Consider the following 57,671-nt stretch of genomic DNA (forward strand, 5'->3'; position numbering starts at 1 on the left):
GGTAGGGAAACCGGAGCCGGCGGGATACGCCAGGGCCAGCAGGTCAAGATTTGGAGTACCGGCACGATCAATAGCTCCCTCCCGGCCCAGGGGACCGTGCGGCGGCTCGAACTGGTCGAACAGTAACCGAAGCAGGCGTCCGCACTATCTCAGGGCTTTGCGCGCTCCTGAAGGTGTCTTACCTCTATACTGCTTGTACAGCTTGGTGAAGTAATTGGGATTGTCGCAGCCGACCCGGCCGGCAATCTCCGTTACGGTCAGATCGGTCTCGCGCAGCAGCCGGTCTGCTTCATTCACCCGGCACAGGTTCACATAATCAATGAAGGTGCGCCCGGTCAATTTCTTGAAGGTCTTGCAGAAATGATAAGGATTGAGGTTGACGCGGCCGGCCGCCTCTTCAATCGTCAGCTTCTCGTCATAATGCCGCTCCAGATACTCCAGCAGCGGTTTGAAGCGTTCCTGTGTCCGCGAATGCCGCTGGATCCCTGCACCAACGGCTCCGGGCTGGGGCGGAAACAGGCGGGCAAGCAGAGTGAGGAAGAGATGCAGCTGATTCTTGACGACCAGCTGAAATGCCGGTGCTTTGGCATGCACCTCCCGGATCATCCCGTCAAGCAGGCCGTAATAAGCGGAGCAGTCGCTGTTCCGCTCTTTCGGCTTGACCGGAAACCGGCAGCGGTTGTTCAGATAAGGAGCCACCAATTGCTCATGCTGGAGATCCTGGCTGCGGTCCTTAAATAGCGAAGCGTGGAATACTATGGACACATAGGACACGCTGCCGGTAGTCCGGCTGTACCCGACATGCAGGCCGCCGGGCGGTACAATCAGCACATCGCCGGGACCGGCTTCATAGGGGCTGCTGTCCACGTGAAAGATGGCATGCCCTTCTTGCATGACAATAATTTCAATATGTTCATGCCAGTGGAGATAAAGGATATTCTGCTCCGGCTTCGCCTCTCGGCATTCGTTGAAGAAGAGCCGGAACGGATAGGTGCTTTCTTCAAGCTGAGGGTATTCCTTGAGTTCGTTCGGATAGGTCACCCTGGCTTCAGCTCCCCGCAAGATTGGACTATATTCGCACAAGATAGTAAGAGAAATCGCCGAAAGTAAGCGTTATACTTGGCTTGCTGGAAATAATAATAACCAATATTGGAGTGGTAAACAAGATGGATAACAATATTCGGATTGGAACCCTGGTCAATGGAGGAGACGCGGTCAGAGTCATCCCGCAGATTGTGAACCACGGCTTTGAATCGTTCAGTCTTACCTTCTGGCAGACTACCGGTGACACCGATCTTACTGACACGGCAGCGCGAGTACGCGAGCTGGCTGCCGAGCATCATTTCGTTATTTCTTCCGTCGGCATCTTCGGCAATCCGTTGACCGGTACCGGCGATAATGCCGATACACTGGCCAGCTGGGAGCGGCTGATTGATCATGCGCACCTGTTCGGGGCCGATATTGTGTCAGGCTTTACCGGACGTTTGACCGGTCAATCCATCGATGAATCCTTACCCAGGTTTGCAGAGGTGTTCGGCGAACTGTCCAAGCGGGCAGCGGACCGCGGGCTGCGCATCGCCTTTGAGAACTGTTCCATGGACGGCAACTGGCAGACCGGGGACTGGAACATCGCCCATAATCCTACCGCCTGGGAGAAGATGTTCAACGCGGTACCGGCGGATAATCTCGGCTTGGAATGGGAGCCCTGTCACCAGATGGTCGCGCTGATCGATCCGATTCCGCAGCTGCGCAAATGGACGGACCGGATCTTCCATGTTCACGGCAAGGACGCCACGATTGCCTGGGATGTGGTCCGGGAATACGGCATTCATGGACCGAAGCCGTATGTCTGGCACCGGACACCGGGCTTCGGAGATACGAACTGGACCGACGTCATTACGATTCTGCGGCAAGCCGGATATCAGGGCACCATTGACATCGAAGGCTGGCATGATCCCGTCTACCGGGATGAGCTGGAAATGACAGGGCAGGTGCATGCACTGAATTACCTGAAGACTTGCCGGGGCGGCAGCTTTGTGCCGAATCCGGTATAAACGCCTGAGGAGGAATACCATCATGACAGCACACTACCGAGTGGCGGTCGCCGGCTGCGGAGCCATGGCCGGCGAGTGGATCACTTACGCCCTGAAACGAAAGGATACGGACATTGTCGCATTGGTGGACCTGCGCGCGGAAGCGGCTTCAGCAGCGGCGGCCAAGTACGGTTTGACTGCCGGGATTTACACCGATCTGCAGCAGGCGATAACAGAGACCGGAGCCAATCTGGTCTTTGATGTTACCGTGCCGGAGAGCCACTTTGCCGTGGCCGGAACGGCGCTGGATGCCGGCTGCCATGTATTCAGCGAGAAGCCGCTGGCCGCTTCCATGGAGCAGTGCAACCAGATTGTGGCATTAGCCGGGCGCAGCGGCCGCAGTCATGCCGTGATGCAGAACCGCCGGTTTGATCCGCGCATCCGTGCCCTGCGGAAGCTGGTGGCGGCAGGTACGATCGGCCGCCCGGGATATATCGGGGCGAGCTTTTTCCTGGCCCCGCATTTCGGCGGATTCCGCGATGCCATGCAAAGTCCCCTTCTTCTGGACATGGCCATCCATACCTTCGACCAAGCCCGATTGATCAGCGGAGCCGACCCGGTGACGGTCTACTGCCAGGAATTCAATCCCCACGGCTCCTGGTACGCAGGCAACGCAGCGGCGGTCTGCATCTTTGAAATGTCCGACGGCTCGGTGTTCTCTTACCAGGGTTCCTGGTGCGCAGAAGGAGCGCCTACCTCCTGGGAAGCTTCCTGGCGGATTCAGGGCGAGAAGGGCGCTGCGCTATGGGACGGCCAAGGGATGCCGTATGCGGAGATCATTGCCCCGGACTCCTCCGGCAAGTTCATTCATGATTATGTGCGGGTGGAGGCGGAGCCGGCCGAGCTGAGCGAAACCTTTCATCACGGTTGTCTGGCGGAGATGTTCCTCTCGCTTAAAGAGATGCGGCCGGCGGAGACGGACTGCCGTGATAACCGCTACAGCATGGCTATGGTCTTCGGTGCGCTGGAAAGCGCCCGGTGCGGCCGTAAGGTGGAGATTGCAGAGCTCCTGGATCGAGCCGGAGTACCAGTGGTATAACTTCTTTCAATAACGGAAGAGTAAACGCGCCCATTGTATGCGAAAAATCGAATACAATGGGCCGCCGCGAAGGTAAACGCGCCCATTGTATGCGAAAAATCGAACACAATGGGCCGCCGCGAAGGGAAATGGGCCCATTGTATGCGAAAAATCGAATACAATGGGCCGCCGCGAAGGTGAACGGGCCCATTGTATGCGAAAAATCGAATACAATGGGCCGCCGCGAAGCTAAACGCGCCCATTGTATGCGAAAAATCGAATACAATGGGCCGCCGCGAAGGTGAACGGGCCCATTGTATGCGAAACGAAGCTGTCCCCAAACGGCCATTCATGGCTTAGGAGACAGCTTCTTTCTTTGCACAAGAGGCGCCGTGTATCCTCACCGGACTTCGGCAGTTGACGGTATACGGGAGGTGTTCGGCAAAAAACAATACACCAGATCCTTATATTTCTGCGAGTTTAATTCGCTATAAATGTAGTGGTGATAGCGTTCAACATGCTCCGGCCGAGCATGCGCCCGGTACTTCTCGAATAACCCGATGCAGATGGCGATGTTGGAGTCGCTCATAATGCGGATGGAGTATTCCAGACTTCCCAGCAGATAATGAAGGCCATCGTCCCAGCGTTCTTTCCTCAAATGATAGATCGCCAACTCCGTCAGGAACCGGGTATAGCGGTCCTTCGTTAAGGGCTCTGTGAATGAGCCTAACCTGCTTTGCTGTTCCTGATAGGCCAAATGGCGGTGGAACCGCTCCAGGATATGATCGACATCCATCTGGAACCGGTTGGCGGCTTGCATGATTTTGAATAGGGCCGGAAAGATTTCCTGCTCGCGCGGCTGCAGATAGCCGATATATTCAGCAAGTACCGCAGTCTGACCCGACATCAGGCGGTATAAATACTGATTCGTTGTCGCCCATTCCTGAAACTGTTCAACAATCAGAGCCTCTTCATCGCTGACAGGGAGCTTTATCCAGCTGGTGTCGCTGTACATTAAGGTGTAGCGTAACGCCTCACCGTAATCTTCCCGCTCATCATTCACTCCCGCTAAAGACAGATAGCCGTACATAACATAATAGATCAGCGGACGGGAGGACTGCTTCTCGGACGGGTCATTATGGGCAAAATATTGATATTGAACGGAAGCTTTACGCGAGAGAAGCGTTGCCCAGTATTCGACTTTGTCCCATTGGCGCAGGGAGGCATACACATCAGCCAGCGTCTTGATGGCATCCAGCTGGTCGCATTCGTCCAGACGTTCCACATAGGGCTCGAACTGATTGGCGGCATGCAGATTGGCGGCTTGGTTGTCCCCGAGGGAGATATGGAACAGCCGGAAGCGGCACAAAGCCAAACGTTCGGAGTGCTGCAGACGCTCGCCTTCGGCTACACTTTCATAAATGATTGCCGCAGCCGCATACAGATGACGGTGGTATAATTCCTCGGCGCTCTCGAACAATAGCGGCAAATAAACCAGATGATCCAGAATATTGCCGACTACGCGGCGTATCGCTTCCAGCTTGTCCAGTTCCGCGCACCGAAGCAGCAGGGGACCGATCCGCCGCCAGTTGGCCGAGCCGCCCAATATATAGCTATCGATATAAAGGTCGTAATAATACCCCGCACTTTGTCCCATGGCCTCTGTGATCCGGTCCAGCTGCTGCATGGCAATCGGACGGTTACTGTTGATGATGTTGCTCAGCGTTCCCGAATGCAGGCCGCATTTCTCGGCAAACCGGGATATGGATAAGGATTCCCTCGACATGTAATCTTCAATTTCGGTCAGCATCGTGATTTGATCGTTCAAAGCGGGACGGAGCCTCCTAACATGATGTCGAAAGATACATATATATTCCATTATTATACATGTATACGGGCCATTCAAGCTTGGAGAATGAAGAATATGTGAAAAATTACGTTTTTAAGCGATAAACAACTTGAAAAAGACGAAAAAAAGAGCTGCAACCATCGCAGCTCCTTACTCCAGGGATTCTAGTCCCTCCAGGATTAAAATTAGAAACCTCTGTATTGCGGCTCTTCCTGTTCAAGCTGTGTGACGCGGCCTTCGACCTGCTGCACGATTTGCTGAGTCTGCTCGGCGGCGCTGGTGAACAGCGTTTTGGCTTCCTGATTCTGCGTTTCCAGCGCGAACTGCTCCAGGCTGGCCTGAGCACTTTTGAGAGAGGCAAGACAAGTTTTTACCTGAGCGGCGACTGTCATATGCGGTTTCATCCTCCGTTTGAATAAATTAGCTTGCGGTCAACGCATAGTATTCCTGCTGGAGCGGATGATATACAGGGAGAAAACACCAGCCTTTTGCAGTCCGTTTACCGGATAAACAGGCGGCATCTGGCAGAAAATGAACTTATCCGCATTGCGGAAATTACATAATGTCTATAGGAGGGAATGGTTATGCCCGAATGGCTCGAAGTGATGTGGCGCACGTTCTTCGCCGTGGTTGTACTCTTTTTTCTGACCAAGCTGCTGGGTAAAAGACAGGTGTCGCAGCTTTCTTTCTTCGAGTACATCACCGGAATCACAGTCGGAAGTTTAGCGGCTTATATTTCACTGGATACGGATAAGACCTGGCATCTGGGGCTGATTGCCTTAGGGGTATGGGTTGGTCTCTCGTTTGTGATTGAATATCTGCAAATCAAAAGCAAGAAGGCCCGGGATTTCATCGATTTCAAATCGACGGTGCTGATCAAGGACGGCAAAATTCTGGAAGATAACATGAAGAAGGAACGTCTGACTACGGATGAACTGCTGGCCGAACTGCGGAAAAAGGATGTATTCAAGCTCGCAGATGTCGAATTTGCCATCATGGAGTCGGACGGGGCGATCAATGTGCTGCTGAACCGGGAGAACCAGCCGCTGACCCCGCAGCAGCTCGGCATTAAGGTTGCACCGGAGCAGGCTGCGCAGGCCGTCATTATGGACGGCAAAATCATGGACGAGGCGCTTGATACACTGGGCTTGACCCGGCAATGGCTGGACGGCGCGCTTGCGAAGCAGGGCCTTACCGTCCAGAACGTGTTCCTTGGCCAGGTTGACGCTTACGGCGAGCTTTATGCGGATCTGTATGCGGACAAGGTGCAGGTGCCCAAGCCGCAGGACAAGCCGCAATTATATGCCTTGCTAAAGAAATGTGAGGCTGACTTGGAGCTGTTCGGCTTATCTACACAGAATGAAGCGGCCAGGCATATGTACGGTAACAGCTCCCGGGAGTTACAGAAGCTGCTGAAGAAGCTGAAGCCGTTTATTCAGAATTAAATGCTCTACGGCATCTGAAAGCCGGGCAATCCGCAGGGATGCCGGCTTTTTGTGTGTAGAAGGATGATAATTCACATAAATGTAATAATGAGGTAAAAAAACATCTGTACAAAACCAGATATTTCCTTATAGTTGGAATTAGGATGTCTGCTGCCAAAAACTACGTGCTTCACTTAAACGCAGACCATGTTCATGAATACGGAGGGATGCCATGCCATTAAAAGTCGCCACAGCGCGTTAGACTGTAAAGCAAGCGGGTTCGTATGAGGACCATAAATCATTTTAAATTATAATTCATAATGGAGGTAAATGTTAACGTGAAAATAAAAAAGCGTTTTGCCCTCTCCGCAGTGTTTCTTTCGGCTGCGCTTACGCTCGGCAGCTTCAATTTCGGTACATTCCCGGTTCAGGCGGCCAGCGTCTTCAGCGACGGCTTTGAATCCGGCAGTGCGGGCAATTGGACCCCGACCGCTGGCACATGGTCCGTGGTGCAGGACGGCGGCTCTTATGTGTATTATCAATCAAGCACCAATGAAGGCCGTACTTCCGCCGGCAGTGCTTCGTGGACCGATTACAGCGTACAGGCCGACGTCAAGGTCGAGGACTTCAACGGCAGCAACCGCGCTTATGTCTGCGCCCGTTACAAGGACGGCAACAACTATTACGCGGCGTCCTTGTCCGGAAGTAACGGGGGAACCCTGGAAATCCGCAAGAAGGTCGGCGGCTCCAGCAGCACCCTGGCCACCAAAGCAAACTTCCCGCTTACTACCGGAACCGCTTACAACGTAAAGCTGGAAGTGAGCGGTGACTCAATTAATATGTATGTAAACAATGTGCTGCAGTTAAATGCACACGATAACAATTTGACATCCGGAGGCATCGGCCTGATCGCCTTCAAGACCAAAACCAAGTTTGATAATGTAACCGTATCCACGGGCGGCACCACAACGCCGACACCGACTCCGACGGCAACAGCTACGCCGGTTCCAACGGTAAGCCCGTCGGCAACTCCAACGGCTACGCCTGTTCCTACAGCAACGCCGACCGTAGCTCCTACAGCAACACCGACCGTAGCTCCGACAGCGACACCTACGCCGGCGGCAGGTGCGATCTATGTAGCTCCTGACGGCTCAGCGGGTAATCCCGGTTCCATCGGCAGCCCGACCACACTGTCAGCTGCTATTACTAAGGTAGCGCCTGGCGGCACTATCTATATGCGCGGTGGTACCTACACCTTCTCCGCTCCGGTGACCATTGAACGGGAGAACAGCGGGGCTTCCGGGCAGCGCAAGACCATCGTCGCTTACGGCAGCGAGAAGCCGGTGCTGGATTTCTTCGCACAAAGCTTCGCTTCAACCGAACGCGGACTGCAGATTTTTGGACACTACTGGCATGTAAAGGGCCTTGAAGTGAAGGGAGCCGGAGACAACGGCATCTTCATCGGCGGTAACTACAACATTATCGAGAATGTGGAAACGCACCATAACCGCGATTCCGGGCTGCAAATCAGCCGTTATGCTTCGTCCCTGACGAATATCGCTGACTGGCCGAGCAACAACCAGATTATCGGCGTTTACTCCCACGACAATTATGATCCGGACAATGGGGAAGATGCCGACGGGTTTGCCGCCAAGCTGACCATCGGTCCAGGCAATGTATTTGATAACTGCGTCGCCGCCTGGAACACCGATGACGGCTGGGATTTGTATACGAAGTCGGACACCGGTCCAATCGGTGCGGTTACCATCAAGAACAGCATCGCCTACAAGAACGGGCAGACCTCCGACGGCAACAGCACTGCAGACAGTGATGGAAACGGATTCAAGCTCGGCGGGGAAAGCATCGCCGTCAATCATATCGTGCAGAACAGCATCGCCTTCCAGAACAAGAAGCACGGCTTTACGTACAACAGCAACCCGGGCTCGATTAAGATGACGAACAACACCTCCTGGAGCAACGGTCAGAGCAATTTCGCCTTTGATTCAGGAACGCATGTGTTCACCAACAATCTGAGCTTTGCCGGCAGCTCCAGCGACAAGACGAGCGGCACCGATGTCTCCAGCACCAACGTCTGGTGGAAGAACAATGCCAGCACCAATGCCAAGGGGCTTGTGGCCAGCAGCGCCGACTTCGTCAGCCTGACGCCATCTGTGGTCCGCGGCAGCGGCGGCTTCATTAGCCTCGGCAACTTCCTGAAGCTCGCTTCGGGCAGCGATCTGATCGGCTCGGGCACACCGGCCGGAACCAATATCGGTGCAACCTTTCAGTAAACCAGATAGTTCAACAGTTTAATACTGCAATAGATACAGCCGGCCGCCAAGGGAACTCCTTGTGCGGCCGGCTTGCTGTTATAACCCGCAGCGGAGCCGGCAGATGCATAAGATTGTTTTCCCTTGGAAAACTAAGACAGATTCTGCAAAGCAAGGATGGGGGGGGGCGCTGCAATTATGGCAGAGAGCATTCTGGATCGCATCAAAAAAGAGCTGGCCGGCTGCAGCGATGCCGTATACCAGTCCATCAATTTGTACGGTCACGCCTGTGTGCTGATCTATATTCCATCCATCGTCGATATGAATAGCCTGCAGCAGTTTATAACGCTGCCTCTGAAGAATGAAGCGAACGGCAATCCGGACTGGGAACGGTTTCTGGAAAGGCTCGACCACGGCTCGGCTTTTGCCGTTCCTTATCACAAAGCGCCGGATACGGACCGTGCAGTTGAGCTGGTGGTCAGCGGAAATGCGCTGCTCTGCTTCGAGGAATTGCCCTGCATCTATCATTTCCAGATTACCCAATACTCAAAGCGCTCCGTCTCCGAATCGCAGAATGAGCTCGTTGTCGTCGGGCCGCAGGAGGCCTTCATCGAGGATATCAATACCAATTTGTCCTTGCTGCGCCATAAAATCAAGCACGCGGACTTGAAAACACTGCATTTCTCCATTGGAGAATTTACGAAAACCGATGTGTATCTGGTTTACATTGAAGGGTTGTATGAACCCGCCATTCTGGAGGAGATCAAGACCAAGCTTCAGAACATCGCCATGGACGGTGCACTCGGTATCAGTGTGCTGGGCGAGTATGTCACCAAGGAACGCTTCTCGCTGTTTCCGGTGTTTCAGTATACGGAGCGCCCGGATTCGGTGGCCGCTTCGCTGATGGAAGGCCGGATCGGCCTGCTGATGGACGGCACGCCTTCGGCACTGCTGACCCCAGTCACCTTCATGACGCTCCTGCAATCCTCGGAGGATTACTACCAGAATTTCTACGGGGGAAGCTGGATCCGGCTGGTGCGCTTACTCTTCGCCATCATCTCTTTGCTGCTGCCTTCACTGTATGTGGCGATAACCACCTTTCATTCGCAGATCATTCCCTCGGATTTGCTGCTGACCATCGCCGCTGCACGCGAGAATATTCCGTTCTCTGCCCTTACCGAAGCCCTGATAATGGAATTGACCTTTGAAGCGCTGAGAGAGGCGGGCACGCGTATTCCAAAGCCGGTAGGCCAGACCGTATCCATCATTGGAGGCATCGTCATCGGACAGGCCGCTGTACAGGCAGGGATTGTCTCTGCGCCTATGGTAATTGTCGTGTCCATTACCGGCATTGCTTCCTATATTATTCCACACTTGGAACTTGGCCTGACCTTCCGACTGCTGCGCTTTGTGCTGCTGATACTGGGCGGGATGTTCGGTCTGCTCGGGGTTATCGTCGCAGTGTTCATCATTTACGGCCATTTGACACATCTCCAGTCCTTCGGTAAGCCGTTTATGCAGCCGATCGCCCCGCTGGTGCTGGAAGACTGGAAGGACACCTTTGCACGGGTGCCGGCTCCTTACATGAACAAGCGCAGCACCTCGTTCACATCACGGAGTAACGACAGGAGACAGAAGAAGAAATGAAGCTGCTGAAGATTGCTGTAAGCGTGCTTTTGCTGCTGAATTTGACAGGCTGCTGGTCCAGGGTAGAACTCGATGAGCTGACGTTTATTTTCGGCATGTATGTGGATGCGGGGGAGGACCCCGGTACGGTTGAAGTGTCCATCAGCGCACCTCTGCCCAACCGGCTGCAGACCGGCACAACGGGCGGTGAGAAAGGAAAGGGCTACTCTATGGTTTCCAAAACCGCTAAGAACATCACCGATGCCGTTATCCTGATTCAAAAGGATCTGTCGAGGCGACTGGAAATTTCCCATATCAAGGCCGTAGTCATCGGCAAAGAATATGCTGCCCAGGGAATTAGCGAGTTGCTCGATTGGTTCAAGCGCCAGCCGGAATTTCCGTTAGGCACGTATATTATGGGGGCACCAGGTAAAGCGAAAGAAATTGCCGAACTATCCCCAATCTTTGAGCAGCTTCCCGATCAGGTGCTGATGAACTTTTCCAAGGGAAATATGATCTTTGCGACCACGGTGAAAGACTGTGTACTGGCGGAGTCATACAGCATGGGCTATGCGATGAATTATTTATCCTTCGGCACGAACCCGGAACAGGAGGAGCAAGGAAAGCCGGTAAAATGGGCCGGTATACAAGGAGTCATGCTGTTTCAGGAGTCGGCGATGAAGAGAATACTGGGCGTGGAGGACAGCAGAGCCTTGTCATGGGCTGCGGGCCATTTTGCGGGACAATTGACATTGCCGCTGTATACCGTGAAGTGGGAAGGGGATAGCGAGGGAACAGCCAGCGCTTTGTTCTACGGGAATTCCGCATCCAGAAGTATGAAGATGACCAGGGAAGGCCCCATTTTTTATGTCAAATTGAAGGGCAGGGCAAGTATAACTTACTTCCGGGACAACGCAGGGAAGAGCGCAAGGGAAATGAGTGGACTCATTACAAAAAAGGTTCAGGAAAAGCTCAAGACGGATATTGAGCAATCGCTGCGTAAGACACAGGAAGCCGGAGTCGATGTATTGCAGCTTGGAGTACTGATGGAGTGGAACGCACCGGAGGAATGGCGCAAGCTGAAGGAGCGCTGGATTGATTACTACAAGCAGCAGGCCAGAATCGTGGTGACTGCCCAGATCAATATCGACGAATTCGGGGCAATAAAATAACTGTTCGGAGAAGGGAGAAACGGTATGCGCACAACGAATTGGCAAATGTTCCGCTTCAGTTATGTGTATTTTAATGCGCATACCTCTATCTTTTTGATCCCGGCGCTGATTACAACTTCGCATTACCAGGGGTGGGTCGCTATATTAGGCGGCAGTGTCCTTTCGATAATGTTGCTCGTGGTAACCTTTCTGGTGGGCAGGCTGAAGGCAAATCAGGCCTGGATTGACTTCGGTATGCAGATCATGGGGAAGTGGCTGCACCGCCTGATGGTTATGCTGCTGCTTAGCTGGTGTCTTTACTATGCTTCCTATGATATCGAGAACTTTGTGCTGTTTTTCGGTTCTAATTATTTGCGCGGAACACCGCATGTTGTCATTCAAGTGATAATCGGCCTGGTTATCGTGTATACCGCTTCACTGGGATTCGCCACCATTGTTTACATGTCCGATGGAATATTTCTGATATTGATAGGCACTACCCTGTTTGCGACCAATCTGTTTTTGCCTAATGCCGATTTTGCCATGATGCCGGCCTTTTTGCACGTTCATGATTGGCCGCTTGCCTTTAAGGATTCCATTACGGTGGCGACCTGGTTTGCGCAATGGGTTCTGTTCCTGTTCGTGGCGCCGGATCTGAAAATGAACAATAAAATGCTGAAAAAGCTGATCGAAGTCGAGATCGTCATCACTGTAATAGTTCTTGTCGGTTGGATTATGACCATGCTGAATTTTGGTCCGTATCTGGGCCAGGAGCTGGTATATCCTTTCCTGGAAATGGTTCGCAGCTCTTCGCATGACGACATTCTGGGGAAGATGGACCCGATTCTCATCGGCATCTGGTCTTCATCCATGTTCATTCACAGTGCCTTCCTGATCCATGTTGCCTACCGGTGCGCCCTGCATCTTACGAACCAGAGGGGAAAAAAATTCATGCTTCCGCTGCTGACACTCATTCCTGTAGCTATTGCGTATATCTATTCCCACTATGTAACTGTTTATCTCGAGCACACCACTTCTGACGATAACATTATTTATTGGCTGATTATAGAATGCATTCCGGTTTACTATGCGGTAACAGCCTACATACGTTCCAAGCTCCGTCCGGCGGCGAAATAGCTGCTGCGACAATTTTCTTATCCCTTGAAGGCGCTTTCTGGTATGATAAATAGTTAGTACATACCAAAAAGGCGATGGGATGGTGTTCATAACGTGAATGTACAGGAAGCAACCGAAGTCATCGGCAGAATCCGTTCGAACCTGAGCAAGGTGATTGTCGGCAAAAAAGAAGGCGTAGACCTTCTTCTGACAGCGCTGCTGGCGAACGGGCATGTGCTGCTGGAGGATGTTCCGGGTACCGGAAAAACCCTGCTGGCCAAAACATTGGCCCGTTCGCTGGACTGCTCGTTTAAGCGCATACAGTTCACTCCGGATTTATTGCCTTCCGACCTCAGCGGCATTAATTATTACAATCAGAAGACCGGCGATTTCCAGTTCCGGCCGGGTCCGGTATTCGCCAGCATCCTGCTGGCCGACGAGATTAACCGGGCGACTCCCCGGACCCAGTCCAGTCTGCTCGAATGCATGGAAGAGCGGCAGATTACCATCGACGGCGTGACACATGAGCTGGAAGCGCCGTTTCTGGTCATTGCGACCCAGAATCCGATCGACAATCAGGGCACGTTTCCGCTGCCGGAAGCCCAGCTTGACCGCTTCCTGCTGCGGATCTCAACCGGTTACCCGGCCTTTGAGGAAGGGGTCGATATATTGCGGCGGTTCCGCGGAGACCACCCGCTCGGGGAATTGCTGCCCGTGGCCTCAGCAGAACAGATTACTGCGGCCCAGCGGCTGGCGGCAAGCGTTGTGGTGAGCGATGATCTTCTGGGATATATTACGCGGATTGTCGAAGCGACACGGTCGGCACCAGCTGTGAAGCTGGGGGCGAGTCCGCGAGCCGGGTTCGCCCTGCTGCGGGCATCGCAGGGGTATGCACTGCTCCAGGGCAGGGATTACTGCCTGCCCGACGATATCAAGGCGGTGGCTGTGCCGGTGCTCGCCCACCGGTTGCTGCTGCAGCGCGGACCCGGCGTCCGCGAAGGCCAGGCCGCCGAAGTTATCCGCCAGGCGCTGCGCGAAGTGGAGGTGCCGGCCGAGCCAGTGCAGAACTTGCGCGCCGGAAAGGTGGACTAGCGATGACGCTGCCATGGTTCATCGTCAGTACGCTGCTGCTGCTGCTGCTGGTTTCTGCAGTATACCGGCGCTTTGCGCTGAGCAAAGTCAGTTATTCCCGCTATTTCTCGGCTGAGCGGGTGTATGAGGGCGAACAGGTGGAGATGATCGAAGAGATCGTCAACGGCAAGCCGCTGCCGCTCCCCTGGCTGCGCCTGGAGTCGAGCATTGCGAGCGGCCTCGTCTTCGGCAGTCAGGAGAACCTCGGCATCAGCAGCGGGGAGATTTACCAGAATCATATCAGCCTGTTCTATCTCCGGCCTTACCGCCGTATCAAACGGCGGCACCGTATCACCTGTGAGCGCCGGGGGCTGTTCCGGCTGGAGAGCGTCACGGTGACAGCCGGAGATATGTTCGGCATCGGCGGGAATGTCACCAAGTTCCCGCTTGAGCTTGAGCTAACGGTATATCCTGAACCGCTGGACAAGGAGGAGCTGCCGCTTCCGGTACACAGCTGGCTCGGCGAGCTGGCCGTGAAACGCTGGATCATTGAGGACCCGTTCCTGACTTCCGGCACCAGAGAATATATTCCGGGCGATGCCTTGTCGCTGGTCAACTGGAAAGCCACTGCGCGTACAGGAGCCATGCAGGTGCACCGTAAGGATTATACCGCCGATTCCAGGCTTATCATCTGCCTGAATGTGGAGGACAGCGAAAGCATGTGGCGGAGTGCAACCGATGCCGGGCGTATCGAACTGGGTATTCGTTACGCAGCCACGGTGGCCGAAGCAGCCATGGACAGCGGTATTGAAACAGGGCTGCTGTGCAACGGATGTCTGGAAGGCGACCGTGAACAAGAACCGGTATCGGCAGAGCGGGCGGGTGCGTTGGAGGAGATGCTTGCGCTGCTGGCCCGCCTGCAGCTGGACCGTTCCCTGCCTATGCACCGGCTGCTGGTGCTTGAGGCCGAGAAGGCTTCCGATCCTGCCGATTATTTGATCATCAGCTGTCACCGGGGTCCCGAGCTGCTGGCGGCGGCGGAGCAGCTCCGCTTGCTCGGCAACGGCGTGGAATGGCTGGATATTCCGCAGGATGGAGGGGCCGCAGTATGAAGAACAACACTGGAGCCGGACTGGGGACCGAATTCAAAGTTTATATGGCCGCTTTGATGGACTGGCTGCTGTTCCTGCCGGTCTGGCTGCTGCTGCAGCGCTTTTGCCTACCGGGGGAGCGGGGCGAGCTGTGGCTTTACACGCTTCCGCTGGTGGCACTGGCCGGGGCTGCGCTCCGGCGGTTCTGCAGCCGCAAATGGAAGCAGCTGCTGGCCGCCGTGCTGCTTGGCCTGCTGGACGGATGGCTGCTTGGGCTTTTTGACGCATGGCTGATCGGGGACTTCCCGCTCATGGCGCTTCCGGCTGCCGCCGTCGCCGTTGCTTATCTGGGTTTGACGGCCGCCATGCGCAGTAGGGGCATTGAGATCTTCCTTCCCGGTATCGGCACCTACTTTGTGGCGGCCATCGCCTTTCCGAAGATAGCAGGCATGGAAGGCAGCAGCTCCCTGCTGATCTGGAGCGGCAGCCTCAGTCTGGTGCTCGTTCTGCTGAACTCCAGCTTGTCCCACTTGCGCAGAAGCTCTTATGCAGAGGAAGGCGCCCGGCTTCCGGCCGGAATACGCAGGCTGAATTTCAGTTATGTGCTGCTCTTTACGGCTGGAGCGGTACTGCTGGCGGCAGGGGGCAGCCGGCTTATCCTAATGTCTGCTCTTGCCGGCATAAGGCAGGTCTTGGTCTGGATCACTTCCTTGTTCTCCGGTTCTGAAGAACCGGCACTTCCGGAAGCGGCTCCCCCTGCCGCCATGCCTCAGCTTCCCGGAAAGGCCGAGGAGCCCGGCCTGCTGGCATACCTGCTGAACCTTATGTTTTATGCCCTGGGCACGGCTATCCTGCTGGTCATTCTTTATTTCCTGCTGCGCTGGCTGTACCGCAACAGCGGAGGTATCCTGCGCCGGGCGTTCGATGCCGTCTTGTCGCTGCTGCGCAGAGAGACGGTGCAGGGGAATAGCGGTTACCAGGATGAAGAGTCCAGCGTGTTCAGCTGGGAGCAGACGGTCAAGCAGTTCGGAGAGTTCTTCCGGGATAAGCTGGGGCTGGGCGCAAAGCGGGACCGCTGGGAGGATATGGGCGGCGAGCGGGAACGCGTCCGCTGGCTGTACCGCCGCTGGCTGCAGAGCAGGAAGGCCGCGGGCTATGAGCCTAAAGCCTATCTGACCCCGCTGGAGACGGAAGCGGATGTGGCGGCATGGGAGGCGCAAAGGGCCAAACGCCGCAGGCAGGAAGGACGGAGCGCTGACGCGGGCCGGCAGCTGCTTGAGCTGTATAACCAATCCCGGTACGGAGAGGGCTTGCCTGATGCGGCGGAAGTGGCTGCGCTGAAAGAGCGGATGAAATAACAGCCGTACGGCGGGAGAGTGATCAGATGGTTCAATATTTAAGCGGGGAATTGGCCAAGACAGCGGGCATCAACATCGAGACTCTCCGCTACTATGAGAAGCATGGTTTGCTTCCGGAACCGGAGCGGACGGCTTCAGGCTACCGCTTGTATACGGAGGAGACCTTGCTGCAGCTGACAATGATTCATAATGCCAAGCGCTGTGGGTTCACGCTGAGGGAGATTAGAAAGGCACTGGAGAAATCCGCCGGAGAAGGCATTGGCATCAGTGATTTCGCAGAGGCAATCGACCGGAAGCTGGCCGCAGTTGACCGGGAAATCGCGAGAAGAGAGCAGACGAAGCAGCAGCTGATTGAGTTGAAAAGAAACATCGGTCTTCCTGACCCTCATCCGGGGGTAGTGGATACATTGCAGGTCCTTAATGTGAAGCATCACTGCCAGGGGGCTGCTGAATGAGCGGTAAATTAACGCTTGACCGCGTACTTTACTACAGGGACTAGATTATATATATCACCCAGTAGGAGGAATTTAACATATGCGGACAAGCTCAGCCCAGCTTCAAATCATTAAGCAGCATCTGCGGCAAATCCATGATCACACAGGCAAAACAGTAGGTCAGCTCCGGCGCGAAGCCCTTGAGGCAGCGAAGGGCTTACCGGCCCTGCCGGAACCAATCTTCATCGAACCGGCGCAGATCGGCTCACTCAGCGGTGAATGGGTGTACGCCGGCGCCGGCTGCCGTCCCGGAGAGCACAAGCAGGCTGTCCTTTACTTTCATGGTGGAGGCTTCACTAGCGGTTCAGCGGAAATATACCGCAATTTGACGGCCCGTATTTCCTGCTCCGGTGAAATTCCTGTATTGACAGTGGACTATCGATTGGCCCCGGAGCATGTTTACCCGTCTGCCAATGAAGATTGCCTGGCTGCATACCGCTGGCTGCTGGCGGAAGGCTTCTCCCCCGGCAATATCCTGCTCGGCGGTGACTCCGTGGGAGCGACTCTTGTGCTTATGACGCTGATCGCACTGCGGAATCAAGGGGAAGAGCTGCCGGCAGGCGCTTATCTATGGTCGCCGCACAGTGATCTGGTGAACTTGGATGGACCATCATACGACAGCAATGCGCTGCTCGATCCAACGGGCAGCCGGGAAGGGAACCGGAGAATTTTGCAGGATTATCTGGGAGGCGGGTATAGAGCAGAGATCCCGGCAATCCTTTCGCCGCTGCAGCTGAATCTGGATGGCTTGCCGCCTCTGTTTATCCAAGCAGGCGGAGATGAAGTCCTGCGGAGCGATGCTGAACGGCTTGCCGAACAGGCGCAGCAGGAAGGGGTACTCGTAACCTTGGAAATCTGGGAGGAGATGTGGAGCGTCTTTCAGATGATGGCCGGTATGCTTCCTGAAGCGGAGGCAGCCCTCATACATACCGGCAGTTTTATCCGTACTGTACTCGATAAATAAATGATGGCCGCTGCAGATCTGCAGCGGCCATCATTTATCCGAAGATCAGCCGCAGCAGCAGAAGCGCGGCCATTCCGGTCAGCACTGTTCCAAGCAGGCTGCGGGTCTTGACCGCCACCCAGAAAGCGGGAAGCGCGGCAATCAGCTCGACGTTCGTCGACAAGCGGGCGAAACGGCCGTCTTCAATGAGCAGCTCCTGGGCAACCAGGGCGGCCATGACGGCGATCGGCACATGGCTTAGCCAGCGCATTCCCCACTCGGGAATGGTAATGCGGCTGAGCAGCATCAGCGGGAGCACGCGGGGAATAAAGGTAACGAGCGCCGCTCCGACAATAATGAAGAAGATATCGGGTCTTATTTCCATTTCTCAATCACCATTCCTAAGGTTGAAGCTATAACTGTTGCCAGAATGACGCCCATGCTGGCCGACCATATCATGGAGGCGCCGACAGCCACCGCTGCAGCAATGAGCGCGACGATAATATCAAGCTTGTATTTGCTCCGGCTGACGATAGTCAGCACAAGAAGACCGATGAACATCGCCGGCAGGGCGAAATCCAGACCCAGCGCCTCGGGCCTTGTAATCCACTGTCCGAGGTAGGCGCCGGCCAGATTGGCTAATATCCAGTTCAGGTAGGCAGTTATATTGAGACCGTGCATCCATTTCTCGCTGATGGCCTGCCGCTTCGCGCTTTCCTGAATGGCGACGCCGAAGGTTTCGTCGGTCAGCAGTGCACCGACCAGCATGTTCTTCAGCGGGCTGAGATGGCGGAAGTAAGGCGACAGCGCCGCGCTGAGGAGCAGGTGGCGCAGATTGACCAGCAGAATCGTCAGGATGATGCCGGCTCCCGCACTGCCGGCGGCGATCATGCCGGCCGCAATGAATTGGGCCGAACCGGCATACAGCAGAATGGAAATCAGGGCGATTTCCGCAAACGAGAGGCCGGCCGTTTTCTCGACGACACCGGCGGCAAAGCCGATGCTTAAGTAACCCAGCAAGGTTGGTATACAGTCCTTAACCCCTTGCAGGAAGCTGCTTTCTTTGCCCGCAGCGGCAAAGGGCTCCGGCTGGGCGGGTTCTTGCATGTTGGAACTCTCCTCTCAGCATTCTGTGTCTCTTATGTATTAGAATACAGAATAGCATAGATTACTGATCAAAGCTTATTTTTATAACAGGCAGGAGCGGATGTAAAGTGGCAATATATTTCATCAGGCACGGCATGGACGATGAAGGGTACCGCGGCGGTTGGAGCCAGCGCGGCTTGAATGCAGAGGGCTACCGGCAGTCGGAGAAGCTGGGGCGCTATCTTAAAGAACGCCAGAACAAGCTTAATATCCACCGGATCATCAGCAGTGACCTGCAGCGGGCGCTCGATACGGCCGGCGAGATTGCACGGGAACTGGAGCTCCCGGTAGAGCAAGGCGGCGCCTGGAGGGAAACGAACAACGGCGTAATCGCCGGAATGCCGAACGAAATTGTGGAAGAGCGGTATCCCGGATTGTATTTTTCAGCTCTCACGATGGAAGAACGTTATCCCGGCGGAGAGAGTCCGCTCGAATTCTTTACACGGATCAAGCGGGCCTTCACTTTATTATGCGAAGAGCAAAGCAGCCGCGAATCTCAAGAGAATGTTGTCGTCGTCACGCACGGCGGCGTAATCAATGCCGTCTATCACCTGCTCAAGGATACGGAATGGTCCAATAAAGGCGGCAAAGCTTATCCGTCTCTGTATACCAGCGTCCACACCATTGAGCACGGCGCCGGGGGATGGCAGGTTACCGCAGAGAACCGTACAGATCATCTGTGAAACTTGCGACTTGCGGAAGATAGGAAGTTTCACCTCTGACGATTTGAGCGAACTTTTTTATACCCGTTTTATACCAATTGTAAGGATTGAATTTGTAGTATGCTAACGGATGTATCCGACTATAGAAGGGAGTGGTGCGGGATGAAGAATATCTCTGCTGTCGTGGTTGATTTGGAGGAACTTCGATTCTAATCTTAGAGAGTTCCTCTGTGCGATCAAAGTTGGGAGGAGCTAATATGACTATTGAGTTAAAGCCGTTATCCATGGAGAATTGGTATGATTGTACCAAGTTAAATGTAAGGCAGGAGCAGCGCAGTGTGTTTCCGGCACCTGTTGTCTATTGGATTGCAGAATCTAAATTTGTTGCTGATTTTGAGCTGGCCGCTATATATTCAGAGGCAACGCTTGTCGGATTTACTGTCTTTTGCAACACCCCGGACGAAGACGGCAATCATTGGATACCCGCACTTATGATTGATGAGAATCATCAAGGGAAAGGTATCGGCAAAAAAGCAATGGAACAGCTAATTGATCTGATGCGGCAAAAGGGTTGTAAGCGATTGATGCTCGGGCATAGGCCGGACAACCTGATTGCCGGGAACTTGTACGAATCAATGGGGTTTCAAAGAATTGGCGAAGAGGCAGTTGACGGTGAAATTATACGTGTTCTGCAGCTCAATTAACGAAATATATAGTTAGAAAATCGCCACTTAATTTCACCTGTAGGGTGATTAATGCAGATCTAGTTAGATATACGCCACTTAATATGGCTGAGGATTAACTATTACGCCAATATAGCTCATATTAAGTGGCAATCGAATTTGTTTGCCGGGGCCCAGAAAATCGACACATTTAGTGTGCGAAAATCAAACTAATTATGTTGGACTATCAAATCATAGCGCCGGGAGGGTGCTGTGGACCTGCTTACTGCGGAGGGGAACTGCTGCCATCCGTTATTCCCGTCGCATGCGAAAGGCCTCTTCCACACTCCAAGCCTGGTGCTCGTGATACAGCAGCTCTTCCGCCTCGGCCCGGGTTAACCAGAGCAGTTCATGATCGGTCTCGGAAGGCGGCTGCGGCTCCCCGGACAATTCGGCGATATAGAATGCTGCGTCGCTCCAAATGTACTCTTTGCGGGCGGGAGATTGAAAGAATCTTTCCGCCTGTCCGATATATTCACCGATTCTCGCAACATAACCGATCTCCTCCAGGCACTCTCTGCACAGGCATTCCTCAGGCGATTCCGCAGCTTCAACCCCGCCTCCCGGCAAAAAATAACCCGCCGGCGTCCGCACAACTGCGACCTGCAGCCGGGAAGGGCTGAATATAACGGCATATACAGCTCCCCGCCTTGTATAGTCGATGCCAGACTCCCGCTTTCCGAAGACCTTCCCTTGATTCAGCAAATGGTATTCCTCCTTTACAAGACATTATACTCCTTCATATTTTGGAACAAAAAGGTTACATTATGACCGGAACAGTTACAAATTGGATACACTTCCCTGATGGACAGCAACTATAATTATGCTAGCTATTAAACTTGGGGGGAGAAATATGGGGAAGAAAAGAAATACATACATCGCCCTGCTGCTGAGCACCTTCGCGCTAGGCCAATTCACGCAAGCCGTTTCCTTGCCGGTTGCAGCGGCAGCAGCGGCTAAGCCTGCCGCTACGGCTGCCGCGGTGACTGCCTTTAAGCCGGTAACGGTTGCGGCAGGGGTCAGCGCCGTGCTGGAAGAGGTTAATTTATGGCCGCAGACCGGCGGCAATATTGTAACATTCACCCTGCGCTACAATAACAGCGGGGCTGCTGCAGCCAATTTGCTGCACTATTTTCCGCGCCTTATCACGCCTGGCGGCAGTGTCCTGCCGGCCAATCCGGTATCGGCGGATGCCGCCAAGAAGAAGATAAATGGCAAGAATAGCCTCTCGGTAACTTATTATGTCAACGCAGGCCAGCTTGCTTCATTGAAGGGAGTCAAGGTCTCGCTGAACGTGTGGGACCGGTCGGCGAAGGGGTATTTGCGGCAGGCGGGCTCTTTTGCGCTGTCCGCCAACTATTCGGCGGCGACGGCTGCCGGGAAATCCGTAAGCACAGCCATTAACGGCAATACTGTGGCGGCAAGCGCGGAATCGCTGCAGCTTTATAAATACTCAGGCAAGGTTTATGCGCGGGTCGGACTGAATCTGACCAATAAAGGCAGCCAGGCCTTGGCCGATCCGGGCTACCGCGCTTACCTGGTTACCGCCAGCGGGACTTCCTTCGAGCTTGCGCTCAGCAGCTCGCTGACCGGGTACAAGGTTCAGCCGCAGGAGAAGAAGAGCCTCTATTATTTGGCGGAAATCCCCTCCTATGTGAATACAAGCAACATGAAGCTGCAGTTAACGCAAGCCGATGAGGCGCTGAAGCTGGAGCTGCCGAAGCTCTCCTTCAAGCTTCCGGCGGCATCCGCTCCGGATCTGGTGGTCAAAGAAGGTGCGGGTAAGGTGCTAAGCATCGGCGGGTCTGCCGTTGAAGCCAGACTGCAGGGAGCTTCCGTCTATGCCGAGAACGCGCAGGCAGAGTGGTCTTTTAATATAAAGCTGAGCAACAAGGGAGGCAAAGCGGTCACGCTGCCGACCTATGAGCTGGCCGTCAAATCCGCGAATGGGACGCTGTTCCCGGTGGAGGCCAAGGCGCTTAGCGGGTTAACCCTCAAGCCGCTGGAGAGTAAAACCGTGCCGCTCACCGTGCAGGTGCCGCTTGAGGTGCAGCAGGAAGGCCTGCAGCTGCAAATGATCGAAGCTGCGCAAGCTGCTACATCCGGCGCAGCGCCGGCCGACGGGGAGGAATCCACCGTGAATTCCGGCGGAGCGGCAACGAAGGTGATTTTTCCGGTGGCTTATTTCGCTATCCCTTACACATTACGGAGTGAGACGTACAGCGGCCAGATTTATACTGCCGAGAATCAGTACGGCTCGTTCTCGTACACTCTGGATTCGCTGCAGCGCTACCCGTGGAAGGATCAGGATATCGTGATTGCCAGGCTGAAGCTGACGAACCATCAGTCGGTCAATCTGTCTCTGCCAGAACTGAAAGGGGCAATCAAACTGGATAACGATGATCTGAGCGCTTCTACTGATCTGGTCATGAATAAAGAAGACGCTGTGCTCGCTCCGGGTCAAACCGCTGATATCGCCATTTATACCAAGGTGCCGTATACCCGTACTTTTGGCAAAGCATCGATCCAGCTCTACAGCACCGCTAATGAAACCAAGGTGCCGTTCTTGACGCTTAGTACCGGAAACACGCTGCAGGCGCTGCCGGTCATCGCTGCCGGGGGAACGTATACCCTTGAGGGCAACAGTCAAACTGCAGCCGTTCAGGAGAACCGCACTACCGTCTATGAAGGCGGAAGCTACAATATCATGTATACCGAACTGCTTGTAAGCAGCAATGAACGCAGACAGAGCACGCCGGGGAGGCTGCAAGGGTATTACATCACCGCCGCAGGCGATTATTACGAAGCAGCAGCCAGCCAGCCGGACAGTCCGGCTCTGCCCGGCGGCAAGCAACTGGTCACCTTCTGGGCCAAGGTTCCGAAGACGGTAAAATCCGGGGAGCTGTCTCTTATTTTAGGGACAGGCCTGAACGGAGGCAAAATAAGCGCAGGCGAAGAAACGCCGACCGCCTTCTTCAATGTAGCCTCACTGGGGCTGAATCCGAAAGCGCCAACGCCAGCCGCCAATCTGAATGCAATCCAGTTCTATCCTTACACGCTGGTAGTGCTGGCTTCGGATGCCAGGATGCTCGAAGGCTCCGAAACGATGAACATCACCCTGAACTATACCCTTCAGCGCGATGAAGCCTATGAAGCGAAGGCATCGGAGCACAAGCTGGTGCTGCGCTTGACCGATCCTTTCGGGCAATCGCAGGAAAAGACGCTCACACCGGGCACGGACCTAAACGAAGGCGCGAACAACAGCCTTACGTTCTCTTTTACCAAGAGCTTGTACAAGAATTTGCGCGGCGGGACCTACCGGATTACCCTGCTGGATGAGTTTCAGGGATTGCGGCAGGAGCTGGGCAGCCAGACTTACAATCTGGTCTACGAGCCTCTTCCTGTTAAAGAAGACCCAAAAGAGAACACGGAGAGCAAGGATAAGTAGTCCAGCAAATCAATAGCTTATAAAGGAGCAGCTTTCATGTTGCGAGTGGAAAATATCAGCCATTCGTTCAAGACCGGAAATGAATGGACAAAGGTGCTGCACAGCATCAATTTTACCGTTAACCAGGGGGAAATGGTCGCACTGCTCGGCAGCTCCGGCTCCGGCAAGTCAACGCTGCTGAACCTGATGGCGGGGCTGATGAAGCCGCTGGAAGGCCATATTTACATTGCGGACCAGGATATCGTGAAGCTGGGAGAGAATAAGCTCGCCGAATTCCGCCGCAAGCATATCGGGTTCATCTTCCAGGCTTATGAATTAATCACCTCCCTGACCGTCTGTGAGAATGTGGAGCTGCCGCTGGTCTTCCAGTCGGTATCACCCAGAATCCGCAGGCAAAAGGCGCTGCAGCTGCTCGAACAGGTGGGGCTGCAGGGCAAGGAGGACATGTTCCCTTCGCAGCTCTCGGGCGGCCAGCAGCAGCGGGTGAGTATCGCCCGTTCGCTGATTACGGAGCCTTCGGTCATCTTTGCGGACGAGCCAACCGGGAATCTCGATTCCAAGACCGAAGAAGAGATCCTCGCCATTCTGCTGCACCTTAACAAGACGCTGAAAACGACGTTTATCGTAGTTACCCATGAGCACGAGGTTGCCGACCGGATGCAGCGCATATTCTCTCTGCGGGACGGGTATTTAATCAACGGAGATTTCCGTGAGGAAAGCCCGGTGAGTGAGGAGGCGGCGCCGTGAAGATACGCGATATTTCCCGGATGGCCTGGGATCAGGTCAAACGGCGCAAGGTCGTGACCGGACTGTGTATGACGGGCATTTCCATCGGATGCGCGGCCATCATTGTGGCCCTCAGCATCGGCCAATCGGCTCAGGCCTATGTCACCGAGGAAGTGAACCGCAACTTCAAAATGGATGAGATTATGGTGATGCCCGGCGGCGGCATCCCTTCACCAGCCGGCGGCGGACAAGCCGGGCAGCAGGAGAACGAGAATTTGAATCCCGGCAAGCTGACGGACGAGAAGCTGGAAATTATCAGAGGCTTTAAGCATGTGGTGGCGGCTTCCCCGTTTCAGGAGGCAGGGTACCTGCAAATGGTCACCATGGACAACAAAATCGGCGATACGCAGGTGGTCGTAACGGATCTGTCCAAGCTGACGCATTTTGACAAAACCTTCAGCATGGGCGGCGGTTCCGGCGTACAGGGTACGGCCGTACTGAATTACGGCGCAACCCTGGGGCTGATGGATGTGAGCGTCCGGCAAAATCTGTTCGACCAGATGAATGCCGATCCGTTCAACCAGGAGCTGATGAACCAGTATACCAGCATGCAGACGACGCCTACCGATCTTTACCGGAAGCAGATTCAGTTTCAAATGCAGGATTACAGCGTACCTAACGGTCCGCTCAAGCAAAGCTCGGCGCTGCAGGTAACCGGAATTCTCGAGATTCCTGAGGGATACAGCGCAGAACGGGCTTCCTATGAGAAGGTTATCTATATCTCACCGGAGACGGCTGCGCAATTGTCCAAGGAAATGGCCTTTGAGAACGGCAGCGCGCTTAATCTGCCGGAAGAAGGCAGCTATGGCAGTGTCACGGTCAAGGTGGACGATGTGGATCATATCAAGTGGGTGGAACAAATGATTCAGAAGCTGCAGCTGAGCGCGAGCGACAATCTGTATCAGCAGGATATGCTGAAAGAGCAGTTCGATATGATCAAAATGGCTGCCCTCGGAGTCGGGGTCTTTATCCTGGTCATCGCGTCGATCTCCATTATCGTAGCCATGACCATGTCTACCCACCAGCGGCGCAGGCAGATCGGCATTATGAAGGTGCTGGGGGCCAATATGCGGCAGATCCGCAACATGTTTATTACAGAGGCGGCGCTCCTGGGATTACTTGGAGGGTTGCTCGGCGTAGGCTTCTCCTATCTCATCATTATGGGGATGAATAAGCTGGTCGGTACGGCCGGCAACGGCCTGACCTTCTTCGTTCCGCTGATGACACTGCCGGTCGGGCTTGCCTTTGCGATAATGACCGGCGTGCTGTCCGGGATTTATCCGGCGATCAGCGCCTCGCGGACCGACGCGCTTACCGCCATTAAACGGGACTAGATTACCAGTTGAAAGGAAGCAGAGGGAATGAAACGGATCATAAAGAGGAGCCTGAAGTGGCTCATTATCGTCGCCCTTGTCGCCGGCGCCGGAACCATTCTGTATACTAAAGTGTTCAAGGGCGACGAAGCGGCCATTCCGGAAATGGAGCCGCTGCCGCCGATCACCTTCCCAGTGACGGAGGAGACGATCACCACTTCCATACAGGTAAAGGGCAAATCGCAATATCAGGAGGAGACGCTGGTCTATGCGCCGTTTGCCTCAAAGGTGACTTCATGGGAGGCGGAGAACGGCGTACAGGTCAAGAAGGGCGACGTGCTGTTTACGCTCGACCAGACCGCGCTGCGTAATGAGATCGCCACAGCGGAAGCTACGGCGCGCAAAGCGCAGCTTGAGAGCGAGCTGAACGACTTCATTGCGCTGCAGGATGAGGAAGCCGCTCCGGCAGCGGCGACGGAAGCGGAGCGCCTGAAGGCGCTGGCCGCCCAGGAAACGGCCCAGCTTAGCGAGGAGCTGAATCAGGTGAATGCCGACATTCAGGCCCGGGAGCTGGCTGACAAGAAGTCTAAGCTGCAGGCTGCAGTCGTACACGCTCCGGCTACCGGCATTTTTCTGTACGACCAGAGCAGCGAACGGCCGCAGAACGTAACGGACAATCAGTACATCGGTAAGATTGTGGACCTGAACAAGCTGGAATTTATCGCGCTGGTCGGGGAACAGGATATATTCAAGATCAAGCAGGGCATGCAGGTTCAGGTGAAGATGAGCGCAGTCAAAGACTTGCAGCTAAGCGGGGAAGTGACAGAAGTGGCCAAATTCGCGATGACCGCTTCTGCCGAGAACTCCGCCTCGTCTGTTCCCCAATTCCAGGTCGTGATCTCGCTACAGCCGGACGAGCATCTGATCGGCGGGCTCAGCCTGACCGGTGATATCGAGACGCTGCGTAAGGAGAACGCGGTTGTCGTCTCCAGCATGGCGGTTATGCACGAAGGCGATTTGGCGTACGTGATGGTTGACCGCGGAGACGGCCAAATTGAACGCCAGGATGTTGAGATCGGTATTGAGACTTCGGAGAAAACGGAAATCGTGTCCGGGCTTAAGGCCGGAGATACAGTGGTATTGCAATAATAAGCGCAAAAAGGGCGGGGTGCCGGAGGTGGCAGCCCGCCTTTTTGTGTACCTGTCAAGCGGAGAAATGCTGAGTTTACTTTATTTTGAATTCAGGGAGCTGCGCCAAGCTTTAATCTCGCGGTTGAGTGCGGTAAGATCGGGTACCGGTACGCTGTCATCGCTGAGGTTGTATTTATTCTTCAGCGCAAGGATCCGCAGAACGCTTTCGTCAATCCGTTCTTCGGTAATTGTGCCGTTCTTAACGGCATTCAGCAGTGCTTCGCGGACCGCCCGTTCATTGTCGTATTCATGGGCAACGAGCAGGATATCGCTGCCGGCCAGCACCGTGTCGACTGCCGCCGCCGCAAGGGTGTAATTCTTGGTGATCGCTCCCATCGTCAGATCATCCGTAATCACTACGCCTTGAAATCCCATCTCCCTGCGCAGCAGATCGCTGATGATCCGCTCTGAGAGGGAGGCGGGCCGATCCGGATCGAGCTGCGGGAACAGGATATGCGCGATCATTACCGCATCTGCCTGTTCTTCGACAGCCGCCGCAAATGGCCGCCATTCCAGCTCTGCAAGCTCTTCGCGCGATTTGTCGACGACGGGCAGCTCCAGATGGGAATCGACGGAGGTGTCCCCGTGTCCCGGGAAATGCTTCACTACCGGTACAACGCCTTCAGCGGCGATGCCCTTCATCTCGGCAATGCCCATAGCGGCCACAAGCTGCGCGGTGCTGCCGAAAGAGCGGGTGCCGATAATCGGATTGTCCGGATTGCTGGCGATGTCCAGAACGGGGGCGAAGTTCATATTGAAGCCCGCCGACTTTACCGCCTTCGCCAGTAACCGGCCCATTGTGCCGGCGGCTTCGCTGTCGCCCGTGCTGCCAACGGTGCCGCTCTCGGGGAAGGCGGCGTACTCCTTCGGCAGGCGGCTGACTTTGCCGCCTTCCTGGTCGACGCTGATCCATAGCGGTGCGGGATGATCACGGTTGCTGCTCTTCAACTCGTTGATGAGGCTGACCATTCCTTGAAGATTGGAGATGTTGTCGGCGTACAGGATAATGCCGCCAACCTGGTCGTCTGCAATCATTGAGCGGGCCTCTTTATCCAGCTCCGTGCCGTCAATACCGGCGAGCAGCATCTGCCCGATCTTCTGCTCCAGGGTCATGGCTGCCAGCTCTGCTTCGGCCGGGGACGAAGCCGGTACAGGGGAAGAGGATGCCGCAGGGGCGTTTGCCGGCGGCAGGAGCCCGGTTGCCGCCGGAGATGGAGCTCCGGCATCCGCCGTTGCCTCCGCCGCCGTCCCGGCGGAAGCCGGCGGCACTGATTCGGCAGCCGATGGCCCCGCGCCGGTGCTGCTGCATCCGCTCAGCAACAAACAAGTTATACCGGCGCTGCAAATCCACATTTTTAGCCGACGATACGGCTTTTTGCCAGAAACGGTTGTTGTCATATGAATGTCCTTGGTCATAATCGGTGTCCTTTGTTTAGAGTTTGGTACATAGTATGGCTGGATTATGCTTACTTCACGGAGGCGGGAAGCTTGATGCCATGCATTTTACCGCCACTGCGGATAATCAGCATATTGCCGGTCTTCAGAGTAGGCAAGAATTCCCGTGAACCCGTGTTGACTGTAAATAATGGATTCATAGTGGACAGATCATAGGCATGGAATTTACCATCCGATTGGCCCACATAAACTGTACTGCCGAACAGGTCAAGCTGCGATGCAGGATTCTCGCCCTGCGGTACCCGGACAATCTGACCGTTCCCCAGCTTAAGCGCGCTTAGCGTATTGCTGCTGTAGTTATAGTAAAGCACCCGGTTCTGAACCACCTGATAGAGAGGGAATTCATTGTCGGAGTATGGCTGTATCCAGGTGTGGAGCGCCTTGCCGTCCGGCGAATAGTTCCAGAAATCGTACTGGGCGAGCGTCTTTCCGCGGTGAACATACAGCTTGTCCCCGTCGAGGAAAGCCGAAGCATGAATTCCGCCGGAGCGAAAGGAACCATCCGTATTCGCGGAATCCGTCCAGCGGTACTGGCGTTCCCCTTTGATCTCACCGGTCTGTAAATCAATGACGGAAATGGCGATCTTACGGTTAACCGGGTCTTCATCCAGCATCTCCAGAGACTTCACGGAATAGACGAGGCCGTCTTTAATCGCCAGCGGCATGCTTTGGCGCGACTGCGACCACAGCTTCTTGCCGGTCTTGGCGTCATAGGCGTATATGGCCGGAAAAGTCAAGACGCCGGATACTGCAAAATTCCGCAGCACAACGCCGTCGGCTTCCACCAGATCCATATATCCTGTTTGAGTGGAATCCTCAGTGGCACTCCATTTGATGGTGCCGGAAACTGCGTCCACTGCAGCAATCTTATAGTCATCAATGACATAGACAGTATTTCCGCTGCGGAATATATTCTTGGCCTTCGGCATGGATACTGCCGCTGACCAGAGCTTGCGGCCTGCCTCGGATACGGCGTAAAGCGCACCGCCGCTGGTCATACCGTACACTGCACCGGTGCTATAAATATAGAGCGGGGCCAGCGAGCTGCCGAATTCCCAGAGCTTCTTCCCGGTTACCGCGTTCAGCGCAGCCAATTTGCCGCCCTTCTGGAGCATGAAAACTTTTCCGTTCTCGGCCAGAACGGCGGCGGACTGCGAGGATTCTGCCGGGACAGTCCATGCAGGCTTCAGGACAGGTGCCTGAACTTTAGTATAGCTGGAATTGCTGATGCTGAAGGTTGCCTGTTCGGCATAAACACCAGATGCTGCTGGTACGGCTGACAACGTCAGCAGAAGACTTGCTCCAATAACAGCCACTTTTTTTCTGTGCATCATTATACTTTCCTCCCGATATAACCGTTTTATTAGACCGGCACGATGTTCTTTACCCAATTTCACTCCTTAAGTTTAGACTACCGTTCCCCCCGAAAAGTTACAGCTTTGGCAAAAAGATTGCTTTATGTTGGCGCAAGGCAAACTTTTGTTGCAAATACCAACACAATTTTGTCCTGCCAACTCTATTTGGCGGGGGGAACTAATCAGCCGTCCGGCAACACTGTTTCTCTAGACCCACCCGCTTTCCGGCGTGTAGTATAGAACAATACCAATGACCGGAGGTTCTATAAGCTTTGGAAAACTATAACGAGATAAAACAAAGTGAGAAGGGGGCCTGGCTTAGCCTGGCCGCTTATATTGTTCTGTCAGCACTTAAACTGCTCGTGGCACTGGCTGCAGGCTCACAGGCGCTGCTGGCCGACGGGCTGAATAACAGTACGGACATTATCGCATCGGCCGCCATTCTGGTCGGGCTGAACATTTCCCGGCGGCCGCCGGATTCCAACCACGGCTACGGGCATTTCCGGGCGGAGACGGTGGCTGCACTCGTGGCTTCCTTTATTATGATCGCAGTCGGACTGCAGGTTCTTTATCAGGGAATCCATAAGTTTGTTCAGCCGGAGCTTGCGACACCGGACCTGGCGGCGGCATGGACGGCACTGTTCGCCGCAGCAGTAATGTTCGGAGTGTATATGTACAATATCCGGCTGTCCCGCAAGCTGCGCAGCAGCGCGATCGAAGCGGTCGCCCAGGACAATCGTTCGGACGCACTGGTAAGTATCGGAGCTTTTGTAGGGATTCTCGGCGCACAATTCGGCCTACCCTGGCTGGACCCGCTAACCGGAACGGTAGTCGGTCTGCTGATCTGCAAGACGGCTTGGGACATCTTCCGCAAGGCGACGCATGATCTAACGGATGGCTTCGACGCGGGGCAGCTGGAGCTGATGAAGGCTACGGTGGCAGAGGTGCAGGGGGTGGAATTGATCAAGGATATGAAAGCGCGGATTCACGGTAACAATGTGCTGGTGGACACGACCGTGCTCGTAGACTCCCGGCTGAACGTTGTCCAGAGTCACGATATTACCGAAGCCATTGAAGACCAGCTGAAGGACCGGCATCAGGTCTCTAATGTATTGGTGCATATTGAGCCGCTGTAAGAAACATTAGCTGAATGTAAAAATTGCAGTGACGATTAGGACACCGGTCATAATGATCCAAGTATTCGCCGATAAACATTAAATAGAAATCCTTGGAACACAGCTGTAATCAGCTGTGTTTTTATATGTAGCTGTTCTTCATGAAAAATTTGTCGTGTGATGTTGTTTACAGAACTTTTAGGGGGAAAAGAGGAAAATAAAGTATGTCTCTCGATTTGCAAATATTGGTAAGGATAGGGTGAGTGAGTCAATGATAGAGTGGAAAGAAACGTATGACATCGGCGTACAGAAGATAGACTGCCAGCACAGACAGCTGCTTGTAAAATTAAATGAATTTTTTGACGCATGCACCAATCAGCAGGGCAAAGAAAAGATTGAAGAGACGCTGAAGTTTCTCAAGGATTACACAATTGAGCATTTTGGCAGCGAAGAGGAATTAATGGAGGAAATCGATTTTCCCGAACTGGCGGAGCACCGGAAGACGCATGCCGAATTTGTGCAGACTGTACTGGAGCTGGAAGAGAGCATCAAGACCAAGGGAGTATCCGTCCTGTCGACCATCAAGCTTAACCGCACATTGACAGACTGGCTCATTAATCATATCCATAAATGCGACATGCTGATCGGTGAATGTATATCTGCCCGTAAAGGCAATGAAGCTGTGTAATTAAATCGTGTACATGCAGAGAATGCCGTCCGGCATTCTCTTTTTTGGCTGCGGGAATTTATGCTGATTTCATAAAATAATCTTAGTGCGGAAACGGGTCTAAACTCAGCCGCACCGCAATTTATACTCGGCAAATACTTTGTGTTATGATTTGGAGTAGGAACTCAAAGAGAGGATTCTTGCCAAAGGAGTGGGGGAATGAAGGCACTGCGTGTTATCGTATCGGGTATCGTGATGCTGCTTGTACTCGGTCTTGTCAATTATTATATCGGCTGGCACCTCTGGAAGGTGCTCGATCACTGGCTGCCGGAGATCTCCGCCGGGGGATACTGGACTGTATTCATGATCGTGGCCTTTGCCTATGTTATCGGTATGGTGCCGTGGCCTAAGGCTGTTAAACCGGCCGGCCGCCTGTTCAAGGTGATCGGCTCCTATTATCTGGCCTGCATGGAATTCGCACTCATTGTACTGCCGGTCACCGATCTGATGTACTGGCTGCTGGGGCTGGCCGGGGTCAGCCGCTCCGCGTTTGTGACCGAAGCGGGAATCACCGATCTGCTGCTGCTGGCGTTCTTCCTGCTCTGGGGCTCGCGCAATGCCTGGAGCACGGTGGTCCGTAAGCATCCGCTGCGCATCGCCAAAGAGACAGGTTCAAGTCAGCCGATTACCGTTGCGGTTGCGTCCGACCTGCACCTGGGTAACATCGTCGGCAACCGCCATCTGCGCCGGATGGTGGCGGAGATCAACCGTATGGAGCCCGATCTGATCCTGCTGGCGGGTGATGTGCTGGATGACAGCATTGAGCCGTTCCTACGCAACAGCATGAAGGAACAGCTGAAGCAGCTCAAGGCACGGCACGGCGTCTATGCAGTGCTGGGCAACCATGAATATTACGGCGGATCGATTGCCGAGTATAGCCGGGTGATGGACAGCATCGGGATCAAAGTGCTGCAGGATGAGGTTGTGGAGGCCGGAGGCATGTATATTGTCGGCCGTAAAGACAAGACGGCGGAGTCGCTGGAAGGCGGCCGCCTGAGTGTGGCTGCGTTGCTGGAAGGAATAAATCACTCCCGCCCGGTCATTATGATGGACCATCAGCCGACGGAGTTCGCTGCTGCGGCTGAAGCCGGAGTGGATGTGCTGCTCTCCGGACATACCCACCGCGGGCAGATTGCCCCGAACCATTTCATTACCAGACGGCTGTTCGAGCTGGACTGGGGCTACCTGCTCAAGGATAAGCTGCATGTGGTCGTGTCCTCCGGCTACGGCACCTGGGGTCCGCCGATCCGCCTGGCCAGCCGCTCGGAACTGATTAAGCTGGAGCTGCTGCCGGTGGGAAGCAAGTCTTACAGTGAAGAGACGGTACCGGCGCAGACGGTGTTGGTTTAAATGACAAGCAAAGGGTGTTGACAGGGCCAATAACCATGAGTGCAGGAACACTCCCTCTGCAGGCGGGTGTTCCTGCTATATCAGGCTCTGGATCGGACATCACGTGTGGATCATAGACAGCAAGGAAGGCTGGAAGCGCGGGCGTAAACCGCATAAAGCCTTTAAGATATGATTCGGCATTGCCAGTTTGTTGTAACTGTGCCTGTTGACTTTAGTAATGATGTGGGATATGTTGTTAGTTAAGTTATTAACTATATAGAGTGGAGCGCTGGATCATGGACCCGTTGCAGGAAGACGAATTGCAAGCTTATGTAACTCATTTACCCTTGGCGAACGAAGCTTTTTTTGCGCTGGTGGAGGCTACTGCGGCGGCAGTGGCGGTCTCGGAGAAATACTGGCAGAGCAAAGGCCACAACGGCGCACGCATCCGTGTGCTGGTGGAGATCGCCAAGCAAGGGGGCAGTATGCTGCCTTCGCTGCTGGCAGAACGGACCGGAGTGACCAAAGCTAATATCAGCCTGCTGCTGCTCCCGCTGGAGAAGGATGGACTGGTGGCCCGTTCGAGTCATGCTGAAGACGGGCGGAAGACGATCATCTCGCTGACGGAGAAAGGCCGGGCGTTGCTCAGTGAGCATCTGCCTGAGAACCGCCAGACGGTTGCCGGGGTGATGAACCGCTTGAGCGGGCAGGAGCTGGAGCAGTTGATGGGCTTGTTGCGCAAATTAAAAGGCTGATGCGGGAAGGCCCGGGCAGTACAAACCAGGTTGCTAACGGACCGTATTGACGTTATTCTTCCAAATCACACGATTTCTCGGGACTTAACGGACACAGTTGCTTTTATTTGGCCAATAAAGGTAACTTTATGCATGGCTTCACGCCAATAGCTTCAACTGGGTCCGTTACGTTGGGATAGCAGCAGAATTGCAATCATAGGGGCGACTGAGTCCGTTTAGTATTCTGCCATTGGATGTATGGCTCATCCTTGCAGCTATATAGTTAAGCGCTAAACTATGTTCGATTCAATAAGGAGGTATTATGCATGACCATCATGATTACTGGAGCCGCCGGACGACTGGCCAGCCTGATTCTGCCGCTGCTGGAAGAGCTTATACCGTCTGAGAGAGATGCAACAGGAGACCAAACACCGCCTGAGCCACATGTTGCAAATGTTCAAACATCGGCTGGGCATATTGTTGCTGGCGTCAGAAATCCGGAGCAGGCTGCCCGCTTGCTGGAACGAGGAACCGAAGTTCGCGTAGCCGATTACGACCGGCCTGAATCACTGGCCGGAGCTTTCCGCGGCGTATCCAAGCTGCTGCTGATCTCCAGCTCCCACACCGATGATGCCGTCCGGCTGGAGCAGCACAGCCGGGTGATTGCCGCCGCACAGCAGGCGGGAGTGGCCCATATGCTGTACACCGGCTTTGCATTTCCCCGGCCCGGCAGCAAGGATGTCCACACCATGACAGAGCAATTGATAGCTGAGTCGGAGATGAAATATACCTTTCTGCGCAGCGGGCTATACACCGATTTCGTACAGGTGCTCGGGCTGCCGCAAGCCATAGCCGGCGGTGAACTGGTGACCGCTCCAGGCGAATGGCTCTTTAACTCCGTGATCCGCGAGGATCTGGCCCAGGCAATCGCCGGAGTGCTGGCGGAGGAAGGGCATGAAGGGCGGATTTACGAGCTGGCAGCAGCAAGCACCTGGAGCTTTGCCGATCTGGCGGATGCGCTCAGCCCATACGCCGGCCGGGAGGTCCGGCACCGGGAGGACCCGGGGGTACAGCACTGGATATATGCTTTTTTGGCAACCATCAATACACGCACGGCCTCATCTGATCTCGAAATGCTGCTAAGACGAAAGGCAACTCCGCTCGAAGAGAGCATTAAGCCGTTTGCCTGTCGGCCAGTTGAGCCGCCGCAGGTTTAATGGTTCTCCTCACCGAGCTTAAACACAGTGATTTCCGGCGGGCAGGCAACGCGTAGCGGGATTTTTACCGTACCGAGTCCCCGGCCGATGTAGAAATGCTGGCGTCCGGGGAGCTTTTTCAATCCGACGTGATAGTTCTTATAAGCACCGATGGTCCGGCCGAACAACCGGATTTGTCCGCCATGGGTATGACCGGCCAGCAGTAAATCGAAGGGAATCCGATTCTCATCAAGCGTATCGATAATCGTCGGAGAGTGCGCCAGCAAGATAGTATAGTCGGCATTGTTAAGGGTCTGCGCGGAGAGATTGACCCGTTCATTGCCATACACCGAGTTGTCGAAGCCGTACACCAGCAGTTTTTTCTGTCCCAGGCTCAGCTGCGCCGGCTGATTCTCCAGCACCGCGATGCCTTGCTGCCGCAAGGCGTTCCTAAGCTCCGTGTACTCCATGGACGTGAGGGGTCGCTTATGAAGCTGTTCAACGGTTTCGCGCTCGTAGTTGCCCGGTACAAAAAACATCTTGCGGCACTCTATTCTCTCCAGCTCGCGCAGAACGCGCGGCCAATGCTTCGTGCGGGAAGCCAGATCGCCGGTAACCATGACAAGATCCGGCTGAAGACCGTTCACCAGCCTGCTGAGCCTGCCGTTGATGAACCGGATACGCCCGTGAATATCGGTAAGCTGGACGACGGTGCCCTGGCATTCACCCGGCAACTTCACCACCGGACGCTGTACGTATAAAGTCTGAAAGGCGAGCCACAAAAGTGAAATAGCGGCAGCGGCCGTGAGCATGATTAAGGTCACGATCATTGCAAAGTTCCTCCTGTATTCCCGAGCAAGATAAGTCGATCTTACTATGCACCGGCTGGGGCCCGCAACACCCGCAGACGGATTTACCCGTTGTCATGCGGAAGCATTGTTGCTACTATGGGGACAGCCGAAGAGCAAGAAGATTGGAGCGAAGCTGTAATGAAAAAGATTCTGGTTGCCGACGATGACGCCCATATCCGCACGCTGCTGCGGCATGTGCTTACCCGGGAGGGGTATACCGTGATGGAGGCCGGGGACGGCCGGGAGGCGGTCCTCCTGATGGAGGAGCATGCCGCCGATTTGGCGGTGGTTGATGTGATGATGCCGCATATGGATGGTCTGGAGCTGTGCGGCCATCTCCGCGAGACCTACGATATACCGATTATTCTGCTGACGGCCCGCCAGCAGCTCAGCGACAAGGAGCAGGGCTACTTAATGGGGACGGACGATTATGTGACCAAGCCCTTTGAGCCGGAGGAGCTGCTGTTTCGCATCAAGGCGCTGTTCCGCCGTTATTCCATCGCCCAGGATGATAAAATCCGCCTGAAATCGGTGGTCATTGACCGGGGTAATTATGAGGTCAGTGCGGGGAACGAAATTCTGCTGCTTCCGGTTAAGGAGTTTGAGCTGCTGGCCCAATTGGCCCGCTTTCCCGGCCGGCTCTATACCCGCAGCGAGCTGATCGAACTGATCTGGGGCGCGGATTATGCAGGCGACGAACGGACGGTGGATGTCCATATCAAACGGCTGCGGGACCGCTTCTCCGGGCAGCAGGGCGATTTCCTGATCCGTACGGTCCGCGGCATCGGCTACAAGCTGGAGCTGGTGAATTCATGAAATCCCTTTATGTCCGCATGTGCCTGGTGTTCTGCTCCGTGATTCTGGTCAGCAGCGTGCTGGGATTCCTCGCTTCCAATTTCTATTACCAGCAGCGGATCAAGCCGCAAAATGACGCCAAGCTGACCAAGATGGCCATCGGTCTGCAGCAGTTCATCGAGGCTTACCCCGATGCGGTGGGCGAGTATCTGCTCAGCACCGCTTCGCTGGGCTACAAAATGTATTTGTCCGACAACGCGGGCGACGAGCGGTTCTACGGCCTGCCGTTCCGTGCCAATGATCTGGCGCCCGGAGCGCTGGAAAAGGTGCTGGCAGGCGAAATCTACCATGGTGTGGCGGAGTTTCCAAGCAGCCCATTCGTGACCGGCTTCTTCGACAACCAGCTCACCAATACGATCGGGGTGCCGGTGCAGATGGAAGGCACTACCTATGCACTGTTTATGCGGCCGGATGCCGAGGTGCAGTTCGGGGAGCTGCGGAGCTTCTTCGCAGTAATTATTGCCGTCACGATTCTGCTCAGCATGTGGTTTATGATGATTACCGTCTTCCATATCGTGAAACCGATCACCCGTCTTACGGAAGCCACGCAAAAAATCTCCAAAGGCCGCTACGACATTAAGCTCTATACGGCCCGGCGCGATGAGATCGGCCAGCTGGCCTCCCATTTCATGGCGATGAGCCGCGAGCTGGAACGCACGAACCGGGCGCGCCAGGAATTCGTCGCCAATGTCTCGCATGAGATTGAATCGCCGCTCACCTCGATTCAGGGATTTGCCCGGGAACTGCGGGACGAAGGGGTGGAACCGGCGCAGCGGACCGAATATCTGGAGATAATCGAAGAGGAAAGCCGCCGGCTGGCACGGCTCAGCAGCCAGCTGCTCACCCTGTCATCGCTGGATTATGACAGCAATGCGCTGGAGCTGCAGCCCTTCGGGCTGCGGGCGCAGCTGCGCCAGGTTCTGCAGCTGCTGGAATGGCGGCTGACGGACGGCGAGCTGGCCGTGCGGATGAATGTGGAAGACATCACCCTGCGGGGCGATGCCAATCTGCTCCACCAGGTCTGGATGAATCTGCTGTCCAATGCGGTGAGACATACCCCGCCCGGCGGCACCATTACAATAACAGCCGTGGCGGGAGACAATACCTGCACTGTAACCGTAAAGGATACCGGCACAGGCATTGACCCGGAGAAGCTGCCGATGATCTTCGACCGCTTCTACCGGGCCGACCCTGCCCGCACCCGCGGGCAGGGCAGCAGCGGACTCGGCCTCTCCATCGCCCAGTCGATCATTCATGCCCATGGCGGCACCATTGAAGCCGCAAGCAGTCCCGGGGCAGGGACCAGCTTTACGGTCAAGCTGCCGCTGGCTTAGCCGGCTGGCATGGCAGAAAATACCTTGAGTTCCCGCGAAGCTGCAGCGGCGGATCGTGTTGGCCCCCGGTTTGCGGGGGCTATTTTGTAATGATGAATTCATACTCTGTTCATCTTCGGCTTCTAAACTGTGGTCATACAGCTTAGAAGGAGTGGTAGTATGTTTCTTGCTTTACGGGAGATGCGGCATGCCAAAGCCAGATACTGCCTGATCATGGTGATCATGCTGCTCGTGTCGTTTCTCGTGCTCTTTGTGACGGGCCTGGCCCGGGGATTGTCTTATGCCAATATTTCGGCACTGGAGAACATGCCGGCTGGTTACTTTCTGATTCAGGACGATGCCGGCCATGCCTTCCGGCGCTCGCAGCTCGGGGCGGAGGATTTTGCCGCCGCCAAAGAAGCCGTGGGCGCAGGAAATGCCGCTGCGCTTGGCGTGCAGAACGGCACAATTACGGTGGACGGCGCCGAGGTGAAGACGGACATTACCTTTTTTGCCGTCGATATGCAGGGGCTGCTTGCTCCTAAGCTAGCCGAAGGGACAGGCATCAGCAATGAGGAGAGCGGAAGAGCCGTTGTCGACGCCAAGCTGGAGGAATCCGGCGTGAAGCTCGGCAGCACGATCCGCGATCAGACGTCCGGGATGTCCTGGACCGTATCCGGCTTCGTAAACGACAGCTCCTACAGCCACGTGCCTGTGGTGTACATTAACAATGCCGACTGGCAGACCATGAAGCAGGGTGCGCTGACAGGCAACAATGGTACTCCTGCAGATGTGCCGTTTAATGTGATTGCCCTCAAGTCGTCTTCTGTACAAGCCGCAGACCTTGCCGCCCAGCTTGATCAGGTGGAGTCCATCACGAAGAAGCAGGCGATTGCCAGCGTTCCCGGTTATGCCGCTGAACAAGGCTCCCTGCAGATGATGATCGCTTTCCTGTTTGTCATTTCCGCTGTGGTGCTGGCCGTATTCTTCTATGTCATCACCATTCAGAAGACGAGCCAGTTCGGCGTCCTGAAGGCGATGGGAACCCGGACGTCTTATCTGGCGTGGAGCGTGCTGTGTCAGGTGCTGGTCTTGTCCGTCATTAGTCTGGCGCTCAGCCTGCTGCTCACCTACGGAATGAACATGGGGCTGCCGGATGCGATGCCGTTTCAGCTGGAGGGTTCGACAATGGCGTTCACCGGTGGCCTGTTTATCGCTGTATCGCTGCTCGGCGCCCTGATCTCGGTCGTGCGGGTAACCAAAATAGATGCGTTGACCGCAATCGGGAGGGCTGGAGCATGAGTGCGATGCTGGAAATGAAGCAGGTTACGAAAACCTACGGCGATGGAGACGCAACGCTGACTGTGCTGAAAAATCTGGAGCTGAGTGTCCGCGGCGGAGAGTTTGTTGCTGTACTGGGACCTTCAGGCTCGGGGAAGAGCACCTTTCTCTCCGCAGCCGGCGCGCTGCTTACCCCGACCAGCGGAGAAATCTGCATCGACGGAGAATCTCTGCAAGGCAAAAGTCCGCAGGAGCTGACCGGGCTGCGGCTGCGGCGGATCGGGTTTATGTTCCAAAGCGCGCAGCTGCTGCCCTACCTGAAGGTGGAAGAGCAGCTGCTCTATGTGGCGAAGCAGGCCAAGCTCGGCGGCCGGGAAGCCTCGGGCCGGGCAGCTATGCTGCTGCAGCGGCTGGGCCTGTGGGAGCGGCGGGGCCATTACCCCGAGCAGCTGTCCGGCGGCGAGAAGCAGCGCGTGGCCATCGCCCGCGCGTGGATGAACAAGCCGGCGATTCTGCTCGCCGACGAGCCGACGGCCAGCCTGGACCTGGACCGCGGCCGCGAAGTCGTGCGGATGATCGCGGAGGAGGTCCACAGCGAAGGCAAAGCCGCCGTCATGGTCACCCACGACGAGCGCATGCTGGAGTGGTGCGACCGGGTGCTGCACCTGGAGAATGGAGTGCTGGTGGGTCGGTAGGAATATATTTACAGGCATGCAAATAAGAGTGAAGTGTTGAGAAGCCCAGGCAGACGGACATAAGGTCCGGGGTGCTTGGGTTTTTTGGCATAATGGTAGAAAAACTCTTAATGGTTTAAATGCAGTTCATTCAAGATTCTTACTTGTTTGATCTCCCATTTAAAATAAGATTCGCGGTTCATCAGAACAGCAAGATGCCCAGAAATGACGTGTCTAATGTTATTGTCGTCATCATACTCTATGTGTTGAAATTTATAGAGAAGCTCAGGCAAATCAGGGTTCGCATGTGTAAAGTCTCCGGAGTATCCCAGATCGTCTGTAGCCCATTCACTGCTGAAGAACCGCTGCAGGGTTTCTTGATCTTGACTTTGAATATTTAAGTCGGAATATTTACCATTCATGGAATCCTGAATGATACGGTTCACCATAGCTTTAGGCAGGTGGTCAGAGTAGTAATCATTGACGGCTACCAGCAGGATCAGGATGCAGACGAGTGAAAGGAATAGGAGTCTATTTTTCATGCGTTAGTACACCTTCTTTGAGTAATGGTTCAAAATGGGGATTCAATTAGTTAGCCTTAAATAGTGAAGTTTTACATCTTGAAGTGTAGTACTTAAATCAGCAGAGGCATCAATGGCAATATATAATGCAATAATACTTGCTATAATAATTACAATTGCACCATCATTAAGTGTTTTTCTGTTCTTTTTATAAAGGAAGAACGAAATTACCGCAGCAATTAAAGCGTATGATAACGAAATGATTAATTTTGAAAGTATCAATTTACTATCGCTTACAGCCAACATAAAATTTTGTAATTCATCTTTATTGTAGATACTTTCTTCGATAGTAGTTATATCTCCTTTGTATACAACCTTCCAAGAGAATGAATCTTCTTCTTTGGTTACGGTGTACTCATAGCCCATAGCTTTACCATCACTAATAATTCCTGAATATTCTTGTGAATCCTCTTCGCTTTGAGTACAAGCCGATAATATTAAAGTTATACAAAATAAAAAAATCGGAATATACTTTTTTATAACAATTCCCTCCTTAAGTGGTCGGCGGTGGAGTTTATGCGGAAAATGAGATGGGCGATGATGCAGATTGAGCGCAAACTTTAATATTGTTTTGTTTACCAGAGATTTTATAGATCTTGATTATGCAGTTGATTCTTTAAAAGGGTTAGGTATGACTATAGCGTTTCAGAATTTGTTCTGTCTGATGAAATTTATAAGAATCTCATATTAGCAGCAATGGGCGTGGAGATTGTTATAGAGTATGAAAGCTCATTTGTGAAGATGATTAACAAGAGCCACAATATTGTAAGGTGGATCGTTTCTACTCCAGATATGGTCCGCGTACTTAACAAATCTCATTATAGAGAGAGTGCCCCTGGAGTATGGGATAAGTAGGTTAAAATGGGTGCTTCCCACCGCCTCACACTAGACTGAACAACTCCTGTATAGGCTGCAGCTGAAATAATGGCATTTTCTACTTCTAATTTCGGCCTCTAGTCCGTATCTAGCTGATTAATGGCATTTCCTACCTCTAATTCAGTTATGTTCTTCAAAATAGGGTGTTTGCGCCAAATTAGAGGCAGATTTTGCCTTTATTTGCGTGAGTGCGGGGTAAGGAGAGAATTAGAGGCAGTTTTTGCCCCTATTTGCCCCTATTTGGTATTGCCATTGCAGCGAGGGACACTGCGCCACGGTTTCTATGCAGATGTGGTTACTCTGGACCAGCTATTTTTCCTCAATCGACATTTCGCTCTGCGTCATATGATAGCCGTCTTCATCGTGAGTAATAATTTTGATCCAGCTACTCTCTGAATCAATAACCCATACGGTGTTCTGGTCGATTTGAACGGTAGAAAATTGCCGGCTTACCGGCTGGAGTGGAATACCGCTGACATTAACGGATTGCGTTTGGTTAAGTGCCTCTGTTACAGAGCCTACTGCCCATATCGTCAGGATGGTAACCCAAACCATTATAATTATATAATTATTATTTTGTTTCAGATCGAACACTCCCCTTTCCGAACCTGAATTTGGAAAATAACGCTAACTCACCGAGTATACCATACGAACTATGGAACTGAACGGCTGTAACTAAAGTATACGGACGAAGTTTTTCTGCACTTGTCAGCCTAACAACTGTTAGGTAGAATGATCTTATCTAACAGCTGTTAGACAAAAGTAGGGAGGTGTTTATCAAAATGATTAATCAGGAGCCGAGCACCAAGGAGCGGATTTTGGCGGCGGCGCTGGACATGTTCAGTGTGGACGGGTATTGGACCGTATCGATCCGGGATATCGGGAAGGCGGTTGGTATTAAGGAAAGCTCGATTTATTACCATTTCAAAAATAAGGAGGAGATTCTGCATACCCTGCTGCAGCAGGCGGAGCAGGTGACTCATCAGCGGAAGCAGGGCTTCAGCGAAGCATTGTCGCAAGTAACGGAAATTAAGCGGGAGCTGTTCGTGGCAGCGGGAGTTGCCTATCTGGAGCATTATTTGCTAGAGGAGCGGATGTACAAGCTGATTCTGATGCTGACGCTGGAAAGACAAAGGAATCAGGAGGCTGCCGCCATCTACCACAGGCTGCTGTTTGCAGCGCCGCAGGAGCACCAGGTCCGGGTCTTCACGGTGATGATCGAGCAGCGGCTGATCGCTCCGGCCGATCCCGAGGTTCTTGCAGCAGCGTATCAGGCGCTGATCCTGTATGTGTTTCATAAGTATTTTGGCAGCGGGGTGAATGGCCTAACGGAGGCTGTAAGGACGGAAGCCAGAGCGGAGTTGTCCGCATTGCTCAATCATTACTATGACAAGATGAGCCTGCAGGGGGAGAATGGACGATGAAGGTGTACAAGAGTAAAGCAGCCGGGCAAAAGATTCGTGATACCTATGACCGCTTGCTTGCGGAATGGGGGATTGGCACGGAGGAGCGGGATATCCCGACGCGTTACGGCAGCACGCATGTCCATGTGTTCGGCGCCCCGGATGCCGCGCCGGTTGTGCTGTTCCACGGGGTCGGCGATGACTCCGCCTTGATGTGGCTGTATAATGCTGCAGCGCTGGCACCGCACTTCCGGCTGTATGCCGTCGATACGCTGGGCGGTCCCGGCAAGAGTGTTCCGGGCAGCGGGTATAACGGGCAATTCGACCAGGCCATCTGGATCGACGAGGTGCTGGATGGTCTGGGGCTGGACCGGGTGTTCGCTGCAGGAGTCTCGAACGGCGCCTATTTGGTGCAGCATTATGCGGCGGCCAGACCGGAGCGGGTCGTTAAAGCGGTGGCAATGGCTTCCAGCGTTCCGGCCGGATCAGGCCTGGTCCCGATGTCGAAGATGCTGCGGATTTTTTTGCCGGAGGCCTTGTTTCCAACGAAACGCAATATCAGGAAGCTGCTGACCAAGTTATCCGGCGATAACAGCGCCGTGTTTACAGATAACCCTCTGATTCTAGAGCATTATACATACCTGCTGCGGGGCTTCAACAATATGGCCATGCGCTATCACAAAGTCACGGCGTTAACACCTTCTGAGATCGACAGTCTCCGCAGTAAGGTGCTGTTTCTAATTGGAGAAGATGATCCTTTTGCTGCGCTGGGCGGGATGGAGGCGCTTAAGGCCTACGGGATGAATTTCCGCTCTTTCCCCGGTGCCGGACACGGAATCAACCATGAGATTCCCGGAGAGATTAATGCCGCGATCATTCAATATTTTAAAGGTCAAAGCTGACTATGATTTCGTACTGTTGCGGTACGCCGACGGCGAGACGCCGGTCATTTTCTTGAAATATTTCGAGAAATGCGCCAGCTCCATGCCGACCTGCTCGGCGATGTCCGAGATGCTGAAGTCCGTGTAGGACAGCTGGCGTTTGGCGAACTCCATCCGTTTCAGCTGGACGTACTGCATCGGCGGCATGCCCATGTATTTCTTGAAATAGGGTATAAAATAGTTCGGATGCAGATGCACCAGCTCGGCGAGCTCTTCGACCTCCAACTGCCGGCTTAGCCGCTCGTCGATATAGTTAAGCACTCCGGCCAGCTTGGTCTGGTCGCCGCCGAGCAGCAGCTCGTCCATGAAATTGGAGTACCCGCCATCCTCCAGACACTGGGCCAGCAGGGTCAGCAGTGCCGCCTGGATTCGCAGCGTAGCATGAAAGCTGTTACTGGGAAAAAGCGAGATCATCTCCCGGAACACCGCCCGCGCGGCGGCGGGATCGGCGGCTTCGCAGATGTATAGCTTATGCGCGGAATGGAACAGGGGCCATTCGCCGATCCGGGCATCGAAATGGCAGTAGTACCGGGCATACGGGTTATCCGGCGAAGTCTCGGTAGTCTGCGTCGTTCCGGCGGGCATGATCATCAGCTGTCCGGGGCGCGGGTAATGAACCACTCCGTTGATGATTACTTTGCCTTCTCCGCCGTCGATAAAATACAGCCGGTTGAAGGCCGGCGTCTGATTGGTGCGGTTCCAGCCGGGATATTTGGTTGTTAAGGTGGCATGGGTTACATTGACGGTCAAGTTCTGCAGCAGGCGTTCGGCCAGATTGCCGGTCAAGCTCATAAGAGGGCTCCTTTTGCCGTTTTTATTTATTATAACGCTTACATTTATCAAAGACATCTTAATTTTAGACAAAAATACCTTAATTCCGGTCATGTTCAGCGCTTCCGTTTCGGGTTATTCTCTAGTCATCAACCCGCATTGGAGTGAACTGGAAAGATGGATAAGGTACGATATGGGATTATAGGCATCGGCAATATGGGCCGCGCCCACGCCGTCAGCCTGCTGGGCGAGGTGAAGGGTGCCGAACTGACGGCCGTCTGCGATGTGAACCCGCAGCAGCTGGAATGGGCGGCGGAGAAGCTGCCGGAGCATGTGCAGCGGTTCAGTACAGCGGAGGAAATGTTCGGCTCCGGCAGCATTGACGCCGTGTTCATCGCCACGCCGCATTATGACCACCCGCCGTTGGCCATTGAAGCGCTGCGCCGGGGATACCATACGCTGATCGAGAAGCCGGCCGGGGTATACACCAAAGCCGTCCAGGAGATGAACGAAGCAGCTGCCCGCTCGGACCGCAAATTCGGCATCATGTACAACCAGCGGACCAACCCGCTGTATCAGAAGCTGCGCGAGCTGATTCTGTCCGGCGAGCTCGGCGAGATCCGCCGCACCAACTGGATCATTACGAACTGGTACCGTTCGCAGAGCTATTATAATTCCGGCGGCTGGCGCGCCACCTGGGCCGGAGAAGGCGGCGGGGTGCTGCTGAACCAGGACCCGCATCAGCTTGATCTGTGGCAGTGGACCACCGGAATGATGCCGGTGCGCGTCCGCGCCTTCTGCCATTTCGGTAAATACCGGGAGATTGAAGTAGAAGACGATGTAACCGCATATGTCGAATATGCCAACGGGGCCACCGGGCTGTTCGTTACCACCACGGGCGAGGCGCCGGGAACGAACCGCTTTGAGATTACCGGTGACAACGGCAAAATCGTTGTCGAAGACGGCAAGCTGACCTTCTGGCGGCTGCGTACGCCTGAGCCGGTGTTCAACCGCGAGTATACCGGCGGCTTCGGTTCGCCGGAATGCTGGAAATGTGAAATTCCTGTAACAGGGAAGGAGGGTAACCATCGCGCGATTTTGCTTAATTTCACCAATGCGATCCTGCACGATGAGCCGCTGCTTGCGCCCGGCGAAGAGGGAATTCATGGCCTTACACTGTCGAACGCGATGTACCTGTCGGCCTGGACCGACAATTGGGTTGATCTGCCGATTGACGCCGATCTGTTCCACGAGCACTTGATGGAGAAGGTGAAGAACTCCACGTTCCGGAAGACGGATGCCGGCTCCAGAGCGCTGGATGTATCCGGCACGCACTGATAGACATTCAACCAACCTACTTGAGGAGTGAAAGAAGCATGCAACTGTCTACCATTGGCGCACAAATGTATACCCTGCGCGAATTCACCAGAACGCCCGAAGGCTTAAGAGAAAGCTTCCGCAAGCTGAAGGAGATCGGTTATCAAGCCGTCCAGATTTCCGGCATAGGCAAGATGGACCCGGCATTAGTTAAGGAATACGCCGATGAATACGGGCTGAATATCTGTGCCACACATGTCTCCTGGGACCGGCTGGTGAACGATCTGGAAGCGCTCGCCGCCGAACATAAGCTGTGGAACTGTCCCAATATCGGACTCGGGTCCTTGCCGCAGGAATACCGGGAGAACGCTGCGGGATACTGCAACTTCCTGGCTCAGGCCTCGCTAATCGCCAAAGTGCTCAAGGAACGGCACGGCCTGCAATTTATTTACCACAACCATGATTTTGAATTTGAACGGGTGGAAGGGGAATTGACTGCTCTGGAGCTGCTCCTGCAGGAATCCGATCCGGCCGTGTTCGGGTTTGAGCTCGATATGTACTGGGTGCAGGCCGGCGGCGGAAGCCCGCTGGCGTGGGCTGACAAGGTCAAGGGCCGGATGCCGGTCGTCCATTTGAAGGATATGGCCGTTGTCTCCGGCAAGCAGGTGTTCGCCGAGATCGGCGAAGGAAATATGGATTACCCGGCGATCATTGACGCCTGCCGCCAGACGGGCGTGGAGTGGTTTGTGGTGGAGCAGGATGTCTGCCGCCGCGATCCGTTCGAAAGCCTGGCCATCAGTTTGAATTATTTGAAGGGGCTGCTGTCATGAGCCGCAGCGACGGGATGATGTATGCGCCGGTCCATGAGGCGAAGCCGGTGGTGGAGGCCGGAGAATTCGTCTTCGCCGCCATGGCGCTGGACCACGGACATATCTACGGCATGTGCAACGGTCTGCGGGAAGCGGGGGCCAAGCTGAAGTGGGTGTACGATCCCGATCCGCAGAAGGTTGCAGCCTTCCTGAAGGCTTATCCCGGAGTGCGTGCCGCCCGCATTGCGGAGGAGCTTCTGGAGGATCGCGAAGTGCGGCTGGTGGCCGCCGCTGCCGTCCCCTCCGCCCGCGGTCCGCTCGGTCTGAAGGTAATGGCACACGGCAAAGATTATTTCACGGACAAGACTCCGTTTACATCGCTCGATCAGTTGGCCGTCGCCCGTGTTCAGGCCGCTCATACGGGCAGGAAGTACATGACCTATTTCAGCGAACGGCTGCATGTGGAGAGCGCGGTGTATGCCGGGCAGCTGATCCGGGAAGGTGTGATCGGCCGGGTGCTGCAGGTGATGGGCACCGGCCCGCACCGTCTGAATGCGGCCAGCCGGCCGGACTGGTTCTTCCGCCGGTCCGATTACGGCGGCATTCTGTGCGATATCGGCAGCCACCAGATTGAGCAGTTTCTCTTCTATGGCGGCTGCAGGGACGCCAAGGTGCTGCACAGCAAGGTGGCGAACTACCACCATCCGGAATATCCGGAGCTGGAGGACTTCGGCGACGCCACGTTGGCCGGTGACAACGGGGCCACGCAGTATTTCCGCGTGGACTGGTTCACTCCGGACGGGCTGGGCACCTGGGGCGACGGGCGGACGGTGATCCTGGGAACAGACGGTTATATCGAGCTGCGTAAATACACCGATCTTGCCCGTTCCAATACCGGGGATCATGTATATTGGGTCGACTCCCGGGGAGAGCATTACGCGCATGTCGCCGGCAAGGTGGGATATCCGTTCTTTGGTGAGCTGATTCTGGACTGCCTGAACCGTACGGAAATCGCGATGACCCAGGAGCATGTCTTCAAGGCGGCGGAGCTGTGCCTGAGCGCCCAATCCCAGGCGTTAAATATGACACCGGTAACCTTAAGAACCTAAGCTTATTCGGAAAAGAGATGAGAGCTTTGCAATCTAAACCATCCGGATTAGGGGCAGCGATTGTCGGGTGCGGGGCGATTGCCCCGCTGCATGCCGGGGCCATCCGGTCCCTGGAGGGAGTCCGGCTCGTTGCCGTTGCCGATACAAATTACAGCCGTGTGGAAACGGCGGCGCAGACTTACGGCTGCGAGGCTGTAACCGATTACCGCGAGTTGCTGGACCGGCAGGACATCGATGTGGTCCATCTGTGCACCCCGCATCATCTTCATGCCCCGATGGCTGTGAAGCTGCTGCAGGCGGGCAAGCATGTCCTGACCGAGAAGCCGGCCGCCACGGATTCGGCCTCAGCACGGCGCATGGTGCAAGCCGCCGCAGAGAGCGGCAGGCAGCTTGGCGTTGTGTTCCAGAACCGTTACAATGAAGCGTCGCTGAAGATTAAAGAAACGATTGACAACGGTTCGCTGGGCCGGCTGCTATGTCTGAAAGGGATCGTCACCTGGCACCGCAGCGAGAATTACTACCGGGACAGCGGCTGGCGGGGAAGCTGGGGAACGGAAGGCGGCGGAGTGCTCATCAACCAGGCGATTCATACGCTCGACCTGCTGCAATGGTTCGGCGGAGCCTATACGTCCGTGCGGGGCTCCGTATCGGCCGATGTACTGGACGGCGTCATCGAGGTAGACGACAGCGCCCATGCGTTTTTTGCATTTGTGAACGGGGCGCGGGGGATTTTCTATGGAACCAATGCCTATGGTGTCAATTCTCCGGTAGAGCTGGAAGCGGTGTTTGACCAGGGGACGCTGGTGCAGCGCCGGGATCACCTTTATCTCTGGCAGGACGGGCGGGAGACGCTGCTCTGTGAGCCGCCCGCCGGCATTGCCGGCGCCAAAACCTACTGGGGAACAGGGCACCTGCGGCTGATCGTGGACTTTTACAGCCATCTCCGGGAAGACCGGCCGTTCTGGATTGACGGCACAGAAGGCTTGAAGGCGCTGGAAGTGATCGAAGGACTGTATTATGACTCGGAAAGCAGGCATCTGGTCCGGCCGGAGAAGAGTATCCGGGGTTGAGCGCAAATTGACATTGTCTCCGTTTGGCCTTATCTTCTAATTGTGGCATGTGAGATGCGGCAAACCAACCAATAGAGAACTCACAGGGAGAGGGACAGGCGTTATGGAACAGGCAATGTTTGCGGGGGGCTGCTTCTGGTGTATGGTAACACCATTCGAAGAATTGCCCGGAATTCATGGAATCGTGTCCGGCTATGCCGGCGGGACGGTGGAGAATCCGACCTATGAGCAGGTCAAGACCGGAACCACCGGTCATTATGAGGTGGTGCAGATTACGTTCGATCCGGAAGTTTTCCCGTACGAGCGGCTTCTGGAGCTGTTCTGGCCGCAGATTGACCCGACAGATGACGGAGGGCAATTTCAGGACCGGGGATCACAGTACCGGACGGCGGTATTTTACTATAATGAGAGCCAGCGGGAAGCGGCGCTTGCCTCGAAGGAGCGCGTAGCGGCCAGCGGCCGGTTCGAAGGGCCCGTGGTGACTGAAATTTTACCGGCTCCGGTCTTTTACCGGGCGGAGGAGTACCATCAGGATTACCACAAGAAGAATCCGAAGCACTACAAGGAAGACCGGGCACAGTCCGGCCGCGACGAGTTTATAACAAAGCATTGGTAATTCAGCTGAGCAGACCGCAGCCGTATGATCCTCCGCAGGAGGATTATACGGCTGATTTATTTTTTGAAAAAAATCAGGTTCGACTTCATTCCATTAGGTTAAATCCAAAAATTCGACCTGATTCTGAAATATTGCACCTGCCTACCAGAACAAAGTTCCTTCCGCCTTCAAGCCGCTGGCCACCGTTCAAGCGCTCTGCCGGATCGTGGCTCCGATTCACGGTTCCGTTGCCCCCGGCGGAGCGAACGCCAATTATTATGCGAAATTCTGGCATGACCACTGTATAAACGGTCTCGCCTACGGCTTCCCGTACGACGATGTTAACGGTCAGGCAGCCTACCTGGAAGTCGGCAATCCGAAGGCCCTGATCATCCGCGTGGCCTGGTAAATTGGATAGCCTTAAAGCTGGGGCGGAATAAGGAACCTGCAGACTAAGGCTGCGGTTTCTTCTTTTTTAGTTGTTCCACATTCTTTCTACACATTTATTACTTAAACTTTGAACTATTCACCACAGATTTGTGTAGGAGGAATCAGATATGAACAAAATTTCTGCAGCAATGCTGTCACTTACTCTGCTGGCCGGTGTGCTGGCAGGCTGTACTTCCGGCAGCAACAACCAGGCTTCTACGGATCAAAACGGCGCTGGCGCTGAGGTCTTACTGCCTTGGATCGCCACTAAGAATACGACCCGGGTCAACACTTCCGATCCGGTGGAGGCTGCGGTGCTGGCGTCCCGCTCCCTGTGGACAGCCCAAACGGACAGCAACCGGCCGGCGAGTGTAATTCTGACGGGGATGGAGAGCTGGCAGATCGCCGCAGTCAGCGCCGACCTGATCCATCATCCCAGCAATGGCCCCATCCTGTTCTTCAGGGAGGAGGGACTGCCGGAAAGCACGATTGCCGAGCTGAAACGGCTTAAGCCTCTCGGTGCAGAGAGCAATGGCGGGGTGCAAGCCGTGCTCGTCGGTCCGGTGCCGGACGGCGTCGAAGCCGAGCTTGAGAAGCTGGATTTGAAGGTGGACGTCATTACAGGCGATGACCCGGCAGAGATTGCGCGGAACATTGACGCTTATTATGCAGCGGTATCGGGAGCGCTTCCGGACGGTGTTATTATCGGGTCGGTGGACAGTCCGGAATATACCCTGCCGGCAGTCAACTGGATTGCCCATATGCCGGAGCCGCTGCTGTATGTCGGCAAGGATGAGATTCCGGAGGCAACGGTGAAGGCGCTGCAGGAACGCGGCGGTGCCGCGAATATGTATGTGCTCGGGCCGGAAGCGGCGGTATCGGCCGAAGTAGCCCGGGAACTGGAAGCTTTCGGCCGGGTTACACGCATATCGGGGGATGATCCTTATGCGAATGCCATTGCTTTTGCCAAGTATAAGGACGAAATGACCGGGTTTGGCTGGGGGATTACTTCACCGGGCCACAATCTGTCGTTCGTGACGACGGAAGACCCGCTGTTGGCCACTGCCGTTGCCCCCTTCTCCCATCTGGGCAAGCATGCACCGCTGATCTATACGGAGAAGGACGGGTTGCCGGATTCGGTTATGAGCTATACGATGGAGCTGCAGCCGAAATATCAGGACTCACCGGCAGAGGGACCTTATAACCATGCCTGGATCACCGGCGGGACGGACGGAATTACCGAACATGCTCAAAGCGAGATTGACGACATGCTTGAAATCAGCCCTGCTTCAGGCGGAAATCCGCATTCGGGACATTAAACCTTCCGGCAGGTATAATAGTGCCAATAGAATTGAAAAAGGGTGAGCAGCTTGTCGAAACCTCTGGTGCTGATTGTTGATGATGAATGGAATATGCGCAACCTGCTGCGGATTTACCTGCTGCAGGAGGGCTGCTTGATCCGGGAGGCCCGGACGGGCAGTGAAGCACTCGGCCTGCTGGAGCAGCATGAATTCGACCTGGTCCTGCTGGATGTTATGATGCCGGATATGGATGGCTGGCAGGTGCTGCGGGCCATCCGGGCCGTGCGGCAAATCCCCGTGATGATGCTGACCGCCCGGACGGATACGAAGGATAAGGTTCATGGCCTGGACGCAGGGGCCGACGATTATTTGACCAAGCCGTTTGAACCGGAGGAGCTGGCGGCCAGAGTCCGCTCCCTGCTGCGCCGCGCGGCCGCCCCCCGTTCACTGCCAGTAGAGGATGCGCTGTCCTTCCCTTCCTTGCGGATTTATCCCTTGTCCAGAGAAGTGCAGATCCGGGAACAGACGGTTGATTTCACGCTCAAGGAGTTTGATCTTCTGCTGACGCTTGCCAGGGGACAAAGGGTATACACACGGGAAGAACTGGTGGGCCGGCTGTGGGGCGGCGACTATGAAGGGGACAACCGGGTCGTGGATACGCATATTAAGAACATCCGTGAGAAGCTGCAGCGGGCGGGGCTGGAGTATAATCCGGTCCAGACCGTATGGGGGCTCGGCTATAAATTCCAGATCACCGGGGGAGCAGATGAAGCATAACCGGATCGGATTCAAGCTGGGTCTGGCCATTCTCTCGGTCTTTCTCATTGTGCTGCTGTCGCTCGGGTTCGTCATAGAGCGGATGTTCAGCAGCTTCTATTACGGGGAGAAAGAGCAGGAGACCGAGGAGCTGGCACTGCATTTCACCGCGATGGCGGAAGCGGGCGACTCGTCCGCTGACCGGATGATGCTGTCCTTTGCTGAATTTTCCGAGGTCAGCATCTTTAATATTGCCCGTGACGGAAGCACCAAGCTGCACTCCGGCCTGCACGACGCCGCCGACCGCAGCTTTATCCGCCCTCAGGAAACAGCCGCTATATTTAACGGAGAACGGGTCAATTTTCTCTATACCGACCCGGACGGAGGACGCTATTTCGTATCGGGACAACCTATTGCCGGCCAGACTGGCATACAGTCCGCACTCTACGTCATGTCGTCCACAGCCAGTATGGAACAGTCGCTGGATGCGGTGCGGCGGATTCTGCTGCTCGCAGGAATTGGTGCATTTATGCTGGCGCTGGGCTTTACCTGGTTCATCGCACGGATTCTGTCGCGCCCGCTGGTGCAGATGCAGCACGCAACGCGCAAGATTGCCGCCGGTGAACTGGAGACCCGGCTGAGTCTCCGCAGAAGCGACGAGATCGGCTCCCTGGCCGGAGCGATCAATGATCTAGCCGCCGATCTTCAGCGGTACAGGGATACGCGCCAGGAGTTTCTGGCGAACATCTCGCATGAGCTGCGCACGCCAATCACCTACCTGCAAGGCTATGCCAAGGTTGTCCGCAGCGGATTGTATGAGAACGAAGACGAGAAGAATCTGTACCTGGAAATTATCGGGCAGGAAGCGCACCGGCTTCAACAGCTGGTGGACGATCTGTTTGAGCTGGCCAAGATGGAAGAAGGGAAGATTCCGCTGAAGCTGGATACGGTCGATTTCGCGCAGATCGCCGCTCAGGCGGTGCGCAAGCAGGAATTGGCGGTGAAGGCGAAGGGGCTGCAGCTGTTGGCCGACATTCCGGAGCAGGCGGTAATGCTGAGCGGAGACGGCAAAAGGCTGGAGCAGATTACGCTGAATCTGCTGGAGAACGCCGTCCGGTACACGGAACAAGGAGAAATCCGGGTCACCGTCCGGGAGGAAAATGAGCGTGTGCAATTCATCGTTATAGACACCGGCATCGGCATACCGGAGGAAGAGCTGCCGTATATCTTCGAACGCTTCTACCGGGTGGAGAAATCCCGTTCCCGCCAGTATGGCGGTACCGGACTCGGACTGTCCATCGTCCGGCAGCTGGTGGACCTGCATGGAGGGCAGATCGATATCACAAGCAAGCCGGGTGCAGGAACACGCTGTGAGGTTACATTTTACCGGAAGCTGCAATAGCAAGGCGGCGGGCTCAGGATGCGATTGGGGCCGGCCGCCTTTTTGTGTGCGGAGCATCGTTATTCTAACGTTGCTGGATGGGCATGAAGTTTGGCTTCAGCAAGCTAGCCACACGGATTCAGTATCAGTAAGCCGTGTTGTTGTTTTCGGTTACGTGCTTGACCCCGATCCATTTGTCGCCTACATCTGAGTAGAGGGTATTGGTCATGGTGACCGAGCTGGTGCTGCTGTCTGTGCGGAAGATGGCTTCACCCATGCCGGCGATGTCGCAGCTGTCGATGAAGACCTTAACGGTGAAGGTGGAGCCGCCCAATTGCCGGATGAATTTGCCGGCGTCGCGGCCGATGAAGTTGTATACGTTGAAGGTGCTGGCGGCGTTGATCTGGAACATTTTATCGCTGCCGTTGTAGGCTGCTCCGCCGTTGAGGGTGACGGTTCCGGACTCTTTGATGGTCAAAGCATCCTCGCCGATATCCGTCCAGACAATATTGGACAGATAGACATCGCCATAAGTATGAATGCCGTCAGCCGCCGGTGCGCCAAGCACGATATTCTTAAGTGTGGCTCCGTCTTCGAGCTTGAACACCGGCTTCTGGCCTTCGGCCTGGCTGCCGTCACCGAGTGATGAGCCGGCGATGAAGGTCCGGCCCTTGCCGTCATAGACCTCACCGGATTTGACTACAATGGTGGAGTTGACAGTGGTGGAGCTTGGGGAGACTTTGACCAGCGACCATTGCTGGTTGGGATTGTCCAGATCGGTCCATTGGCTGATGTTGGCGCCTGCCGCTGTAGAATGCGCGTATACTTCGGCTACCTTGCCGCTGTGCCGGTTCTTGAGCTGGACGTAACCGCCGCTGTCCTCCAGCTTCCAGTGCTGATTATAGCCGTTAATGTTCTGCCACTGTACGATGTTCCCGCCGTCGGCTGTGGAATATTGAAACACTTCCAGCGCCCGTCCGCTGTTGGCATTGATAATCTGGTAATAACCGCTGCCGATGCTCACAAACCGCCATAACTGGTTATCTCCGCCCAGATCGGTCCACTGCGAGACATTGGCTCCGTTCTCGTGGGCCCAATTGTACACTTCCAGGGCCTGCCCGCTGTTACGGTTAATGATTTTGTACAGTCCGTGGTCTGCCGCTGAAGCCGCATCGGCTTGCGGAATCTGTCCGAGCACCAGCACCAGAATAAACGCGGTCAATAGGGCAAAGCTTCTCCTCAGCATAAATGTAACACTCCTTTGGATGGATTTTATTAAAGCGCTTTCTAAACTTGCTTTCAAAATGGCGTTATGGTAGCTCCATGCCTCCTTAACCATGAATTACCATAATTATAGCAAGAAAAGCTTTAGATCAACATAAAAAGATTGACTGTTTCATGAACATGGATAAAAAAGGTTATATAAACAAATTTAACAATAATAAAAGAGCGACAATACACAAGTGTGATGTAATTACAGGGTGATTTCGAAATAGAGTGCTTGTCTCCGGCTGATCCGCCGAGGTTCTTGACCGTTGAACGCAGGATGACAACGTTATCCTGTTTGTAGGGGGAGTGCGCTTCATCTGTTTGCAAAGAGAATGACAGGAGTTCGAAATACCCGGGTCTGTAAAAGCACCTGAGTATGACGGACAGGTTCTGTTTTTATAGGAGTAAGGCTATCGTCAATCAGTCATTATCAGCAGCGCCAAGTAAAATAAAAAAACCGGAAACTGGATATTTCCATCCAATCCCGGCTTTTTATTTTAATAAAGTATGAAGCTTAGTGATTCATGTTGCTCATACTGTCCATGCCGCCGACAATTTCCGGATCGATCATGCCGAAGATCATGGCGATGTGCGCGACCACCAGAAAACCGCTGACCAGCACAAAATGCAGCTTCAGCCGTTCCTCCCCGCTCCGTTTGCGGCCGATGATGCCAAGCTCCAGCAAAGCCAGGGGCAGCAGGAAGAAGACTCCGCTCAAATAAAAGCCAACCGCCACCACATCCACCCAGGTATGCCATTCCCCGTTCACGGTAAGCGGAACAAAAGCGGTAGGGAACAGATACAGGAAAATACCGGTGAAATAAAGGCCGGCAAGAATACTGCAGATTTTGTTAAAAGCTCTGAGCGGGCCGTCCAGCTTGCGGGTAAACAGAAGGATGAATTCCGTTACGGTAATGGTCTCGGCAAATATAACCGGAATCGCCATAAACAGAATCAGGTTCCACGGCTGGTTGTCGGCAAGCAGAGACATGTAATGCGTCATGGTCATGAGGGGTTCCTCCAAATGGGAAAATAGCTTACAGATGGCAGATTAACAGAGAACTGTGTGGAAAGTATGGAGAAACCGGGGTATGATCGTATATAAAAAGTTGAGGGGAGCAACTATACGTGGCGGAATTATTACAAAGCATTTTGTTTGATTTGGACGGCACCTTAACCGATCCCAAGGAAGGCATCACACGCAGCGTGGAATATGCGCTGAACAAATTCGGGATTCAGGTGGAGCATCCGGATGTGCTGCTGCCGTATATCGGACCGCCGCTGTACGATTCGTTCGTGGAGCTGCAGGGCTTTCCGGGAGAACAGGCGCTGAGAGCCGTAGAATATTACCGTGAACGGTACAAGACCATTGGCCTATATGAGAACAGTGTCATTCCGGGAATTCCCCGGCTGCTGGAGGAACTGCTCGAAAGTGGCTACAGCCTGTATGTCGCCACCTCCAAGCCTACGGTATTTGCCGAAGAGATTCTCCGCCATTACGGTCTGGACCGTTATTTCAAGCATGTGGCAGGCAGCAATCTGGACGGAACGCGCTCTAAGAAATCCGAGGTTATCCGGTATGTGCTCGATGAAAATGGGATCAGGGCAGAGCAGGCGCTGATGATCGGCGACCGGAAGCATGATATCATCGGTGCAAAGGCCTGCGGAGTTGCCTCGGCAGGGGTCTTGTTCGGGTACGGGTCCGAAGAGGAGCTGGCCGGAGCAGGAGCGGATTATATCGCCCGCAGAGTTGCCGATATTGCCGGAATTATCCGCTCCATCGGCCAGGCGGTTTCCTTTGGCGGCGGGGTCTGAGCAAAGCTGCAGCTGGGCTGGCCGCTGTTCATCTGCCAGTGTGGCGGGCCGCCTATTTTTACAAGAGGTCTTGACTTTTGCAGAAGCTGTTCTGTAAGATGGGAACCAGCAACTCCATCACACAAGGCGAAGACCAAAGACAGGATATCCCTCGCGGACTGACCAGAGAGAGAAGTGAACGGTGAGAGCTTCTTGCAGAATCCGGCCGGATATTACCCCTTTGCAGCCGCAGCACTGAACTCAGCCAGCTGTTGGGCCGATTGTAAATGCTGCCGACTTATCCCCGATACCGGATACCAATGAGGCTCCGCACGCCTTGCACTCCCGTCAACAGCCGGGCCTGTAAGCGTAAGCGGAACAAATTAGGGTGGAACCACGAGCTGAACGCACTCGTCCCTTATGGGAGATTGCGTTTTTTTGCGTTCATTCTAATCCTTGGAGAATTGGAGGCTACAAACATGGAGATCAAAGTAATGCTGCCGGACGGAACAATCAGGGGGTATGCGCAAGGCACCACAATTCTGGAAATCGCCGGATCAATCGGTGCAAGTCTGAAGAAGCAGGCTGTAGCCGGCAAGGTGGATGGCAGGCTTGTGGATCTGGCAGAGCCGGTAACAGAAGACAGCCTGGTGGAAATTGTCGTTTCCGGGAGCGGGGAGGCTCTGCACATCCTGCGGCACAGCACAGCCCATTTGCTGGCCCAGGCCGTCAAACGGATTTACGGCAGCGCCAATGTGAAGCTGGGCATCGGTCCGGTCATCGGGGACGGATTCTATTATGACATGGATATATCCGAGCCGCTTTCCCAGGAGGCGCTTGGCGCCATTGAACAGGAGATGGCGGTAATCGCCGGAGAGAATCTGCACATTGTCCGCCGGGAGGTTAGCCGCAGTGAAGCGATGGAGTTATTCGGCGGCCTGAATGAGGGGCTGAAGCTGGAGCTGATCCAGGAGCTGCCCGAAGGTGAAGCCATCAGCGTGTATTCCCAGGGTGAATTCACAGACCTGTGCCGCGGGCCGCATCTGGCCTCGACGGGGCAGATCAAAGCCTTCAAGCTGCTGAGCGTAGCTGGCGCCTACTGGCGCGGAGATTCGGCGAAGCCGATGCTGCAGCGGATTTACGGCACGGCGTTCTGGAGCAAGCGCGAGCTGGACGAACATCTGCATATGCTAGAGGAAGCGAAGCTGCGCGACCACCGCAGGCTTGGCAAGGAGCTGGGACTCTTCATGTTCAGCGAGGAAGCGCCGGGGATGCCGTTCTATCTGCCCAAAGGAATGCTGATCCGGAATGAGCTGGAGCAGTTCGCACGCGGACTGCAGCAGGAACGCGATTACAGCGAGGTCCGCACGCCGCTGATGATGAATAACCGGCTGTGGGAAGGCTCCGGCCATTACGACCACTATAAGGACAATATGTACTTCACGGATGTGGACGACGCCAAGTTTGCCCTGAAGCCGATGAATTGCCCGGGCCACATGCTGGTATATAAGAACAGCCTGCACTCGTACCGCGAGCTGCCGATCCGCATCGCCGAGTTCGGGCAGGTGCACCGGCATGAATTCTCCGGGGCGCTGAACGGCATGATGCGGGT

The 57,671-nt window shown here is 54.7% G+C and carries 54 protein-coding genes and 2 pseudogenes (2 of these 56 running past the window's edge); 41 read left to right on the forward strand and 15 right to left on the reverse strand.

Going from position 1 to position 57,671, the window contains the following annotated elements:
- Positions 1-126 carry the 3' portion of a DUF3221 domain-containing protein gene (locus F1381_RS06255; protein WP_187355218.1) on the forward strand. It extends 756 nt beyond the left edge of the window, so the window shows 126 of its 882 coding nt (coding positions 757-882); its start codon lies off the left edge, out of view; it ends in the stop codon at positions 124-126.
- An 18-nt stretch (positions 127-144) separates the two neighbouring features.
- Here F1381_RS06255 and F1381_RS06260 read toward each other — a convergent pair whose 3' ends face one another.
- The gene (locus F1381_RS06260; RefSeq protein ID WP_151733970.1) at positions 145-1,041 is read right to left on the reverse strand and encodes a helix-turn-helix transcriptional regulator; all 897 of its coding nucleotides are present in this window, start codon (positions 1,039-1,041) and stop codon (positions 145-147) included.
- A 125-nt stretch (positions 1,042-1,166) separates the two neighbouring features.
- Between F1381_RS06260 and F1381_RS06265 the strand changes: the two genes are divergently transcribed.
- Together F1381_RS06265 and F1381_RS06270 are read left to right on the forward strand one after the other, a co-directional pair.
- Positions 1,167-2,054 (forward strand): sugar phosphate isomerase/epimerase family protein, encoded by an 888-nt coding sequence (locus F1381_RS06265; RefSeq protein ID WP_151733971.1) that lies wholly within the window; start codon positions 1,167-1,169, stop codon positions 2,052-2,054.
- A 22-nt stretch (positions 2,055-2,076) separates the two neighbouring features.
- Complete coding sequence (locus F1381_RS06270; RefSeq protein ID WP_151733972.1) at positions 2,077-3,132, forward strand: Gfo/Idh/MocA family protein; 1,056 nt, start codon at positions 2,077-2,079, stop codon at positions 3,130-3,132.
- 379 nt (positions 3,133-3,511) lie between these two features.
- Here F1381_RS06270 and F1381_RS06275 read toward each other — a convergent pair whose 3' ends face one another.
- The gene (locus tag F1381_RS06275; RefSeq protein WP_151733973.1) at positions 3,512-4,939 is read right to left on the reverse strand and encodes a helix-turn-helix domain-containing protein; all 1,428 of its coding nucleotides are present in this window, start codon (positions 4,937-4,939) and stop codon (positions 3,512-3,514) included.
- A gap of 206 nt (positions 4,940-5,145) precedes the next feature.
- Positions 5,146-5,352, reverse strand: coding sequence for a DUF1657 domain-containing protein (locus tag F1381_RS06280; RefSeq protein ID WP_151733974.1), 207 nt, complete (start codon positions 5,350-5,352; stop codon positions 5,146-5,148).
- A gap of 192 nt (positions 5,353-5,544) precedes the next feature.
- On the opposite strand from F1381_RS06280, the gene F1381_RS06285 reads away from it, so the two are divergent.
- From F1381_RS06285 to F1381_RS06330, 10 genes and pseudogenes are all read left to right on the forward strand, one after another.
- Positions 5,545-6,405, forward strand: a complete 861-nt coding sequence (locus tag F1381_RS06285; RefSeq protein ID WP_151733975.1) for a DUF421 domain-containing protein — start codon at positions 5,545-5,547, stop codon at positions 6,403-6,405.
- 1,091 nt (positions 6,406-7,496) lie between these two features.
- A pseudogene (locus F1381_RS29235) lies at positions 7,497-8,675 on the forward strand (right-handed parallel beta-helix repeat-containing protein); the annotation flags it as partial.
- 177 nt (positions 8,676-8,852) lie between these two features.
- On the forward strand, positions 8,853-10,301 hold the full coding sequence (locus F1381_RS06295) for a spore germination protein (protein ID WP_246187926.1): 1,449 nt from the start codon (positions 8,853-8,855) through the stop codon (positions 10,299-10,301).
- The gene (locus F1381_RS06300) at positions 10,298-11,452 is read left to right on the forward strand and encodes a Ger(x)C family spore germination protein (RefSeq protein ID WP_151733977.1); all 1,155 of its coding nucleotides are present in this window, start codon (positions 10,298-10,300) and stop codon (positions 11,450-11,452) included. Before F1381_RS06295 ends, F1381_RS06300 begins: the two co-directional genes overlap by 4 nt.
- Before the next feature lie 24 nt (positions 11,453-11,476).
- Positions 11,477-12,568 (forward strand): GerAB/ArcD/ProY family transporter, encoded by a 1,092-nt coding sequence (locus F1381_RS06305; RefSeq protein WP_151733978.1) that lies wholly within the window; start codon positions 11,477-11,479, stop codon positions 12,566-12,568.
- Positions 12,569-12,661: 93 nt separating this feature from the next.
- The gene (locus F1381_RS06310; RefSeq protein WP_151733979.1) at positions 12,662-13,639 is read left to right on the forward strand and encodes an AAA family ATPase; all 978 of its coding nucleotides are present in this window, start codon (positions 12,662-12,664) and stop codon (positions 13,637-13,639) included.
- Positions 13,640-13,641: 2 nt separating this feature from the next.
- Positions 13,642-14,730, forward strand: a complete 1,089-nt coding sequence (locus F1381_RS06315) for a DUF58 domain-containing protein (RefSeq protein WP_151733980.1) — start codon at positions 13,642-13,644, stop codon at positions 14,728-14,730.
- Positions 14,727-16,067 carry a DUF4129 domain-containing protein gene (locus F1381_RS06320; RefSeq protein WP_151733981.1) on the forward strand — a complete coding sequence of 447 codons (1,341 nt, stop codon included), beginning with the start codon at positions 14,727-14,729 and terminating at the stop codon, positions 16,065-16,067. The genes F1381_RS06315 and F1381_RS06320 overlap by 4 nt, the downstream gene beginning before the upstream one ends.
- A gap of 26 nt (positions 16,068-16,093) precedes the next feature.
- Positions 16,094-16,522: a MerR family transcriptional regulator gene (locus F1381_RS06325; RefSeq protein ID WP_151733982.1), complete on the forward strand. Its 429-nt coding sequence runs from the start codon at positions 16,094-16,096 to the stop codon at positions 16,520-16,522.
- Positions 16,523-16,601: 79 nt separating this feature from the next.
- Positions 16,602-17,525 carry an alpha/beta hydrolase gene (locus F1381_RS06330; RefSeq protein ID WP_151733983.1) on the forward strand — a complete coding sequence of 308 codons (924 nt, stop codon included), beginning with the start codon at positions 16,602-16,604 and terminating at the stop codon, positions 17,523-17,525.
- A 34-nt stretch (positions 17,526-17,559) separates the two neighbouring features.
- Here F1381_RS06330 and F1381_RS06335 read toward each other — a convergent pair whose 3' ends face one another.
- Positions 17,560-17,889 (reverse strand): AzlD domain-containing protein, encoded by a 330-nt coding sequence (locus F1381_RS06335; protein WP_151733984.1) that lies wholly within the window; start codon positions 17,887-17,889, stop codon positions 17,560-17,562.
- Positions 17,880-18,611 carry an AzlC family ABC transporter permease gene (locus F1381_RS06340; RefSeq protein WP_151733985.1) on the reverse strand — a complete coding sequence of 244 codons (732 nt, stop codon included), beginning with the start codon at positions 18,609-18,611 and terminating at the stop codon, positions 17,880-17,882. The genes F1381_RS06335 and F1381_RS06340 overlap by 10 nt, the downstream gene beginning before the upstream one ends.
- A gap of 107 nt (positions 18,612-18,718) precedes the next feature.
- Between F1381_RS06340 and F1381_RS06345 the strand changes: the two genes are divergently transcribed.
- Together F1381_RS06345 and F1381_RS06350 are read left to right on the forward strand one after the other, a co-directional pair.
- Positions 18,719-19,333, forward strand: coding sequence for a histidine phosphatase family protein (locus F1381_RS06345; protein WP_151733986.1), 615 nt, complete (start codon positions 18,719-18,721; stop codon positions 19,331-19,333).
- 236 nt (positions 19,334-19,569) lie between these two features.
- Positions 19,570-20,016 (forward strand): GNAT family N-acetyltransferase, encoded by a 447-nt coding sequence (locus F1381_RS06350; RefSeq protein WP_151733987.1) that lies wholly within the window; start codon positions 19,570-19,572, stop codon positions 20,014-20,016.
- Positions 20,017-20,286: 270 nt separating this feature from the next.
- Here F1381_RS06350 and F1381_RS06355 read toward each other — a convergent pair whose 3' ends face one another.
- Complete coding sequence (locus tag F1381_RS06355) at positions 20,287-20,739, reverse strand: NUDIX hydrolase (protein ID WP_151733988.1); 453 nt, start codon at positions 20,737-20,739, stop codon at positions 20,287-20,289.
- Positions 20,740-20,887: 148 nt separating this feature from the next.
- Here F1381_RS06355 and F1381_RS06360 point away from each other — a divergent pair, with 148 nt between their 5' ends.
- From F1381_RS06360 to F1381_RS06375, 4 genes are read left to right on the forward strand one after another with little or no spacing between them, the layout of a single operon-like run.
- Complete coding sequence (locus tag F1381_RS06360; protein ID WP_151733989.1) at positions 20,888-23,482, forward strand: hypothetical protein; 2,595 nt, start codon at positions 20,888-20,890, stop codon at positions 23,480-23,482.
- A gap of 36 nt (positions 23,483-23,518) precedes the next feature.
- Positions 23,519-24,229 (forward strand): ABC transporter ATP-binding protein, encoded by a 711-nt coding sequence (locus tag F1381_RS06365; protein WP_151733990.1) that lies wholly within the window; start codon positions 23,519-23,521, stop codon positions 24,227-24,229.
- Complete coding sequence (locus tag F1381_RS06370; protein ID WP_187355219.1) at positions 24,226-25,602, forward strand: ABC transporter permease; 1,377 nt, start codon at positions 24,226-24,228, stop codon at positions 25,600-25,602. Before F1381_RS06365 ends, F1381_RS06370 begins: the two co-directional genes overlap by 4 nt.
- Positions 25,603-25,629: 27 nt before the next feature.
- Entirely contained in the window at positions 25,630-26,730 is a 1,101-nt protein-coding gene (locus tag F1381_RS06375) for an efflux RND transporter periplasmic adaptor subunit (RefSeq protein ID WP_187355220.1), read from the forward strand.
- 81 nt (positions 26,731-26,811) lie between these two features.
- Here F1381_RS06375 and nagZ read toward each other — a convergent pair whose 3' ends face one another.
- Positions 26,812-28,041, reverse strand: a complete 1,230-nt coding sequence (nagZ, locus tag F1381_RS06380) for a beta-N-acetylhexosaminidase (protein ID WP_246187927.1) — start codon at positions 28,039-28,041, stop codon at positions 26,812-26,814.
- A 197-nt stretch (positions 28,042-28,238) separates the two neighbouring features.
- Positions 28,239-29,561: an outer membrane protein assembly factor BamB family protein gene (locus F1381_RS06385; RefSeq protein WP_151733991.1), complete on the reverse strand. Its 1,323-nt coding sequence runs from the start codon at positions 29,559-29,561 to the stop codon at positions 28,239-28,241.
- A gap of 293 nt (positions 29,562-29,854) precedes the next feature.
- Between F1381_RS06385 and F1381_RS06390 the strand changes: the two genes are divergently transcribed.
- The 5 genes from F1381_RS06390 (at position 29,855) to F1381_RS06410 (ending at position 34,704) form a co-directional block, all read left to right on the forward strand.
- A complete protein-coding gene (locus F1381_RS06390) occupies positions 29,855-30,718 on the forward strand; it encodes a cation diffusion facilitator family transporter (protein ID WP_151733992.1) in 864 nt (287 codons plus the stop codon).
- A gap of 250 nt (positions 30,719-30,968) precedes the next feature.
- On the forward strand, positions 30,969-31,385 hold the full coding sequence (locus tag F1381_RS06395) for a bacteriohemerythrin (protein ID WP_151733993.1): 417 nt from the start codon (positions 30,969-30,971) through the stop codon (positions 31,383-31,385).
- 198 nt (positions 31,386-31,583) lie between these two features.
- Positions 31,584-32,774 carry a metallophosphoesterase gene (locus F1381_RS06400; RefSeq protein ID WP_151733994.1) on the forward strand — a complete coding sequence of 397 codons (1,191 nt, stop codon included), beginning with the start codon at positions 31,584-31,586 and terminating at the stop codon, positions 32,772-32,774.
- Between the two features lie 275 nt (positions 32,775-33,049).
- Positions 33,050-33,508, forward strand: a complete 459-nt coding sequence (locus tag F1381_RS06405; protein WP_151733995.1) for a MarR family winged helix-turn-helix transcriptional regulator — start codon at positions 33,050-33,052, stop codon at positions 33,506-33,508.
- A gap of 305 nt (positions 33,509-33,813) precedes the next feature.
- Positions 33,814-34,704: an NAD(P)H-binding protein gene (locus F1381_RS06410; protein WP_151733996.1), complete on the forward strand. Its 891-nt coding sequence runs from the start codon at positions 33,814-33,816 to the stop codon at positions 34,702-34,704.
- Here the strand turns inward: F1381_RS06410 and F1381_RS06415 are convergent.
- Entirely contained in the window at positions 34,701-35,513 is an 813-nt protein-coding gene (locus F1381_RS06415) for a metallophosphoesterase (RefSeq protein ID WP_151733997.1), read from the reverse strand. The two genes, F1381_RS06410 and F1381_RS06415, sit on opposite strands and share 4 nt — an antisense overlap.
- 159 nt (positions 35,514-35,672) lie before the next feature.
- Between F1381_RS06415 and F1381_RS06420 the strand changes: the two genes are divergently transcribed.
- The 4 genes from F1381_RS06420 (at position 35,673) to F1381_RS06435 (ending at position 39,678) form a co-directional block, all read left to right on the forward strand.
- Positions 35,673-36,350, forward strand: a complete 678-nt coding sequence (locus F1381_RS06420; RefSeq protein ID WP_151733998.1) for a response regulator transcription factor — start codon at positions 35,673-35,675, stop codon at positions 36,348-36,350.
- The gene (locus F1381_RS06425; protein WP_151733999.1) at positions 36,347-37,723 is read left to right on the forward strand and encodes a sensor histidine kinase; all 1,377 of its coding nucleotides are present in this window, start codon (positions 36,347-36,349) and stop codon (positions 37,721-37,723) included. The genes F1381_RS06420 and F1381_RS06425 overlap by 4 nt, the downstream gene beginning before the upstream one ends.
- Before the next feature lie 159 nt (positions 37,724-37,882).
- Entirely contained in the window at positions 37,883-39,004 is a 1,122-nt protein-coding gene (locus F1381_RS06430) for an ABC transporter permease (protein WP_151734000.1), read from the forward strand.
- Positions 39,001-39,678, forward strand: a complete 678-nt coding sequence (locus F1381_RS06435; RefSeq protein ID WP_151734001.1) for an ABC transporter ATP-binding protein — start codon at positions 39,001-39,003, stop codon at positions 39,676-39,678. The genes F1381_RS06430 and F1381_RS06435 overlap by 4 nt, the downstream gene beginning before the upstream one ends.
- 107 nt (positions 39,679-39,785) lie before the next feature.
- On the opposite strand, the gene F1381_RS06440 is transcribed toward F1381_RS06435, so the two are convergent.
- From F1381_RS06440 to F1381_RS06450, 3 genes are all read right to left on the reverse strand, one after another.
- Positions 39,786-40,199 (reverse strand): hypothetical protein, encoded by a 414-nt coding sequence (locus F1381_RS06440; protein ID WP_151734002.1) that lies wholly within the window; start codon positions 40,197-40,199, stop codon positions 39,786-39,788.
- Positions 40,200-40,241: 42 nt separating this feature from the next.
- Positions 40,242-40,604, reverse strand: a complete 363-nt coding sequence (locus F1381_RS06445) for a hypothetical protein (protein ID WP_151734003.1) — start codon at positions 40,602-40,604, stop codon at positions 40,242-40,244.
- An 819-nt stretch (positions 40,605-41,423) separates the two neighbouring features.
- Positions 41,424-41,708, reverse strand: coding sequence for a hypothetical protein (locus tag F1381_RS06450; RefSeq protein ID WP_151734004.1), 285 nt, complete (start codon positions 41,706-41,708; stop codon positions 41,424-41,426).
- 188 nt (positions 41,709-41,896) lie between these two features.
- Between F1381_RS06450 and F1381_RS06455 the strand changes: the two genes are divergently transcribed.
- Both F1381_RS06455 and F1381_RS06460 read left to right on the forward strand, forming a co-directional pair.
- Complete coding sequence (locus tag F1381_RS06455) at positions 41,897-42,538, forward strand: TetR/AcrR family transcriptional regulator (RefSeq protein ID WP_151734005.1); 642 nt, start codon at positions 41,897-41,899, stop codon at positions 42,536-42,538.
- Entirely contained in the window at positions 42,535-43,419 is an 885-nt protein-coding gene (locus F1381_RS06460) for an alpha/beta fold hydrolase (RefSeq protein ID WP_151734006.1), read from the forward strand. Before F1381_RS06455 ends, F1381_RS06460 begins: the two co-directional genes overlap by 4 nt.
- Here the strand turns inward: F1381_RS06460 and F1381_RS06465 are convergent, their stop codons facing one another.
- The gene (locus F1381_RS06465) at positions 43,420-44,250 is read right to left on the reverse strand and encodes a helix-turn-helix domain-containing protein (RefSeq protein ID WP_151734007.1); all 831 of its coding nucleotides are present in this window, start codon (positions 44,248-44,250) and stop codon (positions 43,420-43,422) included.
- 156 nt (positions 44,251-44,406) lie between these two features.
- Between F1381_RS06465 and F1381_RS06470 the strand changes: the two genes are divergently transcribed.
- The 9 genes and pseudogenes from F1381_RS06470 (at position 44,407) to F1381_RS06510 (ending at position 53,017) form a co-directional block, all read left to right on the forward strand.
- Positions 44,407-45,567: a Gfo/Idh/MocA family protein gene (locus F1381_RS06470; protein ID WP_151734008.1), complete on the forward strand. Its 1,161-nt coding sequence runs from the start codon at positions 44,407-44,409 to the stop codon at positions 45,565-45,567.
- 38 nt (positions 45,568-45,605) lie between these two features.
- Complete coding sequence (locus tag F1381_RS06475; RefSeq protein WP_151734009.1) at positions 45,606-46,376, forward strand: sugar phosphate isomerase/epimerase family protein; 771 nt, start codon at positions 45,606-45,608, stop codon at positions 46,374-46,376.
- Entirely contained in the window at positions 46,373-47,464 is a 1,092-nt protein-coding gene (locus F1381_RS06480; protein WP_151734010.1) for a Gfo/Idh/MocA family protein, read from the forward strand. The genes F1381_RS06475 and F1381_RS06480 overlap by 4 nt, the downstream gene beginning before the upstream one ends.
- A gap of 26 nt (positions 47,465-47,490) precedes the next feature.
- Positions 47,491-48,534, forward strand: coding sequence for a Gfo/Idh/MocA family protein (locus tag F1381_RS06485; RefSeq protein WP_246187928.1), 1,044 nt, complete (start codon positions 47,491-47,493; stop codon positions 48,532-48,534).
- A 103-nt stretch (positions 48,535-48,637) separates the two neighbouring features.
- Positions 48,638-49,150 carry a peptide-methionine (S)-S-oxide reductase MsrA gene (msrA, locus tag F1381_RS06490; protein ID WP_151734012.1) on the forward strand — a complete coding sequence of 171 codons (513 nt, stop codon included), beginning with the start codon at positions 48,638-48,640 and terminating at the stop codon, positions 49,148-49,150.
- A 142-nt stretch (positions 49,151-49,292) separates the two neighbouring features.
- A pseudogene (locus tag F1381_RS06495) lies at positions 49,293-49,538 on the forward strand (beta-1,3-glucanase family protein); the annotation flags it as partial.
- A 148-nt stretch (positions 49,539-49,686) separates the two neighbouring features.
- Entirely contained in the window at positions 49,687-50,877 is a 1,191-nt protein-coding gene (locus F1381_RS06500) for a cell wall-binding repeat-containing protein (protein WP_151734013.1), read from the forward strand.
- A gap of 51 nt (positions 50,878-50,928) precedes the next feature.
- Entirely contained in the window at positions 50,929-51,636 is a 708-nt protein-coding gene (locus F1381_RS06505) for a response regulator transcription factor (protein ID WP_187355221.1), read from the forward strand.
- Complete coding sequence (locus F1381_RS06510; RefSeq protein WP_151734014.1) at positions 51,626-53,017, forward strand: sensor histidine kinase; 1,392 nt, start codon at positions 51,626-51,628, stop codon at positions 53,015-53,017. Before F1381_RS06505 ends, F1381_RS06510 begins: the two co-directional genes overlap by 11 nt.
- Positions 53,018-53,141: 124 nt before the next feature.
- Here the strand turns inward: F1381_RS06510 and F1381_RS29060 are convergent, their stop codons facing one another.
- On the reverse strand, positions 53,142-54,335 hold the full coding sequence (locus F1381_RS29060; protein ID WP_343043391.1) for a pectate lyase: 1,194 nt from the start codon (positions 54,333-54,335) through the stop codon (positions 53,142-53,144).
- Positions 54,336-54,779: 444 nt separating this feature from the next.
- On the reverse strand, positions 54,780-55,274 hold the full coding sequence (locus F1381_RS06520; protein WP_151734016.1) for a DUF6803 family protein: 495 nt from the start codon (positions 55,272-55,274) through the stop codon (positions 54,780-54,782).
- Positions 55,275-55,393: 119 nt separating this feature from the next.
- On the opposite strand from F1381_RS06520, the gene F1381_RS06525 reads away from it, so the two are divergent.
- Positions 55,394-56,080, forward strand: a complete 687-nt coding sequence (locus F1381_RS06525; protein WP_151734017.1) for an HAD family hydrolase — start codon at positions 55,394-55,396, stop codon at positions 56,078-56,080.
- A gap of 458 nt (positions 56,081-56,538) precedes the next feature.
- Positions 56,539-57,671, forward strand: the 5' portion of a protein-coding gene (thrS, locus tag F1381_RS06530) for a threonine--tRNA ligase (RefSeq protein WP_151734018.1). 781 nt of this gene lie beyond the right edge of the window; the window shows 1,133 of its 1,914 coding nt (coding positions 1-1,133); the start codon lies at positions 56,539-56,541; the stop codon falls past the right edge of the window.

Origin of the sequence: Paenibacillus tengchongensis (assembly GCF_008973665.1) — a bacterium.
Taxonomy (GTDB): Bacteria; Bacillota; Bacilli; order Paenibacillales; family Paenibacillaceae; genus Paenibacillus_AQ; species Paenibacillus_AQ tengchongensis.

Excerpts from the sequence above, each read along its gene's own strand:
- F1381_RS06285 (WP_151733975.1), top strand. The coding sequence starts at position 5,545 with ATGCCCGAATGGCTCGAAGTGATGTGGCGCACGTTCTTCGCCGTGGTT.
- F1381_RS06520 (WP_151734016.1), bottom strand. The coding sequence starts at position 55,274 with ATGACCATGACGCATTACATGTCTCTGCTTGCCGACAACCAGCCGTGG.
- F1381_RS06395 (WP_151733993.1), top strand. The coding sequence starts at position 30,969 with ATGATAGAGTGGAAAGAAACGTATGACATCGGCGTACAGAAGATAGAC.
- F1381_RS06315 (WP_151733980.1), top strand. The coding sequence starts at position 13,642 with ATGACGCTGCCATGGTTCATCGTCAGTACGCTGCTGCTGCTGCTGCTG.
- F1381_RS06510 (WP_151734014.1), top strand. The coding sequence starts at position 51,626 with ATGAAGCATAACCGGATCGGATTCAAGCTGGGTCTGGCCATTCTCTCG.
- msrA (WP_151734012.1), top strand. The coding sequence starts at position 48,638 with ATGGAACAGGCAATGTTTGCGGGGGGCTGCTTCTGGTGTATGGTAACA.
- F1381_RS06445 (WP_151734003.1), bottom strand. The coding sequence starts at position 40,604 with ATGGGCTATGAGTACACCGTAACCAAAGAAGAAGATTCATTCTCTTGG.
- F1381_RS06460 (WP_151734006.1), top strand. The coding sequence starts at position 42,535 with ATGAAGGTGTACAAGAGTAAAGCAGCCGGGCAAAAGATTCGTGATACC.
- F1381_RS06350 (WP_151733987.1), top strand. The coding sequence starts at position 19,570 with ATGACTATTGAGTTAAAGCCGTTATCCATGGAGAATTGGTATGATTGT.
- F1381_RS29060 (WP_343043391.1), bottom strand. The coding sequence starts at position 54,335 with ATGGTTAAGGAGGCATGGAGCTACCATAACGCCATTTTGAAAGCAAGT.
- F1381_RS06440 (WP_151734002.1), bottom strand. The coding sequence starts at position 40,199 with ATGAAAAATAGACTCCTATTCCTTTCACTCGTCTGCATCCTGATCCTG.
- F1381_RS06425 (WP_151733999.1), top strand. The coding sequence starts at position 36,347 with ATGAAATCCCTTTATGTCCGCATGTGCCTGGTGTTCTGCTCCGTGATT.
- F1381_RS06385 (WP_151733991.1), bottom strand. The coding sequence starts at position 29,561 with ATGATGCACAGAAAAAAAGTGGCTGTTATTGGAGCAAGTCTTCTGCTG.
- F1381_RS06300 (WP_151733977.1), top strand. The coding sequence starts at position 10,298 with ATGAAGCTGCTGAAGATTGCTGTAAGCGTGCTTTTGCTGCTGAATTTG.
- F1381_RS06295 (WP_246187926.1), top strand. The coding sequence starts at position 8,853 with ATGGCAGAGAGCATTCTGGATCGCATCAAAAAAGAGCTGGCCGGCTGC.
- F1381_RS06325 (WP_151733982.1), top strand. The coding sequence starts at position 16,094 with ATGGTTCAATATTTAAGCGGGGAATTGGCCAAGACAGCGGGCATCAAC.
- F1381_RS06420 (WP_151733998.1), top strand. The coding sequence starts at position 35,673 with ATGAAAAAGATTCTGGTTGCCGACGATGACGCCCATATCCGCACGCTG.
- F1381_RS06470 (WP_151734008.1), top strand. The coding sequence starts at position 44,407 with ATGGATAAGGTACGATATGGGATTATAGGCATCGGCAATATGGGCCGC.
- F1381_RS06405 (WP_151733995.1), top strand. The coding sequence starts at position 33,050 with ATGGACCCGTTGCAGGAAGACGAATTGCAAGCTTATGTAACTCATTTA.
- F1381_RS06480 (WP_151734010.1), top strand. The coding sequence starts at position 46,373 with ATGAGCCGCAGCGACGGGATGATGTATGCGCCGGTCCATGAGGCGAAG.
- F1381_RS06375 (WP_187355220.1), top strand. The coding sequence starts at position 25,630 with ATGAAACGGATCATAAAGAGGAGCCTGAAGTGGCTCATTATCGTCGCC.
- F1381_RS06320 (WP_151733981.1), top strand. The coding sequence starts at position 14,727 with ATGAAGAACAACACTGGAGCCGGACTGGGGACCGAATTCAAAGTTTAT.
- F1381_RS06365 (WP_151733990.1), top strand. The coding sequence starts at position 23,519 with ATGTTGCGAGTGGAAAATATCAGCCATTCGTTCAAGACCGGAAATGAA.
- F1381_RS06430 (WP_151734000.1), top strand. The coding sequence starts at position 37,883 with ATGTTTCTTGCTTTACGGGAGATGCGGCATGCCAAAGCCAGATACTGC.
- F1381_RS06410 (WP_151733996.1), top strand. The coding sequence starts at position 33,814 with ATGACCATCATGATTACTGGAGCCGCCGGACGACTGGCCAGCCTGATT.
- F1381_RS06500 (WP_151734013.1), top strand. The coding sequence starts at position 49,687 with ATGAACAAAATTTCTGCAGCAATGCTGTCACTTACTCTGCTGGCCGGT.
- F1381_RS06330 (WP_151733983.1), top strand. The coding sequence starts at position 16,602 with ATGCGGACAAGCTCAGCCCAGCTTCAAATCATTAAGCAGCATCTGCGG.
- F1381_RS06305 (WP_151733978.1), top strand. The coding sequence starts at position 11,477 with ATGCGCACAACGAATTGGCAAATGTTCCGCTTCAGTTATGTGTATTTT.
- F1381_RS06360 (WP_151733989.1), top strand. The coding sequence starts at position 20,888 with ATGGGGAAGAAAAGAAATACATACATCGCCCTGCTGCTGAGCACCTTC.
- F1381_RS06455 (WP_151734005.1), top strand. The coding sequence starts at position 41,897 with ATGATTAATCAGGAGCCGAGCACCAAGGAGCGGATTTTGGCGGCGGCG.
- F1381_RS06415 (WP_151733997.1), bottom strand. The coding sequence starts at position 35,513 with ATGATCGTGACCTTAATCATGCTCACGGCCGCTGCCGCTATTTCACTT.
- F1381_RS06465 (WP_151734007.1), bottom strand. The coding sequence starts at position 44,250 with ATGAGCTTGACCGGCAATCTGGCCGAACGCCTGCTGCAGAACTTGACC.
- F1381_RS06340 (WP_151733985.1), bottom strand. The coding sequence starts at position 18,611 with ATGCAAGAACCCGCCCAGCCGGAGCCCTTTGCCGCTGCGGGCAAAGAA.
- F1381_RS06435 (WP_151734001.1), top strand. The coding sequence starts at position 39,001 with ATGAGTGCGATGCTGGAAATGAAGCAGGTTACGAAAACCTACGGCGAT.
- F1381_RS06335 (WP_151733984.1), bottom strand. The coding sequence starts at position 17,889 with ATGGAAATAAGACCCGATATCTTCTTCATTATTGTCGGAGCGGCGCTC.
- F1381_RS06400 (WP_151733994.1), top strand. The coding sequence starts at position 31,584 with ATGAAGGCACTGCGTGTTATCGTATCGGGTATCGTGATGCTGCTTGTA.
- F1381_RS06265 (WP_151733971.1), top strand. The coding sequence starts at position 1,167 with ATGGATAACAATATTCGGATTGGAACCCTGGTCAATGGAGGAGACGCG.
- F1381_RS06280 (WP_151733974.1), bottom strand. The coding sequence starts at position 5,352 with ATGACAGTCGCCGCTCAGGTAAAAACTTGTCTTGCCTCTCTCAAAAGT.
- F1381_RS06270 (WP_151733972.1), top strand. The coding sequence starts at position 2,077 with ATGACAGCACACTACCGAGTGGCGGTCGCCGGCTGCGGAGCCATGGCC.
- F1381_RS06475 (WP_151734009.1), top strand. The coding sequence starts at position 45,606 with ATGCAACTGTCTACCATTGGCGCACAAATGTATACCCTGCGCGAATTC.